The organism is Streptomyces sp. NPDC044719 (genome assembly GCF_056433405.1).
Genome location: NZ_JBWKHE010000004.1, coordinates 560,020 through 608,687, shown reverse-complemented (window position 1 = coordinate 608,687; position 48,668 = coordinate 560,020). Strand labels below are relative to the sequence as shown.

General features: G+C 72.0%; 45 protein-coding genes and 1 pseudogene (1 of these 46 running past the window's edge). 19 read left to right on the top strand and 27 right to left on the bottom strand.

The window, feature by feature from the left end; translation table 11 throughout:
• Positions 1-163 precede the first annotated feature (163 nt).
• Positions 164-1,150, top strand: a complete 987-nt coding sequence (locus AC07DF_RS18785) for a sporulation protein (protein WP_478972014.1) — start codon at positions 164-166, stop codon at positions 1,148-1,150.
• An 82-nt stretch (positions 1,151-1,232) separates the two neighbouring features.
• On the opposite strand, the gene AC07DF_RS18780 is transcribed toward AC07DF_RS18785, so the two are convergent.
• Both AC07DF_RS18780 and AC07DF_RS18775 read right to left on the bottom strand, forming a co-directional pair.
• Positions 1,233-2,195 carry a M56 family metallopeptidase gene (locus AC07DF_RS18780; RefSeq protein WP_478972012.1) on the bottom strand — a complete coding sequence of 321 codons (963 nt, stop codon included), beginning with the start codon at positions 2,193-2,195 and terminating at the stop codon, positions 1,233-1,235.
• A gap of 6 nt (positions 2,196-2,201) precedes the next feature.
• Entirely contained in the window at positions 2,202-2,588 is a 387-nt protein-coding gene (locus tag AC07DF_RS18775; RefSeq protein WP_478972010.1) for a BlaI/MecI/CopY family transcriptional regulator, read from the bottom strand.
• A 148-nt stretch (positions 2,589-2,736) separates the two neighbouring features.
• Here AC07DF_RS18775 and AC07DF_RS18770 point away from each other — a divergent pair, with 148 nt between their 5' ends.
• From AC07DF_RS18770 to AC07DF_RS18760, 3 genes are all read left to right on the top strand, one after another.
• Positions 2,737-3,312 (top strand): TerD family protein, encoded by a 576-nt coding sequence (locus AC07DF_RS18770; RefSeq protein WP_478972008.1) that lies wholly within the window; start codon positions 2,737-2,739, stop codon positions 3,310-3,312.
• Positions 3,313-3,468: 156 nt separating this feature from the next.
• Complete coding sequence (locus AC07DF_RS18765; RefSeq protein WP_478972006.1) at positions 3,469-4,047, top strand: hypothetical protein; 579 nt, start codon at positions 3,469-3,471, stop codon at positions 4,045-4,047.
• Positions 4,035-4,286, top strand: coding sequence for a twin-arginine translocase TatA/TatE family subunit (locus AC07DF_RS18760; protein ID WP_478972005.1), 252 nt, complete (start codon positions 4,035-4,037; stop codon positions 4,284-4,286). The genes AC07DF_RS18765 and AC07DF_RS18760 overlap by 13 nt, the downstream gene beginning before the upstream one ends.
• Before the next feature lie 55 nt (positions 4,287-4,341).
• Here AC07DF_RS18760 and htpG read toward each other — a convergent pair whose 3' ends face one another.
• The 4 genes from htpG to AC07DF_RS18740 form a co-directional block, all read right to left on the bottom strand.
• Positions 4,342-6,240 (bottom strand): molecular chaperone HtpG, encoded by a 1,899-nt coding sequence (gene htpG / locus AC07DF_RS18755; protein ID WP_478972004.1) that lies wholly within the window; start codon positions 6,238-6,240, stop codon positions 4,342-4,344.
• Between the two features lie 86 nt (positions 6,241-6,326).
• Positions 6,327-7,025, bottom strand: coding sequence for a class F sortase (locus AC07DF_RS18750; RefSeq protein WP_478972002.1), 699 nt, complete (start codon positions 7,023-7,025; stop codon positions 6,327-6,329).
• 134 nt (positions 7,026-7,159) lie between these two features.
• Positions 7,160-7,690: a hypothetical protein gene (locus AC07DF_RS18745; RefSeq protein ID WP_478972000.1), complete on the bottom strand. Its 531-nt coding sequence runs from the start codon at positions 7,688-7,690 to the stop codon at positions 7,160-7,162.
• Between the two features lie 232 nt (positions 7,691-7,922).
• On the bottom strand, positions 7,923-8,210 hold the full coding sequence (locus AC07DF_RS18740) for a DUF3040 domain-containing protein (RefSeq protein ID WP_478971998.1): 288 nt from the start codon (positions 8,208-8,210) through the stop codon (positions 7,923-7,925).
• Between the two features lie 342 nt (positions 8,211-8,552).
• On the opposite strand from AC07DF_RS18740, the pseudogene AC07DF_RS18735 reads away from it, so the two are divergent.
• Positions 8,553-9,169 (top strand): annotated as a pseudogene (locus AC07DF_RS18735) (sensor histidine kinase).
• The gene (locus AC07DF_RS18730) at positions 9,166-9,822 is read left to right on the top strand and encodes a response regulator (protein WP_478971997.1); all 657 of its coding nucleotides are present in this window, start codon (positions 9,166-9,168) and stop codon (positions 9,820-9,822) included. Before AC07DF_RS18735 ends, AC07DF_RS18730 begins: the two are co-directional and overlap by 4 nt.
• A 16-nt stretch (positions 9,823-9,838) precedes the next feature.
• On the opposite strand, the gene AC07DF_RS18725 is transcribed toward AC07DF_RS18730, so the two are convergent.
• The 3 genes from AC07DF_RS18725 to AC07DF_RS18715 all read right to left on the bottom strand — a co-directional run bounded on the left by AC07DF_RS18725 (position 9,839) and on the right by AC07DF_RS18715 (position 14,108).
• Entirely contained in the window at positions 9,839-11,113 is a 1,275-nt protein-coding gene (locus tag AC07DF_RS18725) for a cation:proton antiporter (protein ID WP_478971995.1), read from the bottom strand.
• A 242-nt stretch (positions 11,114-11,355) separates the two neighbouring features.
• Complete coding sequence (locus tag AC07DF_RS18720; RefSeq protein WP_478971993.1) at positions 11,356-12,819, bottom strand: arabinose isomerase; 1,464 nt, start codon at positions 12,817-12,819, stop codon at positions 11,356-11,358.
• 32 nt (positions 12,820-12,851) lie between these two features.
• Positions 12,852-14,108, bottom strand: coding sequence for an MFS transporter (locus tag AC07DF_RS18715; RefSeq protein ID WP_478971991.1), 1,257 nt, complete (start codon positions 14,106-14,108; stop codon positions 12,852-12,854).
• Between the two features lie 209 nt (positions 14,109-14,317).
• On the opposite strand from AC07DF_RS18715, the gene AC07DF_RS18710 reads away from it, so the two are divergent.
• Positions 14,318-18,283, top strand: a complete 3,966-nt coding sequence (locus tag AC07DF_RS18710; RefSeq protein WP_478972732.1) for a glycosyl hydrolase — start codon at positions 14,318-14,320, stop codon at positions 18,281-18,283.
• On the opposite strand, the gene AC07DF_RS18705 is transcribed toward AC07DF_RS18710, so the two are convergent.
• From AC07DF_RS18705 to AC07DF_RS18660, 10 genes are all read right to left on the bottom strand, one after another.
• Entirely contained in the window at positions 18,280-19,299 is a 1,020-nt protein-coding gene (locus tag AC07DF_RS18705; RefSeq protein WP_478971989.1) for a LacI family DNA-binding transcriptional regulator, read from the bottom strand. The two genes, AC07DF_RS18710 and AC07DF_RS18705, sit on opposite strands and share 4 nt — an antisense overlap.
• Positions 19,300-19,436: 137 nt before the next feature.
• Complete coding sequence (locus AC07DF_RS18700; RefSeq protein ID WP_478971987.1) at positions 19,437-20,204, bottom strand: carbonic anhydrase; 768 nt, start codon at positions 20,202-20,204, stop codon at positions 19,437-19,439.
• A gap of 150 nt (positions 20,205-20,354) precedes the next feature.
• Positions 20,355-21,542 (bottom strand): sialidase family protein, encoded by a 1,188-nt coding sequence (locus AC07DF_RS18695; RefSeq protein WP_478971985.1) that lies wholly within the window; start codon positions 21,540-21,542, stop codon positions 20,355-20,357.
• A complete protein-coding gene (locus AC07DF_RS18690; RefSeq protein WP_478971983.1) occupies positions 21,539-22,330 on the bottom strand; it encodes an HpcH/HpaI aldolase family protein in 792 nt (263 codons plus the stop codon). Before AC07DF_RS18690 ends, AC07DF_RS18695 begins: the two co-directional genes overlap by 4 nt.
• Before the next feature lie 35 nt (positions 22,331-22,365).
• A complete protein-coding gene (locus AC07DF_RS18685) occupies positions 22,366-23,346 on the bottom strand; it encodes an aldo/keto reductase (RefSeq protein ID WP_478971981.1) in 981 nt (326 codons plus the stop codon).
• Positions 23,343-24,155: an ATP-binding cassette domain-containing protein gene (locus AC07DF_RS18680; protein ID WP_478971979.1), complete on the bottom strand. Its 813-nt coding sequence runs from the start codon at positions 24,153-24,155 to the stop codon at positions 23,343-23,345. Before AC07DF_RS18680 ends, AC07DF_RS18685 begins: the two co-directional genes overlap by 4 nt.
• Positions 24,152-24,991, bottom strand: coding sequence for an ABC transporter ATP-binding protein (locus AC07DF_RS18675; protein ID WP_478971977.1), 840 nt, complete (start codon positions 24,989-24,991; stop codon positions 24,152-24,154). Before AC07DF_RS18675 ends, AC07DF_RS18680 begins: the two co-directional genes overlap by 4 nt.
• Positions 24,988-25,902, bottom strand: a complete 915-nt coding sequence (locus tag AC07DF_RS18670; protein ID WP_478971975.1) for an ABC transporter permease — start codon at positions 25,900-25,902, stop codon at positions 24,988-24,990. The genes AC07DF_RS18675 and AC07DF_RS18670 overlap by 4 nt, the downstream gene beginning before the upstream one ends.
• 3 nt (positions 25,903-25,905) lie before the next feature.
• A complete protein-coding gene (locus AC07DF_RS18665; RefSeq protein ID WP_478971973.1) occupies positions 25,906-26,835 on the bottom strand; it encodes an ABC transporter permease in 930 nt (309 codons plus the stop codon).
• Between the two features lie 3 nt (positions 26,836-26,838).
• Positions 26,839-28,449, bottom strand: coding sequence for an ABC transporter substrate-binding protein (locus AC07DF_RS18660; protein ID WP_478971971.1), 1,611 nt, complete (start codon positions 28,447-28,449; stop codon positions 26,839-26,841).
• 220 nt (positions 28,450-28,669) lie between these two features.
• Here AC07DF_RS18660 and AC07DF_RS18655 point away from each other — a divergent pair, with 220 nt between their 5' ends.
• The 3 genes from AC07DF_RS18655 (at position 28,670) to AC07DF_RS18645 (ending at position 31,846) form a co-directional block, all read left to right on the top strand.
• Positions 28,670-29,917, top strand: coding sequence for a four-carbon acid sugar kinase family protein (locus tag AC07DF_RS18655; protein WP_478971969.1), 1,248 nt, complete (start codon positions 28,670-28,672; stop codon positions 29,915-29,917).
• The gene (gene pdxA / locus AC07DF_RS18650; RefSeq protein WP_478971967.1) at positions 29,914-30,969 is read left to right on the top strand and encodes a 4-hydroxythreonine-4-phosphate dehydrogenase PdxA; all 1,056 of its coding nucleotides are present in this window, start codon (positions 29,914-29,916) and stop codon (positions 30,967-30,969) included. Before AC07DF_RS18655 ends, pdxA begins: the two co-directional genes overlap by 4 nt.
• A 67-nt stretch (positions 30,970-31,036) precedes the next feature.
• Positions 31,037-31,846: a DeoR/GlpR family DNA-binding transcription regulator gene (locus AC07DF_RS18645; protein WP_478971965.1), complete on the top strand. Its 810-nt coding sequence runs from the start codon at positions 31,037-31,039 to the stop codon at positions 31,844-31,846.
• An 85-nt stretch (positions 31,847-31,931) separates the two neighbouring features.
• On the opposite strand, the gene AC07DF_RS18640 is transcribed toward AC07DF_RS18645, so the two are convergent.
• Positions 31,932-32,363, bottom strand: coding sequence for a helix-turn-helix domain-containing protein (locus tag AC07DF_RS18640; protein WP_478971963.1), 432 nt, complete (start codon positions 32,361-32,363; stop codon positions 31,932-31,934).
• 102 nt (positions 32,364-32,465) lie between these two features.
• Here AC07DF_RS18640 and AC07DF_RS18635 point away from each other — a divergent pair, with 102 nt between their 5' ends.
• From AC07DF_RS18635 to AC07DF_RS18625, 3 genes are read left to right on the top strand one after another with little or no spacing between them, the layout of a single operon-like run.
• A complete protein-coding gene (locus AC07DF_RS18635; protein ID WP_478971961.1) occupies positions 32,466-33,326 on the top strand; it encodes a class I SAM-dependent methyltransferase in 861 nt (286 codons plus the stop codon).
• Between the two features lie 51 nt (positions 33,327-33,377).
• A complete protein-coding gene (locus AC07DF_RS18630; protein ID WP_478971959.1) occupies positions 33,378-34,088 on the top strand; it encodes a ThuA domain-containing protein in 711 nt (236 codons plus the stop codon).
• Positions 34,058-35,167, top strand: coding sequence for a Gfo/Idh/MocA family protein (locus tag AC07DF_RS18625; RefSeq protein ID WP_478971957.1), 1,110 nt, complete (start codon positions 34,058-34,060; stop codon positions 35,165-35,167). Before AC07DF_RS18630 ends, AC07DF_RS18625 begins: the two co-directional genes overlap by 31 nt.
• 2 nt (positions 35,168-35,169) lie before the next feature.
• Here AC07DF_RS18625 and AC07DF_RS18620 read toward each other — a convergent pair whose 3' ends face one another.
• Positions 35,170-36,648, bottom strand: a complete 1,479-nt coding sequence (locus AC07DF_RS18620) for a glutamate-cysteine ligase family protein (RefSeq protein WP_478971955.1) — start codon at positions 36,646-36,648, stop codon at positions 35,170-35,172.
• Positions 36,649-36,781: 133 nt separating this feature from the next.
• On the opposite strand from AC07DF_RS18620, the gene AC07DF_RS18615 reads away from it, so the two are divergent.
• From AC07DF_RS18615 to AC07DF_RS18605, 3 genes are all read left to right on the top strand, one after another.
• Positions 36,782-37,963 (top strand): MFS transporter, encoded by a 1,182-nt coding sequence (locus AC07DF_RS18615; RefSeq protein ID WP_478971953.1) that lies wholly within the window; start codon positions 36,782-36,784, stop codon positions 37,961-37,963.
• Positions 37,964-38,371: 408 nt separating this feature from the next.
• A complete protein-coding gene (locus AC07DF_RS18610; RefSeq protein ID WP_478971951.1) occupies positions 38,372-39,250 on the top strand; it encodes an SDR family oxidoreductase in 879 nt (292 codons plus the stop codon).
• 53 nt (positions 39,251-39,303) lie between these two features.
• On the top strand, positions 39,304-40,032 hold the full coding sequence (locus AC07DF_RS18605; RefSeq protein WP_478971949.1) for a maleylpyruvate isomerase family mycothiol-dependent enzyme: 729 nt from the start codon (positions 39,304-39,306) through the stop codon (positions 40,030-40,032).
• 36 nt (positions 40,033-40,068) lie between these two features.
• Here AC07DF_RS18605 and AC07DF_RS18600 read toward each other — a convergent pair whose 3' ends face one another.
• The gene (locus AC07DF_RS18600) at positions 40,069-40,464 is read right to left on the bottom strand and encodes a MarR family winged helix-turn-helix transcriptional regulator (RefSeq protein WP_382487930.1); all 396 of its coding nucleotides are present in this window, start codon (positions 40,462-40,464) and stop codon (positions 40,069-40,071) included.
• An 86-nt stretch (positions 40,465-40,550) separates the two neighbouring features.
• Here AC07DF_RS18600 and AC07DF_RS18595 point away from each other — a divergent pair, with 86 nt between their 5' ends.
• Both AC07DF_RS18595 and AC07DF_RS18590 read left to right on the top strand, forming a co-directional pair.
• On the top strand, positions 40,551-42,032 hold the full coding sequence (locus AC07DF_RS18595; protein ID WP_478971946.1) for an MFS transporter: 1,482 nt from the start codon (positions 40,551-40,553) through the stop codon (positions 42,030-42,032).
• A 180-nt stretch (positions 42,033-42,212) separates the two neighbouring features.
• Positions 42,213-43,460, top strand: a complete 1,248-nt coding sequence (locus AC07DF_RS18590; RefSeq protein WP_478971944.1) for an ABC transporter substrate-binding protein — start codon at positions 42,213-42,215, stop codon at positions 43,458-43,460.
• 22 nt (positions 43,461-43,482) lie between these two features.
• Here AC07DF_RS18590 and AC07DF_RS18585 read toward each other — a convergent pair whose 3' ends face one another.
• From AC07DF_RS18585 to AC07DF_RS18570, 4 genes are read right to left on the bottom strand one after another with little or no spacing between them, the layout of a single operon-like run.
• The gene (locus AC07DF_RS18585) at positions 43,483-44,223 is read right to left on the bottom strand and encodes an ABC transporter ATP-binding protein (protein ID WP_478971942.1); all 741 of its coding nucleotides are present in this window, start codon (positions 44,221-44,223) and stop codon (positions 43,483-43,485) included.
• Positions 44,223-45,125 (bottom strand): ABC transporter ATP-binding protein, encoded by a 903-nt coding sequence (locus AC07DF_RS18580; RefSeq protein WP_478971940.1) that lies wholly within the window; start codon positions 45,123-45,125, stop codon positions 44,223-44,225. Before AC07DF_RS18580 ends, AC07DF_RS18585 begins: the two co-directional genes overlap by 1 nt.
• Complete coding sequence (locus tag AC07DF_RS18575) at positions 45,115-46,107, bottom strand: branched-chain amino acid ABC transporter permease (protein WP_478971938.1); 993 nt, start codon at positions 46,105-46,107, stop codon at positions 45,115-45,117. Before AC07DF_RS18575 ends, AC07DF_RS18580 begins: the two co-directional genes overlap by 11 nt.
• A gap of 10 nt (positions 46,108-46,117) precedes the next feature.
• Positions 46,118-47,113: a branched-chain amino acid ABC transporter permease gene (locus AC07DF_RS18570; RefSeq protein WP_478971936.1), complete on the bottom strand. Its 996-nt coding sequence runs from the start codon at positions 47,111-47,113 to the stop codon at positions 46,118-46,120.
• Between the two features lie 114 nt (positions 47,114-47,227).
• On the opposite strand from AC07DF_RS18570, the gene AC07DF_RS18565 reads away from it, so the two are divergent.
• On the top strand, positions 47,228-48,121 hold the full coding sequence (locus AC07DF_RS18565) for a class I SAM-dependent methyltransferase (RefSeq protein WP_478971934.1): 894 nt from the start codon (positions 47,228-47,230) through the stop codon (positions 48,119-48,121).
• A gap of 93 nt (positions 48,122-48,214) precedes the next feature.
• On the opposite strand, the gene AC07DF_RS18560 is transcribed toward AC07DF_RS18565, so the two are convergent.
• Positions 48,215-48,668: the 3' portion of a response regulator gene (locus tag AC07DF_RS18560; RefSeq protein WP_382487915.1), read on the bottom strand. Its footprint extends 212 nt past the window's final position; the window shows 454 of its 666 coding nt (coding positions 213-666); its start codon lies off the right edge, out of view — the gene reads right to left on this strand; it ends in the stop codon at positions 48,215-48,217.

Below are 48,668 nucleotides of genomic sequence, written 5' to 3'. Positions count from 1 at the left end.
ACGGCCCACACCTCACTCTACCCCCCCCCCCCCCCCCCCCCCACCACCCCCCCCCCCCCCCACCCCCCCCCCCCCCCCCCCTCCCCCACTGCCGTGTTCATCCCCTATGCTTCTACATGCTTGTAGAAAGTCAGTACACGCATGTGAAGGAGTGGACGCCACCATGGTGTTCAAACGACTGCTCGGCGCGATCGGCGTGGGCGGCCCCACCGTCGACACGGTCCTCGACCCGGCCCCCGTCCGGCCCGGCGGCACGCTCACCGGCCAGGTCCGACTCGTCGGCGGCAAAGCCGACTTCGGCATCGAGGGCATCACCCTGGAACTGGTGGCCCGGGTCGAGGCCGAGCACGAGGGCGGCGAGAGCGAAGGGGTCGTCGCGTTCGACCGCTTCACCGTCGGCGGCGGCTTCCGGCTCGCCGAGGGCGAGCAGCGCGGTGTGCCATTCAGCGTGACCTTGCCGTGGGAGACGCCGGCGACCCGGTTGCACGGGCAGAACCTGGGTGTCGTCCTCGGCGTGCGCACCGAGCTGTCGGTGGCGGGTGCGAAGGACAAGGGCGATCTGGACCCGCTGATCGTCGCGCCGCTGCCGGTGCAGGAAGCCGTGCTCGAAGCCCTGGGCGGGCTCGGGTTCGGTTTCAGGTCGGCCGACCTCGAGTACGGGCGCATCGGCGGTACCGGCCAGCAACTGCCGTTCTACCAGGAGATCGAGCTCGCCCCAGCGCCCCGGTACGCGCAGCAGGTCAACGAGATCGAGCTGACGTTCCTGGCGAACCCGGGCGGCATGGAGGTCGTGCTGGAGGCGGACAAGCGCGGCGGTTTCCTGTCGTCCGGCCACGACGCGCTCACCCGCTTCAACGTCTCCCACAGGGGCGTGGAGCAGCAGGACTGGCCCGCGATCGTCGACGGCTGGATCCAGCAACTCGTCGAACACCGGGCGTCGTACGGCTCCCCCGTCGGTTTCAGCTCCCCTACCGCGTTCGCCCCGGCCGGCCACGGGCACGACGGCCACCGCTCCGGTCCCGGCATGGGAACCGCTGTAGCCGCGGGCGCGGCCGGACTCGCCGCCGGGGTCGTCGGCGGCATGGTCGCCGGCGAAGTCGTCGACGAGGTCGGGGACTTCTTCGAGGGCGAGGAGGAAGAGGAGGGGTAGGGCCTGACTGAGGGAGGGAGGGCCGATCTGGCACCCTGGCAGGCTTGGCGCCCGGGCCGTGGTCGGCCCGGACCCGCGGGTCTCACAAGGGCGTTGCCGCGTGCAGGATGAGCACCATCGTCACGGCCGAGTTCGCGGACGACATCGCCGATACGGCCGTTCCCGCCGCCGCGCCCCAGGCCGCGAGTCCGACCGAGGTGAACACCGAGGGCCAGGTGCGGACGGCGGGGGCGGGGCCGAGCAGGGCCGCCACCCGGCGGGGGACCGGCCCGGGGGCGGCCAGTCCAGCGAGTGTGGGGGCCGGGGTGCCCCGGGAGACGAGGGCAGCGGTGCCGATCGCGCGCGCCACCGTGCGGCGGCTGCCGATCGTCCGGGCCGCCTCCTCGTCGGCCCACCGCTCGGCCGTATAGGCCACGGCCGTGCGCAGTGGCCGCAGGAACGGGTTGGCCCGGGCGGCGAGCTGCACGGCGAGCAGGAACCTGTCGTGCCGGGCGGCGAGGTGCGCCCGCTCATGGGCGAACAGGGCCCGGCGCTCGGCGGACCGCAGCTGGTCCAGCAGCCCGGTGGTCACCACGACACGCCCCACGCGCGGGCCACGGGCAGGAACACCGCCGCCCCGGCCTCCGGGCAGCGCGTACGCGTACGGCGCGGCGTCCGGCAGTACGGCCACCTCCGTGTCCGGCAGCCCTGCCAGTGCGCGATGGGCACGGCGGCGCACCCGGGCATGCCGCCACAGGGTCCGGCCCCAGGCGACGACCACCGCGCACAGTGCGGGAATCGCGGCCTTGCCGACGAACTCGTCGTACGGCACCGCCGCCCGCACCTCGGGGTCCGACCAGCCGTCGGGCAGCGGGTTGCCGGGGAGCTGGGCGGTGCCGACCACCATGACCAGGCCCAGGCACACGGTGCTGCACAGCGCCAGCACCGTCGCCATCGCGGTCAGCAGCCGGGTCGCGGTGCGCGGATGCAGATGCTGTTCGGCCAGACGCGCGACCGGCCACGCCGTGAGCGGCAGCACCAGTGGCATAAAGACGAAGACCCCCATGAGGCTTCAGTCTTCCTCCTCGCCATGGGCCTGATCCAGCAGGTCACGCAGCAGCCGTTCGTCGTCCGGACCGAGGCCGGTGAGGAAACTGGCCAGCACGGCCTCGCGGTCGCTCTCGGCGTCCAGCACCTTGCGCATCTTCCGCGCGGCCAGGCCCGCCTGGTCCGAGGCGGGCGTCCAGACGAAGGACCGGCCGACCCGCTCCCGGGTGACCGCGCCCTTGCCCAGCAGCCGGGTCAGGATCGTGATCACCGTCGTGTACGCGAGGTCACCACCGAGGCGTTCCTGCACCCAGCCGGCCGTCGCCGGACCGTCCGCCTCCCGCAGCGCCTCCAGCACCAGCGCCTCCAGCTCGCCCTGCCCCCGCCGGGGACGCTGCCGGGGATCCGTCACCGCCCTGCCTCCCTTCCACCGCCCTGCGTTGCCCGTGGGCACATCGTATAGATCCGCGGGAGCCCACCCCTTCACTTCTACAGTGATGTAGATTTCAGATGGGTTCGTGTCCCGGACCCGGAACGCACACGTCAAGAAGGAGTACCCCGTGGGCGTTTCCCTGTCCAAGGGCGGCAACGTCTCGCTCAGCAAGGAGGCCCCTGGCCTCACCGCCGTTCTGGTCGGCCTGGGCTGGGACGTCCGCACGACCACCGGCACGGACTACGACCTGGACGCCTCCGCCCTGCTCCTCGAGGCCTCCGGCAAGGTCCCCTCCGACCAGCATTTCGTCTTCTACAACAACCTGAAGAGCCCGGACGGCTCGGTCGAGCACACCGGTGACAACCTCACCGGCGAGGGCGAGGGCGACGACGAGACCGTCAAGGTGAACCTCGCCGCCGTGCCCGCCGAGATCGACAAGATCGTGTTCCCGGTGTCCATCCACGACGCCGAGAACCGCGGCCAGAGCTTCGGACAGGTCCGCAACGCGTTCATCCGGGTCGTCAACCAGGCCGGCGGTCAGGAGATCGCCCGCTACGACCTGTCCGAGGACGCCTCCACCGAGACGGCGATGGTCTTCGGCGAGCTCTACCGGCACGGCGAGGAATGGAAGTTCCGTGCCGTCGGCCAGGGATACGCCTCCGGCCTTGCCGGCATCGCCTCCGACTTCGGCGTCAGCGTCTGACACGGCCCGCCCGTACCGCCGGGCCCGGCGGCCGCATCAGCAACCGACCGGGAGACCACGTGGTCGAGTCGTCCCGCCTCCGCCCCGAGGATCGCGCGGATTTCGAAGCGGTACTGCACCTGGCGCTGACCACCGCGGACATCCGCGGTGGTCTCGGTGCCGACCCGACCGGCCGGACGGCCGCGCGCCTGCGCGCCCACGCGCTGGCCCGCGCCGACGACATCGCGGCGGCGGCCGGCGAGCCCTACCGCGCCTGTCTCGCCGTACGGCCGGCGGGCCCGGCACGAGGCGTCGTTCGAAGGGCGGGGCCCGCTCGGCACCGGCAGTCTGCTGCCCGCCCTCGCGGTGCTCACGCCCCACGTGGCGGCCACGTCCGCCGGGGTGCTGCTCCTGCTCGGCGGCCTCCTCCGAGTGGCCGATGCCCCGGGCCCGTTGCCCGGATCGTTCCTCGCGGCCGTCTGGACCCTGGCGCTCGTGGCGGCCGTGACCGGCCTTCTCGCCCTGGCCGCGCTGTCGCGCACGGCGCTGGGACGACGCGGAGCACCTACGGCCGGCCGTGTGGAGCACGCCCGGCCGGCCTGGCGGCAGGCGCTGCTCGACCTCGGCGTGCTGCCCCACCCGCGCGGGCGGCCGGCCCCGCGGCCCGAGGCGGCGATGACGCCGTGCTCCCCGCCCGATACGCTCGCGCCGTGCCCGGCCCGGGCGGGAAAGGACAGGACACCATGTTCGGACTGAGCGAGATCGCGATCATCCTCATCGTCGTCATAGCCGTGATCGGAGCGAAGAAGCTCCCCGAACTCGCCCGCTCGGCCGGCAAGTCGGCCCGCATCCTCAAGGCCGAGGCACGCGCCGCGAAGGACGAGGAGACCGGGCCGGGCACCGCGCCGCGGGTGCTCCAGGGCGAGGTCGTCCCTCCGGGCACCGGCACGACCCAGCCCGGCGCGCGGGCGACGGGCGCGCCGGACCACCCCTGATCGCGGACCACCTCTGATCCGTCCCGTGGATCCCTGTCCGTGAACCGTCCCGTGGCTACAGCGTGCGCTCCAGGCGGTCCGCCACCAGCTTGACGAACCGGGCGGGGTCCTTGGGCTGCCCGCCCTCGGCGAGCACCGCCAGCGTGTGCAGCAGCTCGGCGGACTCGACGAGGCCCGAGCGGTCCTCGCGCTCCTTGTACGCCTGGTTCAGGCCTTTCACCAGCGGATGTCCGGGGTTGAGCTCGAGGATCCGCTGGGCGCGCGGCACCTCCTGGCCCATCGCCCGGTACATGTTCTCCAGGGCCGGGGTCAGATCGTGCGCGTCCGAGACGACGCAGGCGGGAGAGACGGTGAGCCGCGCCGACAGGCGCACCTCCTTGATGTCCTCGCCCAGCTGCTCCCGCATCCAGCCGAGCAGCCCGGCGTGGTCCTCGGCCTGCTTCTCCCGCTCCTCGTCGGCCTTCTCGTCGCCCTGGGCGTCCAGGTCGATCTCGCCCTTGGCGACGGACCGCAGCCGCTTGCCCTCGTACTCGCCCACGGCGTCCACCCACACCTCGTCGACGGCGTCGGTGAGCAGCAGGACCTCGATGCCCTTGTCGCGGAACGCCTCCATGTGCGGGGAGTTCTCGATGCTCTGCCGGGACTCGCCGGTGAGGTAGTAGATGTCGTCCTGGCCGTCCTTCATCCGCTCCACGTACCGCGCCAGCGTGGTCGGTTCGTCGTCGGCGTGCGTGGTCGCGAACGAGGAGACGGCGAGGATGGCGTCGCGGTTCTCTGAGTCGGTGACCAGACCCTCCTTGAGGACGGTGCCGAACTCGCGCCAGAACGTGGCGTAGCGGTCGGCGTCCTTGGTCATGAACTCCTTGACCGTGGACAGGACCTTCTTGGTCAGCCGGCGCTGCATCATCCGGATGTGCCGGTCCTGCTGGAGGATCTCGCGGGAGACGTTGAGCGAGAGGTCCGCCGCGTCGACGACGCCCTTGACGAAGCGCAGGTACGGCGGCAGCAGCTCCTCGCAGTCGTCCATGATGAAGACGCGCTTCACATAGAGCTGGATGCCGCGCTTGAAGTCCCGCGTGAACAGGTCGTGCGGGGCGTGCGCGGGGACGAAGAGCAGAGCCTGGTACTCGAAGGTGCCCTCCGCCTGGAGCCGGATCGTCTCCAGCGGCTCGCGCCAGTCGTGGCTGATGTGCTTGTACAGCTCGTGGTACTCGTCGTCGGAGACCTCGTCGCGCGAGCGCGCCCACAGGGCCTTCATGGAGTTCAGCGTCTCGGGCTCGGGCGCGCTGTCGCCCTCGCCCGCCTCCGGGAGCATCCGGATCGGCCAGGTGATGAAGTCCGAGTACCGCTTGACGATGTCCTTGATCTGCCACGGCGAGGTGTAGTCGTGGAGCTGGTTCTCGGGGTCGGCCGGCTTGAGGTGGAGCGTGACGGACGTGCCCTGGGGCGCGTCGTCGACCTTCTCCAGCGTGTACGTGGCCTCACCGCGCGAGGACCATCGCGTGCCCTGGCTCTCGCCGGCGCGCCGCGTCACGAGCGTCACCTCGTCCGCGGCCATGAAGCCGGAGTAGAAGCCGACGCCGAACTGGCCGATGAGCCCTTCGGCCCCGGCCGCGTCCTTGGCCTCCTTCAGCTCCTGCAGAAACGTGGCGGTGCCCGAGTTGGCGATGGTGCCGATGAGCTGCCCGACCTCGTCGTACGACATCCCGATGCCGTTGTCCCGCACCGTGAGCGTGCGGGCCTCCTTGTCGACGTCGATCCGGATGTGCAGATCCGACACGTCGGCGTCGAGCGAGTCGTCCCGCAGCTTCTCCAGACGCAGCTTGTCGAGCGCGTCGGAAGCGTTGGAGACGAGTTCCCGCAGGAAGACATCCTTGTTCGAGTAGACCGAGTGGATCATCAGCTGGAGCAGCTGACGGGCCTCTACCTGGAACTCAAACGTTTCGGTCGTCATGGTTCGCGTATACCTCACAGGTCCCACAGTCGCCTGAAATCCTGGCAGCAACTGTAAAACACCAAGTCAGGCCGCGGACCCGGAAGTCAGACGAGGTGGGCGAAGACCACCAGGTTCTCGGTGTAGTCGCGGGCCTTGCGGTCGTAGGTACCCGCGCAGGTGATGAGCCGGACCTGGGCGTCAGCCGTGTCGCCGTAGACGCGCTCGCTGGGGAAGCCGTCCTTCTCGTAGGACTCCGCTCCGTCGACCACGAAGGTCGCCCGGCGGCCGTCGGCCCGCACCACCTGGAACCGGTCGCCCTTCCGCAGCTCACCGAGCCGGGCGAACACGGCCAGGGACGTGGCGGTGTCCACGTGCCCGGCGATGATCGCGGTGCCGGTCTCTCCGGGCGAGTGGCCCTTGGCGTACCAGCCGACGAGGTTGGTCTCGTCCGGCGGCGGGGGCGCGAGCTGACCCGAGCGGTCGATGGCGAGGCCGGTGAACGGTGCGTCGACCGCGATCTTGGGGATGAGGAGGCGGACCGGCCGGGACCGGGGCAGATGCGGGCGGGCCTTGGACGATCCGGACCGGTAGGGTCCCGCGGACGTGGACGGCGCGGCCGCCGATACGGCCGGCGGGGCGTGCGGGCCCGCGGCGTCGGACGACTCGTCTCCGCCACCGACCAGGCACAGGGTCAGGACCAGGGCGGCCACCGCCCAGAAGGCCGCCACGGCGGTGCGGAATCGCCGCTTCGACTTCTGCGGCTCGGGGCCTGCGTCGGCCGGGGTAGGGGGGCTGGCTGCCATCGGGGACCACCTCATTCGGGCACGGCAGCGCATCGGGCTGGGCAGCGGGCACGACACGCGGGGACGACGAGCCGGGCCGCCGCGACGCGAGGGGCACGTGCGGCGGCCACGGCGGCTATGTGGTCAGGCATCGGTCATGCCGCGCCCCGCGACGCCTTCTGGCGTCGCAGCGCGTACAGGCCGGTGCCGGCCACCGCGAGCACGGCGAGACCGCCGGCGGTGACAGCCGGCCCGGCCAGTGCGCCACCGCCGGTGTGGATGCCGCCGCGCGGCTTGTCGTGCTTGCCGTGCTCGTCGTGCCTGCCGTTCTCGTCGTGCTTCCCGTTCTCGTCGTGCCTGCCGTTCTCGTCGTGCTTGTCGTCCCAGTCCTTGTCGCGCTTGTCCCCGTAGGGGTCGTCGTGCTTGTCGCCCCAGGGGTCCTCGCCGCGCTCGTCGTGCCTGGGGTTGTCCCAGTCGTCGTCGGCGTTCACACCGGCCAGCGCTCCGCCACCCGTGTGTACCCCGCCGCGCGGCTTGTGGTGCTTGCCGTCTCTGTGGTGCTCCTTGCTGTAGGAAGTGTTGTCGTGGTCCCGGTCACCCATGGCCTCGGCACAGGCGGTGGGTGCGGCGATCGCGAGGGCCGCCGTGGCGGTTGCCGTCGCGAGCAGAATGCGGGCAGAGCGCATCGGTAGTCCTTCCGTCGCGGGCCGGGCAGCTGACGCCACGCCAGCTCAGGAGACCCGGCCTCGACGTGAACCACCGTCAGTCATGCCGGGCCGTCCCACCATCCAGGACGTTCACACGGGTTACGCCCGCACTCTGACGGCGGCATTCTCATGACCGTGGCCGACCCCGTTCCGGATGGGCCCGCCCCCCCCTCTCACGCCCGGCACGGCGGCCGCACCGCGCACCGAGGCGTCACCGCCTCCACGGGCCCTGTCGCCCCAGGCGGCTCGGGTCCGGGTCGACCAGCTGGGCCGACATGCCGACCACGACCAGCCCGGCCGCGATGAGCAGCCCCTGGGACAGGGCGATACCGGAGCCCAGGGCGGCCACGCCGAGTGCCAGTCCCCACCAGGCTCCGGTACGCCGGTACTCGCGGGGCCGGGCCGGGCGGCCGGATCGCAGGGCCCGGGCGAATCTGGGGTCCTCCCGCTCGAGTCGCGCTTCGAGGTCGACGAGACGTTCGTCTCCGGACTGGGGCACGGCTTCTCCTTCCCGGAACCCGACAGCGCTTCGAGGCAGGGCACGGCACGGCCGAGGCCATGGCAGGTCCTGGGGTGCCGGGGCACGTGGCGGTGCGGAGGGAGACAGCCCGCCGACGGGCGGCGCGGCCGGTCTCACCTGGGCTTCAGCTTCTCCCCCCTCCTGCGGCTTCCGCCATCAGGCCCCACCCTCATCCTTCCCGGTGCCCGCCCTGTACGAACGCCGTGCCGCAAGGCCGGTGTTCGCCCCGAGGATGGGTGGTGTCACGGATGGCGGCGGGGCAGGGCAGCGCACACGCTGGAGGGATGACGGAGGCGGACAGGTCGGTGGAGGCGGTACGCGGTGCCCTTGTTCTGGCGGATCTTCCTGCTGAACGCCCTGGTGCTGATCACGGCGACCGCGCTGCTGCTGGGGCCGGTGACCGTCTCCACGCCGGTGCTGCTCACCGAGGCCGCGGTGCTGGCGGTGGGGCCGGCCGCGATGCTCGTCGCCAATGCCCTGCTGCTGCGGGTCGGGCTCGCCCCGCTCCAGCGCCTGACGGGCGCCATGACGAACTCGGTCTGGCGAGTGCGCTGAGGTTTCTCGCCACCGACTTCGGCGGGCCCTGGCTGTCCGTACGGCACCGTCCGGACGCGGATCTGCCGCCGCTGGGCCCGGAGGCCGAGCTCGTCCTCTACCGGGTGGCGCAGGAGGGGCTCACCAATGTCGTCCGGCACGCGCATGCCCGGCACGCCGAGCTCGCCCTGCGGCACACAACCGCAGGCGTGCGGCCCCGCGTCCGTGACGACGGCCGCGGCACCGGTGACACGCCGGAGGGCGCCGGCATCCGCGGCATACGGGAACGTGCCCTGCTCGTCGGCGTCGACCTCAGCCTGGGCCCCGGCCCGGAGAAGGGCACCGAAGTACGCCTGACCGTCCCCGTGCCCGTACGTGATCCCGACCGGAACGGCCGACCATGACCAACTCCCCCACGCGCATCCTGCTCGCCGACGACCACGCCCTGGTGCGGCGGGGTGTCCGGCTGATCCTGGACGCCGAACCCGATCTCACCGTGGTCGCCGAGGCGGACGACGGGGCCGAGGCCGTCGCCCGGGCCCGCGAGCACCGGCCCGATCTGGCCGTCCTCGACATCGCCATGCCCCGGCTGACGGGGCTCCAGGCCGCCCGGGAGCTGTCCCGGACGTGTCCTGAGACGCGGATCCTCATCCTGACCATGTACGACAACGAGCAGTTCTTCTTCGAGGCGCTCGGTGCCGGTGCCTCGGGCTATGTGCTCAAGTCCGTCGCGGACCGCGACCTGGTCGAGGCGTGCCGGGCCACCATGCGGGGCGAGCCCTTCCTGTATCCCGGTGCCGTCGACGCGCTCGTCCGCGACTACCTCGAGCGCGTCGGGGAGGGCGGCGCACCGCCCTCCCGGGCCATCACCGACCGTGAGGAGGAGATCCTCAAGCTCGTCGCCGAGGGCCACACCTCGCAGCAGATCGCCGAGCTGCTGGTCATCAGCCCCAAGACGGTGGAGCGGCACCGTGCGAATCTGCTCCAGAAGCTCGGCCTGAAGGACCGTCTGGAGCTGACGCGTTACGCCATCCGTGTCGGGCTGATCGAGCCCTGAGACCGAGGCCCTGAGGTCACGGCGCCCAGCGCTCGGCCTCGGCGGGCTGGGGAGCGGGCGGAGCGGTGTCGGCCTGGGGCTTGGGCTCGATGCCGTACGTCGGGGCCGTGCGGCCCCGCAGGAGGTCCTGGGCGGACCGGAGCGCGCGGGCGAGCAGGGCGGAGCGTCCGGCGGCGATGGGCCCGAGGACCGCGAGGACGAGGACGTATCCGGCGATGAACGGGGCGAGGCGGTGGTCGAGTCCGGCGCTGGCGGCCATGGCGGCCAGGATCAGCGCGAACTCCCCGCGGGCCACGAGGGTGGTGGCGATCTCGGCGGCGGGCTCGGTGCCGTAGCCGTAGACGCGGGCGACGAGGAGTCCGGCGATGATGTTCATGACGACGGTCAGCGCGGCGGCCGCGGCGACCGGGCCGACGACGGACAGGATGTCGCCGGGGTCGATGGACAGACCGAAGGCGAAGAAGAAGATCGCCGCGAAGGCGTCGCGCAGCGGGTGCACCAGTTCCCTGATGCGCGGTCCGGAGGGCGTGCCGGCCAGGATCAGGCCGACCATGAACGCGCCGATGGCGTCCGCGACTCCGAGGGTCTCGGAGACTCCCGCGACCAGGACGGCCGCGCCCAGGAAGCTGATGACGAGCAGTTCGTTGTCGCGGGTCGCGATGAGCCGCCCGACCAGTTTGGTTCCGTAGCGTGCCGCTGCGGCCAGCACCAGGAGGAAACCGAAGGCCTTGGCGCCCTGAAGGACCATGTCCCCGAGGCCTTGGGCGCCGCTGATGACCGGCTGGAGCGCGGCGAGGTACAGCGCGAGGAAGATGTCCTCGACGACGATGACGCCCAGGATGAGGCGGGTCTCCGGGCGGCCGATGCGGCCGAGGTCGATGAGGATCTTGGTGACGATGGCGGACGAGGAGATCCCGAGGACACCGGCGAGTACCAGTGCCTCCCGGACACCCCAGCCCAGGGCGAACCCGAAGGCCAGCCCCGCGCCGACGTTGAGCAGCAGATAGATTCCGCCCGCGGTCAGCAGCCGCCGGCCGCCGCTCTTGAGGTCGTCGAGGTGGAACTCAAGGCCCAGGTAGAACAGCAGCAGCACCAGTCCGAGCGCGGAGAGCATCTCGAAGTCGTGTGCGTCCTCGACGATGACCAGGCCCGGGGTGTGCGGGCCGAGCAGGATGCCCGCGAGCATGAACAGCGGAATCGTCGGGAGTCCGATCCTGCCGCCGAGGCGGGCGAGGAAGGCGGCGGCCAGGAAGGCACCGCCCATGGCGAGGAGGCTGTCAGCGTGTCCCACGGGTCACCGCCTTCGTGGGAGCGCGGTAGGCGGATCGTTTCACCGTGCGGGGATGGATAGGGGCTCCTCCTTCGAAGGGGGCTTTGAACGGGCAGCGTCGCCGCGTCTCGGCGCATACGAGGCCGCGGCCATGACAACCGGCACGAAAGCCTCGGCGACGCTGCCAGCCTCACACGCACACCGGTGGCGTCACCATCGGTGCCCGCACCCATCTCCGGGCGGGGACGACACCCATCTCCCCGTCAAACGCCCCGGTGCTCGATGCCCAGCAGGCTCGCCGCCGCCCGGAAGTCGGCCGCGTGATGGCCGACGGCGAGGGACCAGTGGTGGCCGACGCCGGTGGCGCTCCAGGCGTCCACCCATTCGCCCGGATCGCGGCCGAAGTCGACGCGGCTGGTGGTGTTCCCGATCTCCAGCAGCGGTCCGGGGACGACGGTGCCCTCGGAGGTGACGAAGGACAGGCTGCCATCGGCGTCCTGGCCGAGACCGAGCAGGGTGACGGGCCCGTGCCGGACGTCGAACTCGACGCTCACGCCCCAGCCGCGCTTGCCGTGGTAGACGCCGAGTCCGCGCAAGAGGGGGTCGCGGGCGCTGACGGCGAGGTGGGCGGGTCCGTCGTGGCCCATCTCCACGACGCCGTCCTCGAAGTCGAGGGCCTGGATCTCGGTGAAGGAGCCTCCGGCGCCGACGCTCTGGGAGGCGAGTTGGGCGACGCTGGTGCGCAGTTCGTACTCGCCGGCCGCCGGCACGCCCCGGGCGGTGAGCAGGGAGGCGCCCAGGATCATGCCGGCGCCGAGCCGCTCGTGCAGTTCGCCGTCGAGGCCGCGATGGTAGTAGGCGAGGGAGTCGAGCCCGAAGTCCTCGACCAGGCGGTCCAGTGCGACCGACACGGTCGCGCCCCAGGCGAAGTCCTCGTCCACCACGCTGTCGTCGAGGGTGAAGACCTGCCGGGCGAGCGCCATGCGCTCCTTCGTCTCCGCCTCGGTCACGCGCTCCACCCGGTGCCGCAGGTCGTCGAACTCCAGCACCTCCACGTGCGAGCCGAACGTCGTGGCCAGCAGCGTCGGATCGGTCTGCACGTCGAGCATGCCGGGGTACACATGCCCCATCAGGCCGTGCCGGGCGTGCCGGAGCGCGGCGCGGATGTGCGCGGCCCGGATCCACTGCTCGATACGCCGCCAGGCGGACTCCTGACGCAGCCATCCCGAGACCGACCGGAAGGGGATGCCGGCCCGCCGGAAGACGTTGCCCACCTCGGGGACGGAGCACTGGGCGCAGTAGGCCAGCCAGTCCCCCGTGTCGAAGGTCGCGTGGTCCATCCTCTCGGTCGGCTGGAGGTCGATGACCAGGACGGGCGTGTGCGAGCGCCGCGCGATCGGCAGCACCATCGACGACGTCAGATACGTCGTCAGGAACAGCACGATCAGATCGCAGTCGGCCCGGCGCAGCATTTCGGCGGCCTCGGCGCCCTCCTGGGCGTCGGAGACGAATCCGGCGTCGGTCACCTCCGCGTCCATCCCCCGGAACCGCTCGGCGACATAGGCGGCCGACTCCTTGAGTTGGGGGAGGAGCCCGGGGAACTGCGGCCAGTAGGTGCCCAGTCCGCCGGCGACCAGTCCGATCCGGGTGCGGCGCCGGGTGACCGGCGGGAGCAGGTCGTGCAGGGCGGCGGTCCCTGCGGCCGTGCGGTCCGCGGTCGTTGCCATGGTCGGTGCTCCTTGTCAGGGTCTGCTGCGGCTCAGGTGCTGGGAACGCGCAGGTCCGTGTCGTCGCGCACCGCACCGGAGGAACGCGGCACCAGGACGCGGATGATGAACACGCCCGCGAAAGCCGCCACCGTCATGCACGCGGTGATCGTCCAGAGCAGGACCGCCGGGCTGTGGTCGGCCAGGGCGGGCGTGAAGAACGCGGCGACCGCGAAGACCCCGCGCGACAGGGCGTAGGTCAGGCCCTGGGTGGTGCCGCGGGTGTCCGCGGGCAGGGTGAGCTGCGACCACACCTTGTAGTTGGCCTCGCCGGCGAAGGGGTTGGAGAGCTGGTAGAGGACGAAGAAGACGAGCATGCCGACGAGTGCGCCCGCGGTCAGGGACGCGATGACGAAGGCGAGGATCTGCACCACCGCGGCGACGTGGAACAGCCGGTCACGCCAGGGGGTGTCCGCGAAGCGCACGAAGGCGAAGGTCAGCAGCACCCCGATCGGGATGGCGGCCAGGTTGATTCCGGTGGCCAGGCTCTGTGACGCGTCGCTGACGGTGACCAGCAGATACGTGCCGAACTGACCGAAGGTGTTGGCCCCGAGGCCCCAGGTGACATAGAAGACCAACGTCGCGGTCATCGGCAGCAGGGCTGCGCGCGTCCAGATGTTCTTCAGGGAGGCACTGTGCGGTACGGCATCCGTCTCGGTCTCTGACGGCTCGTCGGGCAGTTTCAGACGGGAGCGGTAGGCCCAGGTGACGAGCGCGGCGATGGCCAGTTGCCCGGTGATGAGCCGGGCCCCGGTCATGCCCGTGGTGGACAGGACGAAGCCGAGGAAGATGGCGACGGCGATGCCCAGCATCCACATGACCTGGGTGAAGGCGACGAGCCTCCCCCGGGCCCAGGAGGGGGCGGCGTCCGAGACCACGGCCAGGGACGTCGGCAGGTCGGCGCCGGCCGCGAGCCCCGCGATGAGGACGCCGATCAGCAGTGTGATGTCGTCCGGGGCCAGTGTGATGACGATCGCGCCGAGGGCGAAGCAGAAGATGTCCCAGTTGTAGACGCGGCGGCGGCCGAAGAGGTCGGCGAGGCGTCCGCCGACCAGGGACCCGACGGCGATGCAGCCGGTGACGATCGCGCTGATCGCACCGGCCATCCACACGCCCATGTCGTAACTGTCGCGGTAGATGGCCAGGTTGACGGAGATGCTGACGATCAGCCCGGCATCGAGATAGGAGGCCATGCCCGACAGGGCGGCGGCCTTCCAGAGCTGTTTCGGGATGGGGCGGGTACCGGCCATGATGCGACTCCGTCGTCTGGTGACATCGCGGTTCCGGGGGGCCTGGTCGCAGTGAATATAGGGCGAGAAAAACGTTGCAACAAGATGTCGGGGGCAGATGTGTGACGTGGCGTCGGCATCGTCGCCACCATGCGCGGTTATGGCGTCACCGTGCCAGGTCCCCTACGGTGAAGGTGGCCTAAAAACGTTTCAGGGGAAGGACCGTGTCCGTGCTCTCCCCCGCGCTCCAGCGCCTGTTCGACGACCCGCCCCGCGACTTCGGCCCCACTCCCCTGTGGTGGTGGTCGGGCGCGAAGGTCACCCGCGAGCGCCTCGCCTGGCAGTTGCGGGCGTTCGTGCAGGGCGGTGTCCACAATCTCGTCGTGATCAACCTGGCCCCGGCCGGCCCGACGTTCGGTGCCCGGACCGACGATCCGGCGTGGTTCGGCGAGGAGTGGTGGGCACGTTTCACCGACGCCTGCGAGATCGCCGCGGATCTGGGCACGCGCCTGTGGTTCTACGACCAGATCGGGTTCTCCGGCGCCAATGTCCAGGGCGGTGTGACACGGCGTCATCCCGAGGCGGCCGGTCGCGCGCTGCGCTGTCATGACGTCACCGTCGCCCGGGGCGCGGTCGCCGTCAGTGCTGCCGAGACCCCGCTGGCCGCGTACACCCGGCAGGGCCGGCGCCTCGATCTGGCCGCGGGCGGCCCGGGCCCCGTGGGCGTCGCCGCCGCCGACGGAACCGAGGTGCGGCTCGTCACCACCGTCCCCACGGCGTTCGACTACCTCGACCCGCACGCCGTGGGCCTGTTGATGGACACCGTCCACCACGAGTACGACCGCCGTGTGCCCGAGTACCTGGGCACCGTCATCGCGGGCAGCTTCCAGGACGAACTGCCGGGCACGAACGCGTGGAGCCACCGCTTCGCCGACGAGTTCCGCGCCCGGCGCGGCTACGACCTGCTCGACCACCTGCCTGCCCTGTTCGGGACGGACGCCACCGTGCCTGAGGGAGAGATCCGCGCCGACTACTACGCGGTCCGCGCGGAGCTCACCGAGGAGGCCCTGTTCCGGCCGCTCGCCGACTGGCACCGCGAGCGCGGTCTGCTGCTCGGCAGCGACCAGAGCCACCCGGCCCGCGCGGGCCACCCGGCGCAGTCGACGCAGATCTACACCGACTACTTCCGGACCCACCGCTGGTACAGCGCCGCCGGCAGCGACCACCACGGTGACGCCAAGGTGCACTCCTCCATGGCCCACCTCTACGGCCACGAGCGGGTGTGGATCGAGGCGTTCCACTCCTCCGGCTGGGGCGGCACGCTGGAGGACACCTACCACTGGCTGCTGCCGTTCCTGCGCAGCGGCGCCAATCTGTACAATCCGCACGCCAGTTACTTCGGCACGGCGGGCGGCTGGTTCGAGTGGGCACCGCCGTCCACCGACTGGCGCCAGCCCTACTGGAAGCAGTACCCGGCGTTCTCCCGTGCCGTGGCCCGGATCTGCTCGATCATGTCCTGGGGCGGCTACGCGGCCGACGTGGCGGTCCTGCACCCGACCGCCACCATGCAGGCGCTCCTCCCGCTGGACGCGCCCATCCAGCACTTCGGCGACGGCCGGCTGGGCGACGGCCACGCCGACGCCGACGAGACACAGCGCCACTACCTGGACCTGTGCGGCACGAACAACTGGCTCGCCCCGCACGTCGGCAGCCTGGACCGGCACCGGATCTCCTTCGACGTCGTCGACGACGACTCGGTCCAGCGCGCCAAGGCCACCGACGGCGCCCTGCGCGTCAGGGACCTGGCGTACACGGCAGTGCTGCTGCCCTCGGCGAGTGTGCTGGAGGAGGAGACGGCGCGGCGGCTGGCCGAACTGCTCGACGTGGGTGGGCGGGTCGTGGTCGTGGGGCGTCCGCCCGGTACGGCCGCGGGCCGGTCCGGTGACGACGCGGTGGTGCGGGCCCTGCTTGCCCATCCACGGCTGGAGCGGGCACGCGACCCGGAGGCCGGTGCGGCGGCGGTGGCGGACGCGGCCGGGTACGCGACCGGTGAGGTGCCGCTGCTCGTCAGGAGGCAGGGGAACGAGGCGGTGGCGCTGGTCACGGCGGCCTTCCCGGAGATCGGCGCGCATCCGCTGCGGGCCGGCGCCTCCCCGTCGGGACTCGGCAGCGGCATGTCGTCCGTCACCGTGCGGGCCGAGGTCGCCGAGGCGGAGGTGTGGAACCCGGCGACCGGCTCCCGCCGTCCCGCGCGCGTCACCCTCTCCGACTCCGCCGACGGCACCGTCTCGACCATCGCGGTGCCGCTGGACGGCGCCCCCGCCGCCCTGGTCGTGTGGCGTGAAGGCCGCCCGGCACCGACGCCGCGGGAACAGGAGCCGCCCGAGGGGGTGCTCGACCTCTCGGCCGGCTGGCACGGCCGCCTGGTCCCCACCCTGGACAACACCTGGGGCGATCTGGCGCTGCCCCCGGGCACGTCCGTCGACGAGCCGCAGCTCTGGACCATGGAGTGGACCGAGGGCGGGGGGTGGGAGCGGGCCAGGGTCACGTACGGCAACCGGGTCCGTGTCCTGCCCCCGGTGCCCGTCGGCCAGGTGCCCGAGCCGCTGGACGCCGCACGCGCCGAACGCGTCCTGGCGGGCGAGCTGCCCCTCGTACCGCCGGACGCGGGCTGGGACGTCGCCGTGTACTCACCCAGCCGGGGCGTCCCGGACCCGGGCGGGCTGCTGGGCCTGAAGGGGCTGGTGAACGAGGAGTTCGTCCGGGTGCCCGTGCCGGTCGGCGCGACGGCCGCCCGGGTCCGGACGATCGTGGAGACCGACCACCGGGGGCCCGCCGAACTGCACGTCGGCACGGAGGCCCGCAAGCGGGTGTGGTGGAACGGCGAGCTGCTGGACCCCGACGGCGCCGGGTACCTGGCGTCCGCCCGGATCACGGTGGCCCGCGCCCGGAACGTGCTCGAGTACGAACTGTCCGACGCCCAGAGCCGTCCCTCGACGATCTCGGCCGCGGACGGCACCCCGCTGGGCAGCTTCTTCTGCCTCTCCGCCCCGGGCGGGCTCGGCCCCCGCCCGCGGTTCATGCGCCCGCCGGACGGTGTGCGGCCGGACGGCGGGGTGACGTACCGCGCGCGGCTGCGTGTCCCGGGCGAGGGTGCGCGGGCGGTCCTCGTGGTGGGTGCCGCCTCGGCGGTCACCGTGCTGCTCGACGGGGACGTCGTGGCGCGGCAGGAAAAGGTGGAGTACTACGAGGCCGACTGGGGCGCCGTACCGCAGTTCTTCCGCCACGAACCGGCGCTCGGGGCGGGCGAGCACACCCTGGAGGTCGTGTCCGACGGTGCCGGCGCCCGGGACGCGGTGTTCGTCGACCTGGTGGTGCGGTCCGGAGCCGAGGTGACGGCCCTGGTCAGCGGCGCCGGCTGGGAGGCCGGGACGGGCGGGTGGCGGGGGCGGACCGTCGAGGACGAGCGCAGGCGGGGCGAGCTGCGGCACTGCCACGCGGCGGTACGGCCGCATCCGCTGCCGGACACCGGGTGGCTCACCGGCCGGCCGGTGCTGGCCGGCACCGTATGGCCGTCACGGTCCACGGACGACGTGCACGCGGCCCCGCAGCGCTTCCGGTTCACCGTGCCGGCGGGCACGGTGTCGCTCGGTCTGCCGCTGGCGCTTCCCGCGAGTGTGCGGGTCGGCGACGGGCCGGAATCGCCCCTGGACGGTACTCGGCTGACGCTGCGCCAACCACTGTCGGCGCCCACGCCGGTCGAGGTGGTCACCGAGCCGACGGCGGTTCTGCGGGGCGGCTCGGCCTGGCGGGGGCCGGTGCGCGTGCGGACCGTACCGGCGCCGCTGCCGCTCGGCGACTGGCGTGAGCTGGGGCTGGGCAGTTGGAGCGGCGGAGTGACGTACGCGCGTGCGCTTCGGGTACCGCCGGGGCCCGATCCCGTGCTGGATCTCGGGCGGGTCCGGGGCAGTGTGGAGGTGTCGGTCGACGGGGAGTTCGCCGGTGAGGCCTTCTGCGCGCCGTACCGCTTCCCGTTGCGCGGTACCGCCGGTCGGACCGTCCGGGTGGAGGTGACGGTCCGGGGCACGCTGGCGCCGTATCTCGCGGAGGCCACACCGACCGCTTGGGCGTTCGACTCCCAGTTGTCGTCGGGGCTGCTGGGGCCCGTGACGCTGAGGGTGCCCTGCGAGGTCTAGTTTCCGGAGAGCGGCCGGGTGGAGTCGCGCAGGATGAGCCCGGGGGCGAAGACGCGGGTCTCGTGGAGGTGGTCCGTGCGGGCCTCGATCTCGTCGAGCAGCATCTCCACGGCCGCCCGGCCGAGGTCCTCGACCGGCTGCCGGACCGTCGTCAGGGCCGTCGCCCCGAAGCTCGCGACGTCGAGGTCGCCGTAGCCGACCACCTGCACGTCCTCCGGGACGCGCACGCCCCGCTCGGTCAGTCCCCGGCACAGGCCGGCCGCGAGGAAGTCGTTGGTGCAGAAGACCCCGTCGGGCAGCCGCTCGAGTTCGCGCGCGATCTGCGTGCCGTACGCGACGGTCATCCGCTCTGCGACGACCTGGTCCAGCCGTGCCTCGCGCCGGCTGCGGACGGCCTGCCGGGCGCCCTGGTAGCGGTCGGCGCACTGGCGTATGCCGCGTTCGCCGTTGACCACGAGGATGTCGCGCGCCCCGCTGTCGAGGAGGTGCTGTACGGCGATGCGGCCCCCCGCGATGTCGTCGACAGAGGCCGAGCAGCCCTCCCGGTCGGGCATCGCACGGTCGGCAAGGACCAGCGGGATGCCCCGCTCGCGCAGCCGGGCAAGACGCCCCGGGTCGGCGCTGAGCGGCACGACGACCACGCCGACGGCCCGCTGCTCGACGAGCATGCTGAAGTAGCCCTGCTCTCGCTCCGGGGCGTCGCCGCTGTGGCAGAGGACGAGGGAGTAGCCGTGGTCGTAGGCCGCGTCGGCCGCGCCGCGTGCGATGCGCGCGTAGAAGGAGTTGGTCACGTCGGGCAGCACGAGCCCGATGGCGGAGGAGTGTCCGGTGCGCAGGCCCGCCGCTCCCGGGTGGGGGACGTAGTCGAGTTCGGCGACCGCGACGCGGACGCGCTCGGCGGTCCGTGCGGTGACACGCTCGGGCCGGTTGAGCACGTTCGACACCGTGGACACCGAGACGCCGGCGGCGGCCGCGACGTCCTGGATGCGGGCGGGGCGTGCCGGAATGGCGTCCACCCCCTCGCTGTTGCGGCCGTGCGACCAGGCACGACGGCGGCCTCCATGAGCGCCGCAAGTATAACGTGACCGGGCGTGGAACGTTTTTCCCGCCCGGTCTCCGTTGTCTCCGAATCGGTTCCGAGTCAGGCCTCGGATCAGGCGGAGGGCGCCCCGGTGAGGACGTCCACCCGGCCGGTGTCGAGCGAGTAGTAGGCGCTGACGACGGCCAGGTCGCCCTTCTTCACCATCGGTGCGAGGTCCTTGTTGGAACGCAGGTCGGCGGCGGTCTGCTTGATGTGGATGCGGGTCATGGCGTCGACCGGGTCGGCGTGCTCGCCCTTGGCTGTCTCCGCGTACGCCGGCTCGAGGGCGTCGGCGATCGACTGGAGGTTGCCGGGCAGTTCCTTGCCGTCACGCAGCGCCTCGTACGCCGCCTTGACGGCACCGCAGCGCTGGTGGCCGAGGACCACGATGAGCGGGGTGCCCGACGTCATCGGACCGTACTCCACGGAACCGACGACGACCGGTCCCACGACCTGTCCGCCGGTGCGCATCACGAAGAGGTCGCCGAGCCCGGTGTCGAAGAGCAGCTCCGGCGGGACCCGGGAGTCGATGCACGACAGGATCACGCCGTAGGGCTTCTGCTCCTCGGCGACGAACTCGCGCCGCTTCGGGTCGCGGTCGGGGTGCTGGAGCGTGCCGTCCACCCAGCGCTTGTTGCCGTCCATCAGCCGCGCGAACGCCGCCCAGGGTGAGTCCGGCCGGGCGGCGGCCGCGGGCGAGGGAGAAGGGCTCGCGGCCGCTGCCGCCCCCGTGGTCGTGTCGTCCGTCTTCGACGAACAGGCGGTGAGCAGAGCCGCGGTGGTGGCAGCCAGCCCTCCGGTGAGTATGGCCCTGCGCTGTGGTGCTCCGGCGGTACCCATGTAGCCGTCCCCTGTGATCGCCGCTCCCCTGGTGGGAGCCGGTGATGCCACTGTCGCGGGAGGCCGGTTAGCGCCCGTACAGCACCGATGCAGCGCAGGGCAAGGGATGATCCAAAACGCGGAGCGCACGCAGGGCCGGACCCTCGGTGATCAGGCCGGGAACTCCCGCTTCAGCCAGTCGCCGTCCAGACGGATGTGTTTGATGGTGCGCCGGTGGTGGGTGTAGGCGATGTGGAGGGTGCCGTCCGGTGTCTGGGCGAGCGAGGGGTAGGACAGCTCGCGGTTGAGGCCGTCGCGGGAGTTGTTGGTCAGGCAGTGGCCGTCGCCGGTCTCGAGGTCGTGGCGCAGTGGCCAGGTGCGTCCGGCGTCCGGGGAGAGGGCCAGGGAGAGCGGGGCGCGGGGGGCGCCCCAGAACGCGTCGCCCGTGGGGGCGGTGGCCGAGGGTGCCGAAGGTGTCCCCGCCACTCCCCCGTCGTCGATCTCGTCGTACAGCGAGACCCTGCGGGCGACCGCGTCGGCCGCGCTGCTGTGGTTGTAGACCAGGGCAGGCCTGCCGTCGGCCAGCACGGTGTACTGGATCGAGGAGTTGTTGTTCGGCAGGTCCAGGGCGCGTGGTTCGCTCCAGGTCTCGCCGCCGTCCGACGACACGCTGCTGTGCACGGCGTCCGCGCGACGGCTGCGGAAGAGTGCCAGCAGTGAACCGTCGGGCAGCGGGCGGATGTTCATGTGGACCAGGCCGGTGCTGCCCGGGACGGGGCGCTCGCGCCAGGTGCGTCCGCCGTCGTCGCTGATCATGACGGAGCTGGTGTCCCGGTCGCCCGACCAGGAGGTGCCGGGGGTGGCGACACAACGGAAGACCGGGAGCAACAACCGCTCACCGGGCAGCACTTGTACGACCGGTTGACGTACGAACACCCCGCCCTGCTCGGTGGCCGGGAACAGGACACGGGGCGGGCCCCAGGTGGCGCCCTCGTCATGGCTGACGCGCAGCCGGACCTCGGCCGTGTCCTGGTGGCCGGCGCGCTGCGCGGTGTGCAGCAGCCAGAGCTCGCCCGAGGGAGCGGGGAACAGGAGCGGGTTCTGTTCGGAGCGGGTGTCGTCGGCGGAGAGCCGCACGGGGAGGGACCAGGTGTCGGCGCCCTGGGCGAGGCGGGAGAACCACACCGAGATGTCGGCGACCCCTTCCTGGGTGCCCCCGAACCAGACACAGGCCAGGTCGCCGCTGGGCAGGACGGTGAGGTTGGCGGCGTGGTTCTGCACCGCGGGGGCGGCCAGGTGGGTCTCGGCACGGCCCGGCCGGCCGGGGTGGGGGCGCAGGGTGCCGTCGGAGGTGGTCATCGGGCCCCGCCCGCCTGACGTGCGGCGGTCAGATGACCGGCGGCCGCCTGTTGCAGGTGGATGAGGTCGCAGGCCACGGTGGCGAAGGTGTAGCCCTGGGCCAGGCGGCGGGCGGCGCTCGCGCCGTCGGGGTTGTGGATGCCGGCGGCGATGCCGGCCGCCTCGGCCGCCTTGCTGATGCGGGCCAGGGCCTGCTCGAACTCTTCCTGCAGGGAGGGGTCGGTGGAGGTGGCTCCGCCGAGGGCGAGACGCAGGTCGGAGGGGCCGACGTAGATGCCGTCGAGGCCGTCGGTGGCGCAGATCTCCTCGACGTTGGCGAGGCCGTCGGCGGTTTCGATCATGGCGAGGACGGCGGTCTGGGCGTGGGTGTCGGCGGGGTCGGGGCCGATGCGGAGCTGGGCGCGCATGGGTCCGTAGGAGCGGCGGCCCAGCGGTGGGTAGCGGACGGCGGCGACGGCGTCGGCGGCGTCCCGGGCGTTGTCGATCAGCGGGACGATGACCGCGGTCGCGCCGGCGTCCAGCGCCTTGCCGATGTACGTGAGGTCGTTGGCCTCGACGCGCACCATGCCGACGGCGGTGCTGCCCTTGGTGTCGGTGGCCAGGAGGTTGTTGAGCATGCCCTGGTAGCCGAAGAGGCCGTGCTGGGCGTCGAAGGCGAGGTAGTCGTAGCCGAGGCGGGCCAGGCGCTCGGCCGCGACGGGTGAGTCGAGCAGGGACCAGTAGCCGATGAGCTGCTCGCGGGCCCGCAGGGCGGTGGTGAACTCGGCTGGGGTGCGGCCGGTTGCCATGGAAGGTCTCCGTAACTGGTGGGGGCGTGGCGTGGTCAGCGGTTGTAGGCGGGCATCGGGCCGCGCAACCGGGCGCCGACCTCGTCGCAGGCCGCGGTGACGTCGGCGGGCAGCGGGCCCTCGGCGGCGGCGGCGATGTTGGCGAGCAGGTGCCCGGCCTTGGAGCCGCCGAGGAGCAGGGCGTCGGTGGAGGGGCGGTCCAGCAGCCAGCGCAGGGCGAGTTCGGTCAGCGGCAGGCCCGCGTCGGAGGCGATACGGGTGAGGTCGGTGACGGCGCGGAAGAGGTCCTCGTTCCAATAGCGCTGCCGGTACATCGCGGCCAGCTTGGAATCACCGAAACGGCCGCTGTCCGGGGCCTGCTCGAAGGTGTGACGGCCGGTCAGCAGGCCGCCGCCGAGCGGGTTGTAGACCATCGTGCGCAGGCTCGTCACGGCCGCGTACTCGACGTACTCCTCCTCGATACGGCGCGCGAGCAGATTGTGCAGCTGCTGGGCGATCACCGGGCGCGGCGCCCCCACCTCGTCGGCCACGCGGCTGAGCTCGGCGATCTGCCAGGCCGCGTAGTTGGACACGCCGAGGGCGCCGATCTTCCCCTCGGCGACGAACTCGGCCACGGTCGCCAGGGTTTCGGCCGGCGGCGTCGCGCGGTCGGGCTGATGCAGGTAGAACAGGTCGACATGGTCCGTGCCGAGCCGCTTGAGGCTGCCGTCGAGCGCGGCCCGCAGCCCGGCGGCTGACAGGGGCGCGTGATCGCCCTGGTCGGGGTGCGGGATGCCCGCCTTGGTGGCCAGCACGATCCGGTCCCGGCGGCCCGGGAGCAGCTCCCCGAGCAGCCGCTCGCTCTCGCCCCCCGCGTAACCGTTGGCGGTGTCCACGCCCGTGATGCCCGCGTCGAGCGCGGCGTCCAGCATGGCCGCCGCTCCCCCGCGGTCGACGGTGTCGCCGAAGGTCATCGTGCCCAGGACGAGACGGGACAGCGGTACGGAGGCGTTCGGCAGGGTGAGGCCGGTGGTCACGAGGAGCTTCCTTCCAGTACACGGCGGGGTTTCACGCCGTGGATGGCGGTCGGGTCGAGGGCGGCGCGGCGCAGGGCGCGGGTGTAGGGGTCGGACGGAGCGGCGAGGACGGTCTCGGTCCGCCCGGCCTCGACCACGCGGCCGGCCCGCATCACCACGACGTCCGTGCTCATCTCGCGCACCACGCCCAGGTTGTGCGCGATGACGAGGTAGGCGATGCCGGTCTCCTCCTGCAGCTCCCTGAGCAGCGCGAGCACCTGGGCCTGCACGGAGACGTCGAGCGCTGAGGTCGCCTCGTCGCACACCAGCAGGTCGGGCCGGGAGGCGAGGGCGCGGGCGATGCCGATGCGCTGCCGCTGGCCGCCGGAGAAGTCGGCCGGGCGGCGCTCCAGGGCGGACGGGGGCAGGCCGACCTGGTCGAGCAGCTCGGCGGCGCGGCGGGCCCGTTCACCGCGGTCCGACACACCGCCGAGGCGCAGCGGCTCCGCCACGATCTGCTGGGCGGTCAGATGGGGGTCGAGGGAGCCGTAGGGGTCCTGGAAGACCATCTGGACGCGGCGCCGCAGCGGTCGCAGTCTCCGTTCCGGGAGGGTGGCGATGTCCGTGCCGTCGAGGACGATACGGCCGGACCGTGGGGTGAGCAGCCGCACCAGGGCGCGGGCGAGGGTCGACTTGCCGCAGCCGGACTCGCCGACGACCGCGAGCGAGCCGCCCTTGTCGAGCCGGAAGCCGACCTGGTCGACGGCACGGAAGGGGCCGCTCGGGGTCGGGTATTCGACGACCAGGTCCTCTACGCAGAGCAGGGTCATGGGGTGGCTCCTCGCACGGAGGTCTCGTCCTCGTCCCAGGCGCCGAGGCGGGGCACGGCGGCGAGGAGGGTTCGGGTGTAGGGCTCGGCGGGTTCGTCGACGATGCGTGCGGCCGGGCCGGACTCGACGAAGCGGCCGTCCTTCATGACGTGGATGCGGTCGGAGACCAGCCGGGCCACGCCCAGGTCGTGCGTGATCATCAGCATGCCGATGCCGGTGCGTTCCTGGAGCTCCATCAGCAGGTCCAGGACGCTGGCCTGCACGGTCGCGTCGAGAGCAGAGGTGGGTTCGTCGGCGACCAGCAGTTCCGGATCGCCGGCCAGGGCGATGGCGATGAGGATGCGTTGCAGCATGCCGCCGGAGAACTGGTGCGGGTAGGACTTCCAGCGGGTCTCGGGGCGCGTGATGCGCACCTGGGCGAGCAGCTCGATGCCCTTGTCACGGGCCTGGGCCCTGGACAGTTCGGGGTGGCGCAGGCGGATCGCCTCGCCGAGCTGCCGGCCGATGGTGTGGACGGGGCTGAGGGCGGTCATCGGGTCCTGCGGGATCAGGGACACCGTCCGGCCGCGTACCGCGCAGGCCGCGCCGAGGTCGGCGATGACGTCCCGGCCGCCGACGAGGACGCTGCCCGACAGCACGGCAAGTCCCTCCGGCAGCAGGCGCAGTACGCCCATCGCGGTGGTCGACTTGCCGGATCCCGACTCGCCGATGAGGGTCACGGTCTCGCCACGGCCGACGGTGAAGCTCACGCCGTCGACGGCCCGGACGACGCCGTGCGCGGTGATGAGTTCGACCTGGAGGTCTCGGACGTCCAGCAGGGGTGTCTCGTCGGTCATGCTCCCGCTCCCTTCCGGCGGCGGGTGCGGTCCCGCAGTCCGTCGCCCAGCAGGTTGACCCCGACCACGAGGAGGGCGATGACCAGGCCGGGCAGGGTGACCAGCCACCACGAGGTGGTGATGTAGGCCTGGCCGTCGGAGATGATCCGGCCCCAGGTGGCGAAGGGCCGCTGCGGACCGGCGCCGAGGAAGCTCAGCGCGCTCTCCAGCAGCACGGCCTGGGCGAGCAGCAGCAGCACGACAAGGCTCACCGGCCGGACGACGTTGGGCACCACGTGCCGGGTGAGGATCTGCCGGCCGCGCAGGCCCAGCACGCGGGCGGCGGCGACGTACGGTTTCTCGCGCTCGACCAGGACGAGGGAGCGGGTCAGCCGCGCCACCTCGGGCCACTGCGCGACGGCGATCACGCAGGTGATGACGGTGACCGACGGCCCGAAGAGGGCGACCACGAGCAGCAGCATCATCAGCAGGGGCAGAGCGAGCTGGGCCTCCAGGAAGCGGGAGACGAGCGCGTCGACCCAGCCGCCGAAGAAGCCCGCCGCCGACCCGGCGAGGATGCCGATCAGCCCGGACACCAGGACCGCGAGGACGCCGACCGACAGGGAGACCTGACCGCCGTGCAGGATGCGCGACAGCAGGTCGCGGCCGAGCTGGTCGGTGCCGAGCAGGTGTCCCGCGCTGAGCGGGGGCAGCCTTCGCTCCGAGAGGTCCTGGGCGTTGGCCTCCGGCAGGGGCAGCAGGCTCGCCAGGGCGACGGGCAGGACCACGAGGGCCGTGCACACGGACCCGGCCCAGATCTTGAAGCGCGAGCCGCGCCGCTGCCTGGTCGCGGTGGCCCTTGCGAGGTCGCGGGCGCTGACGGCGCTGGGCCGCTCGGTACCGGCGACCGGGGTGGAGATGACACCGGCCATGGGTCAGGCCGCCTTTCCGAGTCGTACGCGCGGATCGAACAGCGGGTAGGCGAGGTCGACGAGGAGCTGGACGAGGATCGCGAGGGTGGCCGTCACCAGGACGGTGGCCTGGATGAGCGGATAGTCGCGGGTCTCCAGCGCCCGGACGACGAGCGAGCCGACGCCCGGCCAGCCGAAGACGACCTCGACGACCACGACGCCGTTGAGGAGGGCCGCGAAGCGGGTGCCGAGGGCGGTGACGAGCGGCACGGCGGAGTTGCGCAGGCCGTACTGCCAGGTCAGGGTGCGTTCGGAGACACCGCGGGAGCGGGCGACCGTGGTGTAGGGGGCGGCGAGCGCGGTGCTCATCTCGCGGCGTACCAGGCGTGAGATCAGGGCGAGTTGCAGGACGGCCACGGTCACCGTGGGCAGGATCAGGCCGCTCCACGAGGTGAATCCGGAGGCGGGCAGCACCGGGAGCAGCACCGCGAAGACGGTCAGCAGCATCACGCCGGTCCAGAAGTCCGGCATCGACTGCCCGGTGATCGTCAGGACGTTGGCGCCCAGCTCCCGCTTGGTGTCGGCGCGGCGGGCCATCCACACGCCGAGCGGGACAGCGACGACGGTGGTGACCGCGATGGCGGAGACCGCGAGGGTGATGGTGTACGGCAGCCGGTCCATGACCACCTGGAACGCGGAGGCGTGGAAGGAGTAGCTGGTGCCGAGGTTGCCGGTGCACAGGTCCCGCAGGAAGATCCCGTACTGGACGACGAGCGGTTCGTCGAGGCCGAACTGGGCGCGGATGCGGGTGAGATCGGCGGCCGTGGCGCTGGGCGCGGCGTAGGCGGCGGCCGGGTCGCCGGGGGCCAGGCGCAGCAGCAGGAAGACCGTGGTGAGGGTGAGGAAGACGGCCAGCAGGCTCTGGCCGATGCGGCGGGCGAGGTAGGTGGCCACGGCTCAGCCCTCCAGCCGTACGGCGGACAGATCGTAGGAGTTGAGCTGGAGCAGACCCAGGTCGTGCACGCGCTCGCGGCGGGCGAGCAGCGTCTTGGGGGCGAAGGCCCACAGGCTGGGCCAGGTGTTCCAGATGGCGTGCTGCGCGGCGGCCAGCTTGCGGTCGCGGGCGGCGGCTTCGGTCTCGGTGGCGGCGTCCTCCAGGCGGCGCTGGATGTCCGGGATGACGTAGCCCATGTAGGTGTCGCGGGTGCGTTCCCGCTCGGGGGTGCCGCCGTACATGCCCTGGAGGGAGGTGAGGGCCTGGCCGGTGGTGCCGGGGAAGCCGTTGCCGATGACGTCCCAGTCGCCGCCGCGGCCCTGCCGCCACTTGAGGATGTCGCCCCCCGGTTCGAACTGGAGCAGGGAGGCGCGGACGCCGATGTCGCGGAACATGTCGGCCACGGCTTCCATGACGGAACTGTCGGCGGCGAACTCGCCCGACTCCCAGATGATCCGGATCCGCAGGCCCTCGGCGCCCAGTGCCTTGAGCTGGGCCTTCGCCCTGCCCGGGTCGTAGGTGTACCCGCCGGTGCGTATCGCGCCCTCCAGGACGAGCGGGACGACGCCCTGGGCCTCTTGGGCGGAGTCGGTGAGGACGTCCTTGATCAGGGCGTCGCCGTCGACGGCGTAGGTGAGGGCGCGGCGGACCCGGGCGTCGGCGAGGGGCTCACCCTGCTTCTTGCGGAAGTTGTAGAAGAGCTGGTTGATGCGCGCGCCGGCCCTCTCCTCGACGGTGACACCGGGCAGGCCGGTGAGCTGCTCGGCCGAGTCAGGGGTGAGGGTGTCGACGACGTCCAGCTCGCCGCTGCGCAGGGCGATGACCCGGCTGGACTCCTCGGGCACGAAACGCACCCGGACGGTGTCGACGTGGGCCGGGCGGCCCCAGTAGCGGGGGTTGCGGGCGAGGGTGTACTCGCCGGCACCGCTGTTGGCCTCGATCACCTTGTACGGTCCTGAGCCGACGCCGCTCTGGAGTTCCTCGGGGCGGTTGGCGGCGGCCGGGGTGATGTGGATGTTGGCCATGAGCCGGTCGAGCACGGGCACCGGCCGCTTGGTGTGCAGCTCGAAGGTGCGCTCGCCGGTCTTCTCCACGGTGGGCAGCTCCGGGAAGAGGCCGAGGAGGAAGGAGCCGTTGACCTTGCCGTACATCTCCAGGGCGGTGGCGACGTCCTCGACGGTGACGGGGCTGCCGTCGGAGTAGCGCACGCCCTCGCGCAGCCGCACGCTCCAGGCGGTCGGCCCGGTCATCGCGAACCGGTCGGCGAGGACGGGCTGGACCCGCATGTCGGGGCCGATGCTCGTGAGCGCCTGGCGGACCGCCCGCTGCACGGTGACGGCGGCGTCGAACTGGTTCAGCTTGTTGTCGAGACTCACCAGGGAGCGGTTCAGGCCGAGGGTGAGGGTGCCCGGGCCGGGGGCTCCGGTGGGTCCGGCGCAGGCGGAGAGGGGGCCGAGGGCGAGACCCGTGCCGCCGAGCGCGCCGAGGCGCAGCAGGGTGCGGCGGTGGACGGGGCGGCCGAAGGGCTCCCGCTGGGGGTGGTCCGGGGGTGCGTCATAGGGGCTTGGGGTCATCGTCGACCTTCTCGCGTTCCGGGGGGCGACCGGCTCGTGGTGTTCGTGCGGCTCCGCTGCGGCCCGGTCGGGGGGCCCGGCCGGCGGGATACGAACAGGTGTCGCGCCGGAAAAGGTGGCACGACTGCGCGAAGTGCGCAAGGGGTCTCGCGCATTTCGCGCAACTCATGTCATCATCGGTTCCCGAGGCAGCCCGACCGGGCCGCCCGAGGAGGTACCCGTGTCCCTCTCCGCAGCCGGCCCCGGCGGCCATTCCCAGGCCGCCCACCGGCCCGTACTCGCTCTCGCCGACGATCTGTCCGGCGCCGCCGAGACCGCGGTGGCGCTGCGCTCGCCCGCCCGGATCCTGCTGGGTCCCGTCCCCGCACCGGTGGCGTCCGCGCCCGGCGAGTCCCTCGTGCTCGACCTCGACTCACGGCAGCTGCCCGGTGCCGCGGCGGCGCGGGCGGTCCGGGACGTCACGCACGCGGTGCCCGCGGGAACGGTGCTCTTCAAGAAGGTCGACTCGCTGCTCAGAGGCAACCTCGCCGTCGAGGCGGCCGCCTACGCGCGGGACGGCCGGGGTGTGGTGATCGCGACCGCGCTGCCGGCGGCCCGGCGCACCGTCCGGGGCGGGGTCGTCCACCTCGACGGGGTGCCGCTGCACGAGACGGACGCCTGGCGCGCCGAGGCCAGGCCCGCCCCGCCCTCGGTCGCCACCGCGCTCGGTGACCTGCCGTCAGCTCCGGTGCCGCTCACGGACGTGCGCGGCGCGCCCGGCGTGCTTCGGGAAGCGCTGCGTGCGTGTTTCGCGCAGGGACGGCATCCGGTGTGCGACGCGGAGACCGAGACCGACCTCGACGCGATCGCCGCGGCGACCCTCGAACTGGGCCCCGGGATACGGCTGTTGGGCACCGGCGGACTCGCGGGCGCCCTGGGTCGGCGCCTCGGCACGCCCGGGGAGAGCAGGGAACGGCCCTTCACGCCCGGGGACGTCGTCCGGCCCTTGCTGATCGTCGTAGGAACTGCCGAGCCGTCCGCCCGCGAACAGGTCGCGCACCTCCTCGCGGACGGAGCGCAGCAGATCTCCCTCAGCACCCGCGAACTCCTGCACTCCCCCCGCCGGCTCACACCTCCCGTCGCCGCCGTCACGGTCGTCCGCATCACCGGGGCGGCCGGCCCCTCCCTCGCTCGCCGTCTCGTCGCCGCCCTCGCCGACACCGTCGCCGACGCGGCGCACGACTGCGACCTGGTCCTCACCGGCGGCGAGACCGCCCGCCGCGTCCTGGACGTCCTGCGCGTCACCGACCTGCGCCCGATGCGCCAGATCCACCACGGCGCGGTCCTGTCCCGCACGCCCGACGGCCGCTCGGTCGTCACCCGGCCCGGCAGCTACGGCAAGGCCGACTCCCTGCGGCGCATCGTCCGGGCCCTGCGCCCCGCACCCGTACGCCACGTTCCGACCGACCCCACAGGAGTAGCCCCGTGAACGCAGCCCCCTCCTCCGCCGCCACCGCCGGCCAGACCTCCGCGGCTCCCCGGCCGCTCCCGGTCATCGCGGTGACCATGGGCGACGGCGCGGGCATCGGGCCCGAGGTCGTCGTGCCGGCCCTGCTGCACCCCGACACCCTGCGCGACTGCCGCCCCGTCGTCATCGGCGACGCCGAGCGGCTGCGGCAGGCGGCCCGCATCCTCGGCGTCAGCTGCGAGATCGTGCCGGTCGAACATCCCGCCCAGGCCGAGTTCGCGCCCGGCCGCGTCCACGTGATCGACCTCGGGCTGCTCCCCGCCGACCTGCCCTGGGGCGAGCTGTCCGCCGTCGCGGGCGACGCCGCCTACCACTACGTCCGGGTCGCCGCCGAACTCGCGCTGCGCGGCGAGGTGGACGGTATCTGCACAGCCCCGCTCAACAAGGGGGCCCTGCACGCCGCCGGCCACCTCTACCCCGGCCACACCGAACTCCTCGCCCATCTCACGGACGTCGAGGAGGTGTCGATGATGCTGTCGACCCCCCGGGTGAAGGTCATCCACGTCACCACCCACATCGGGCTGCTCGACGCCGTGAACCGCATCGAGCCCGGCCTGGTGGAGCGCACGGTGCGCCGCGGCCACGAGGCCATGGTGCGCGCCGGGACCGCCGACCCGGTGATCGGTGTCTGCGGCATCAACCCGCACGCGGGTGAGAACGGCCTGTTCGGCTACGGTGAGGAGGAGACGAAGATCGTCCCGGCCCTGGAGACGGTGCGCGCCGACGGCATCGACGCGCGCGGCCCGCTGCCCGCGGACACGGCGTTCTACCTGGCCTCGCGCGGCGACTACGACCTCATCGTCGCGATGTACCACGACCAGGGGCACGGCCCCGTCAAGGTGCTCGGCATCGAGGCCGGGGTCAACCTCACCGTCGGACTGCCGGTGATCCGCACCTCCGTCGACCACGGCACGGCCTTCGACATCGCCGGAACCGGCCGGGCCGAGCCCGGTAGCATGGTCGAGGCTCTGCGCCAGGCCGCCGAGATGTCGACCGCTCCGGCCGCCCGCTGACCGCGGTTCGCGGCAGGCACGTGTGCGACTCAGGACGGCCCAGGACTATTGAGGACATGAAAAACCTATGTCTGTGACCGGATCCAAGGCGCGGCGCGACCACATCGTGCACCTCGCCACCACCACCGGCCTGGCGAGCGTGGAGGAGCTGTCGCAGCTGTTCGGCGTGACGGCCTCGACCATCCGCCGCGACCTGGCCAAGCTCACCACCGACGGGCGTCTGGCCCGCACCTACGGCGGGGCCATGGCGCTGGCCGCGCACCCCGAGGCGTCCCTGCGCCAGCGCGTGGGCGAGGCCTTCGAGGCCAAGCAGGCCATCGCCCGCTGGGCGGCGGCCCAGGTGCGGCCCGGCGAGACACTGCTGCTCGACGCCGGCTCCACGGTCGGCGCGCTCGCCCACGAGCTGCGCACGGCCGAGGACCTCACCGTGGCGACCACCGGGCTCACCGCCCTGCAGGCGCTGTCCGATGTCGAGACGGTGCACGTCGAGTGCCTCGGCGGCACCCTGCGCCCGCTCAGCCAGGGCTTCGTCGGGCCGCTGACGGAAGCCGCCCTGGAGCGCATGACGTTCGACCGGGTCTTCCTCGGCACGGACGGCATCTCCCCCGAACTGGGCATCTGCGAGGCAGACCTGCGCCAGACCCGCCTCAAGGAGCTGATGGCCCGCCGCGCCGACCACGTCTACGTCCTCGCCCACGCGGCCAAGCTCGGCCGCCGCCCCTTCCACGCCTGGACGGCCCTGTGCGAGGGCTGGACCCTGGTCACGGACGACACCGCCGACCCGGCCGTCCTCGCGGAGCTGCGGGCGCGCGGGGTGGCGACGGTGACGACGACGCCGGAGCGGGTGACGGCCGGCCCGCACGGCGGCACCGCGTAGAGCCGCCTGCCCGGCGTGCGGCGGCGGCGGGCCCGCCCGTCCGGCAAACACCGCCGGACCTGCGCGTCAAGAGGCCGACGGGCCGCTAGCCGCCGGGCGGCGTCCGCCTCCTGGGCGTGGGGACACCGCCGGACGCCGCCGCGTCGAGGAGGCGGCGGAAGGTGGGGCACTCCATGTGGCTCGGCGCGGGGCACGCGGCGGCGTGCCGCAGGGAGTCACGGAGCACGCCCAGTTCGCTGATCCTGCGGTCCAGTTCCTCCGCCTTGTCCGCCAGCATGCGCCGGTCGATCCGTGGCGGCCCGTCCGGCGCGAACATGTGCGCGATCTCGTCGAGGGAGAACCCGGCCGTCCGCCCCAGCGCGATCAGCGCCAGCCGCTCCAGTACGCCGGGATCGAACTGCCGGCGCAGCCCCCTCCGGCCCGTCGGGGCGATCAGCCCCTTCTCCTCGTAGAACCGAAGCGTCGAGGCGGGCAACCCGGCCCGCTGGGCCACTTCGGCGATGTCCAGGTCCGTCATTCCCTTGACCTCAAGTCGACTTGAAGTAGAACGCTGTCATCTCGCCCCGCCGAAGGCAAGACGCAAGCAAGACGCAGACAAGCAGAAGGAGAGCCGACGAGCATGGACGCCGAGCGCAGGAACGACGAGGGACAGACCGCCCGCTGGAACGGGCGCGCCGGTCACGCCTGGGTGGATCTCCAGCCGGTGCTGGACGAGATGTTCAGGCCCATGGAGGACCTGCTCGTCGACGCCGTGTCCGCCGAGGGCGCGGAACACGTGCTCGACATCGGCTGCGGGACGGGCGGCACCACGCTGGCCCTCGCGCGGCGGCTCGGCCCGGGTCGCCGGTGTGTCGGCGTCGACATCTCCGGACCGCTGATCGACACCGCCCGGGAGCGCGCCGAGCGGGAGGGCGTACCGGCCTCCTTCGTCCGCGCCGACGCGCAGGAGCACGCCTTCGAGCCCGGCACCTTCGACGCCGTCGTCTCGCGGTTCGGCGTCATGTTCTTCGACGACCCCGTCCGGGCCTTCGCCAATCTCCGCAGCGCCGCCCGGGACGACGCAGCCCTCCGGCTGGTCGTCTGGCGGGACCCCGCCGAGAACCCGTTCATGACGACGGCCCAGCGCGCCGCCGCACCGCTGCTTCCGGATCTGCCCGTCCGCCGGCCCGACGAGCCGGGACAGTTCGCCTTCGCGGACCCGGACAAGGTCGGCCGCATCCTGGCGCAGAGCGGGTGGGCCGATATCGACATCCGGCCGATCGACATGGTCTGCACGATGCCCGAGAAGGAACTGGTCAGCTACTTCACCCGGCTCGGCGCCGTCGGCATGTTCCTGCCCGAGGTGGACGAGGAGACGCGCGGCCGGGTCGTCGCGACGGTCCGGGCCGCTTTCGATCCCTTCGTGCACGGCTCGGAAGTCCGCTTCACCGCGGCCTGCTGGACGGTCGATGCCCGGGCCTCGGCCGCGAAACTTTCGTGAGGCCCGGCCCTCTTTTCGGAGCACGGGCGCCCCGCGCATAGTGAGATCACGATGACGCAGAAAAGAGCCCTGGTTGTCCGAGGCGGATGGGAAGGCCACGAGCCGGTCAAGGCGACGGAGCTGTTCCTGCCCTTCCTCCGGGACAACGGATACTCGGTCCGGGTCGAGGAATCGACCGACGTCTACGCCGACACCGCCGAGATGGCGGGCACCGACCTCGTCGTGCAGTGCGTGACGATGTCGGAGATCACGCGCGAGCAGGTGGCCGGACTGAGTTCGGCGGTCGTGGCCGGCACCGGTTTCACCGGCTGGCACGGCGGCATCGCCGACTCGTTCCGCGCCTCTGCCGACTATCTCCATCTGGTCGGCGGCCAGTTCGTCACCCATCCGGGCAAGGAACCGTGCGAGCGCCGGGGCGGGGCGGAGGACAACTTCCTGCCGCACACCATCGCCCTCACCGAGACCGGCCGCGCCCACCCCGTCACGGCGGGCATCGAGGACTTCGAGCTGGACACCGAGCAGTACTGGGTGCTCCACGACGACCTCATCGATGTCCTGGCCACCACCACGCATCCCGCCCGGCCGTGGCAGCCCTGGCACCGGCCGGTCACCTCGCCGGCGGTCTGGACCCGCCGGTGGGGTGCCGGGCGCGTCCTGGTGACGACACCGGGGCACAGCCTCGACGTACTGGAGCATCCCGACGTCCGCACCATCATCGAGAGGGGCATGCTGTGGGCGACGCGCACCGCATCGGCGTCGTAGGACTCGGCGTCATCTCCCGCGCGTACCTCGACACGCTCGCCGGACATCCCGCCGTGCGGGTCACCGCGGTCGCCGACCTCGACGCCTCCCGGTCGGCCGCCGTCGCCGCCGAACTGCCCGGCGTCGAGGCGCTGACCGTCGAGGAGTTGCTGGGCAGCCCGGACGTGGACACGGTGCTGAACCTCACCACCCCGGCCGCCCACGCCCAGATCGCCCTCGGCGCCATCGGCCACGGCAAGCACGTCTACGGGGAGAAGCCGCTGGCCGCCACGCTCGACGACGCCCGCGCCGTCGTGGAGGCCGCCGCGAAGGCGGGCGTCGGTGTGGGGTGCGCGCCGGACACCGTCCTGGGCACCGGACTCCAGACGGCACGGGCGGCCGTCGAGGCGGGGAGCATCGGACGTCCCCAGTTCGCCTCGGCCATGATGGTCACCCCCGGCCATGAACGCTGGCATCCCCACCCCGACTTCTACTACACCGAGGGCGGCGGTCCCCTGCTGGACATGGGGCCGTACTACCTCGCGTCCCTGGTCCACCTGCTGGGCCCGGTGCGTGCCGTGATCGGGGCGGCCGGCGGGCTGCGGGCCGAGCGGATCATCGGTTCCGGGCCGCGCGCGGGCGAGCGGATCTCGGTCGAGGTGGACAGTCATGTCTCCGGGGTGCTGGAACACGCGGGCGGGGCGCTGACGACGATCACGACGAGCTTCGACGGTGTGGCCACCACGGCCGCGCCGATCGAGGTCCACGGCGAGACGGGGACGCTCTCGGTGCCCGATCCGAACCGCTTCGACGGCGAGGTCCGGCTGCACGCGCTCGGCGACTCCCGGTGGCGCGCCCTGCCGGTGTCGGCGGGCTACGAGGACGGCGCGCGCGGCGTCGGACTGCTGGACTTCATCGCCGCCGACGGGCAGCGGGCGCCGCGTGCGAACGGCGAACTCGCCCTGCACGTCCTGGAGACGATGACGGCCCTGCTCCGTTCGTCGGCCGAGGGACGGCGGATCGAGCTGACGACCTCGGCAGAAGTGCCCCCACCCGTACCGCTGACCGCTGCCGCGGACTGGCATCGCCTGCCCAGCTGATGTCAGTCCACGGGCCAGGTGTGCGCGGGCGCGTTCATGTGCATGTAGTCCATGTACGTCCTGGTCATCTGCCGGAGTGCCTCACGCCGGTCGGAGATACCGGCCTTCTCCAGATGGTGGACCGTCTCGGCCTGCCAGAGGGCGCCGTTGCGGGCGGTGACACAGCGCTGCTCGATGATGCCGAGCAGGGGTTCGCGCCACGCGTCGTCCATGCCGGCCAGCTCCAGGCCCCGGTGGGCGAGCGGCAGCAGGCGCCGCAACACCAGTTCCGTGACCGGCACTTCGCCCACCCCCGGCCAGTACAGGCGGGCGTCGATGCCGTCACGGGCCGCGGTGTGCAGGTTCTCCTCGGCGACCGAGAAGGACATCCGCGTCCACACCGGCCGGTCCTCGTCGACCAGGGCGCGGGTCAGTCCGTAGTAGAAGGCGCCGTTGGCGATGGTGTCGGCGACGGTGGGGCCGGCGGGCAGCACCCGGTTCTCGATGCGCAGATGCGGACCGCTGTCGGTGACGGCGTAGATCGGGCGGTTCCAGCGGTAGATGGTGCCGTTGTGCAGGGTCAGTTCGCCCAGCTCCGGAACGCCGCCCCGGTCGAGTGTCCGCTGCGGGTCCTCGTCGTCGCACAGCGGCAGGAGGGCCGGGAAGTAGCGCACGTTCTCCTCGAAGAGGTCGAAGACGCTGGTGATCCACCGCTCACCGAACCACACCCGGGGCCTGACGCCCTGAGCCTTGATCTCCTCGGGCCGGGTGTCGGTGGCCTGCTCGAACAGGGGGATACGGGTCTCGCGCCACAGCTCCCTGCCGAAGAGGTAGGGCGAGTTCGCCGCGAGGGCGATCTGCACGCCCGCGATGGCCTGGGCCGCGTTCCAGTAGTGCGGGAACTCCTTCGGGGCGACCTGGAGGTGGAACTGGGTGCTGGTGCAGGCGGCCTCGGGGGTGATGGTGTCCGCGTACGTCGCCAGGCGCTCGACACCGTCGACCGTGATCCGCAGGTCCTCGCCGCGCGCCGCGAAGATCTGCTCGTTGAGCAACTGGTACCGGGGGTCGCCGGAGAGGGCGGCCTCGCTCACATGCGTCTCCCCCAGCGTCGGCAGGATGCCGACCATGATCAGGTGCGCGCCGACGGCCGAGGCGCGGTCCTCGGCGTGGTTGAGGGCGTCCCGGATCTCCCGCTCCCAGTCTCCGGGGCCGCCGGTCGTGAGCTCCCGGGGCGGGATGTTGATCTCCAGGTTGAAGCGGCCCAGCTCGCTCGACCAGGCGGGGTCGGCGATCGCCTGGAGGACGTCGGTGTTCCGCATCGCGGGCAGTCCCTCGTCGTCCACCAGGTTGAGCTCGATCTCCAGCCCGACTCTGGGGCGCTCGCTCTCGAAGCCCGACTCGGCGAGCATCCGCGCCAGCACCTCGAGGTCGGTGTGCATCTTCTGCCGGTAGCAACGGCGGTCCTCCCGCGTGAACACCCGGGCCGGCACGTCACGTCCCATGCGTCCTCCCGAGTTGCCTCGGCTTCCCTCTCGGCGGATGCCTCTCGTCCCAGAGTCGCACCTTGTCGCCGCCCCCGCACCCACCTAACCTGAGTTTGTGCCGCAAATAAACAAACCCCGAACGCACAGTGCCGTGCCGGGCGACGGCAGCTCCCTCACCCGACTCCGTATCGCGATCACCGTCTTCTTCGCCCTCGACGGCTTCGTCTTCGCCGGCTGGGTCGTGCGCATCCCCGCCATCAAGGAACAGACGGACGCCTCCGCCAGCGCCCTCGGACTCGCCCTCCTGGGTGTCTCGGCCGGTGCCGTCATCACCATGACCCTCACCGGTCGGCTGTGCCGCCGCTACGGCAACCACCAGGTCACCGTCGTCTGCGCGGTCCTGCTCTCCCTCAGCGTGGCCCTGCCCCCGCTGACCCACTCGGTCCTCGCGCTCGGCCTCGTGCTCCTGTTCTTCGGCGCCGCGTACGGCGGGATCAACGTCGCCTTCAACAGCGCGGCCGTCGAGCTGGTGGCCGCGCTGGGGCGGCCGATCATGCCGAGCTTCCATGCCGCGTTCAGCCTGGGAGGCATGATCGGCGCGGGTCTGGGCGGGCTGGTCGCGGGGGCCCTCTCCCCCACCCGGCATCTGCTGCTGCTCACCGTCGTCGGACTGGTGGTGACGGCCCTGGCGGGACCGACGCTCCTGCGGCACGAGCCGCCGGCGCCGCCGGAGCGGGAACGCCCCGGGAAGGACGCCCCGCGCCGGCTGGACGCCCGTACCCGGGGGCTGGTGATCGTCTTCGGCGTGATCGCGGGCTGCACCGCGTACGGCGAAGGGGCGCTGGCCGACTGGGGCGCCCTCCACCTCGAACAGGACCTGGACGCCTCGCCGGGCGCCGCGGCCGTCGGCTACTCCTGCTTCGCGCTCGCCATGACGGTGGGGCGGCTGACCGGCACCACGCTCCTGGAGCGCCTGGGGCGGACCCGGACCGTCGTCGTGGGCGGCACCACCGCCGCGGCCGGAATGCTGCTCGGCTCACTCGCCCCCTCCCTGTGGGCGGCCCTGCTCGGCTACGCGGTCACGGGCCTCGGCCTCGCGAACCTCTTCCCGGTGGCCGTGGAGCGCGCGGGCGCGCTCGCCGGCCCCAGCGGCGTCGCCACGGCCTCCACCCTCGGCTACGGCGGCATGCTCCTCGGGCCGCCCGCGATCGGCTTCATGGCGGACTGGTTCACCCTCCCGACCGCCCTGACCAGCGTGGCGCTGCTCGCGGCGGTGGCGGCGGCGGTCGGCGCGCTCGTGGGGGCGACGACGCGGCGGGCAGCCGGAGGCTGAGGTTCCGGCCACTTCGACGCCCCGGGCCGACCGCCCCGATGCCTTCGGCCGGCGCCGGGGCGCCAGACGCGGTCGCCGCACTCGTGGCGCCTTCACCGCCGACTGCGTACCCGGGCAGCAGCCCCACCCCGCCCCGGCCACTGCGGCCTCGCCGTTCGCCGAGAACCAGGACACCGAACCCGCCGCACCGACGTCGACAACCCCGCCGCCGCCCATGCCTGCCATCGAACCCCCGCCGTACCCCTCACGGCGCCCCGCCGCTCGCCCAGACGCCGGTCGCCCGGCGCGTCGGGGTTCGCGGGTCCGGTCGTCCGGGGTCGGCCGATCGGCACTGCCGTGTTCCGGGGTACCCGTGGCCACGCCCGTCGCGAGCGTCGGGCAGTACGCCATGGACGAGGAGGCAGACCCGTGACCGAACAGCAGCACCCCGGCGACCTGCACCCGACCCCCGAGTTTCCCTCCCAGGATCAGCCGCATCCCGGCTGGACAGGGCCGATGGACCCGCCCCCGGACCACGGTGAGGAGTCCTACCGGGGCAGTGGCCGGCTGGCCGGCCGCAAGGCCGTGATCACCGGTGGCGACTCCGGGATCGGCCGTGCGGTCGCCCTGGCGTACGCCCGTGAGGGGGCCGACGTGCTCTTCACCCACCTGGAAGAAGAGAAGGACGACGCGACCGAGACGGCCCGTCTGGTCGAGGAGGCAGGCCGGCGTGCCGTGGCCGTCTCGTGTGACGTACGGGAGGAGGAGAACTGCCGGGCGCTGATCGACCGTGCCGTCGCCGAGTTCGGCCGGATCGACGTCCTGGTGAACAACGCGGCGTACCAGATGTCGCAGCCCGACGGCATCGAGGCGATCTCCACCGAGCAGTTCGACCGGGTGCTGCGCACCAACCTGTACGGCATGTTCTGGCTGTGCAAGCTGGCCCTGCCGCACATCCCGGAGGGCGGCAGCATCATCAACTCCGCGTCGGTGCAGGCCTACAAGCCCAGCCCGCACCTGCTGGACTACGCGACGACGAAGGGCGCGATCGTCACGTTCACGCAGGGGCTGGCGCAGATGCTGATCGACCGGGGCGTCCGCGTCAACGCGGTGGCGCCGGGCCCGGTGTGGACACCGCTGATCCCGGCGACGCTTCCGGACACCCAGGAGTTCGGCAAGCAGGCGCCGATCGGACGGCCCGCACAGCCGGCCGAGATGGCTCCGGCGTACGTCTTCCTCGCCTCCCAGGAGGCGTCGTACATCACGGCCGAGATCGTCAACGCCACGGGCGGCACGCCGCTGCCGTGACGCCCCATGGAAATTCCGGGCCCGGAGCGCGCTCCATGCGGCAGACTCGCCGCATGGAGACCACCGAGTTCCTGCACACGCTGGAGTCAGAGGGCCTGCTGCTGGCCGCGGCCGCCGAGGAGGCCGGGACGGAGGCGAAGGTGCCGACCTGCCCGGAGTGGAACGTGCGCGAACTGCTGCGGCACACGGGCGCGGTGCACCGCTGGGCCGCGTCGTACGTCGCCGAGGGTCTCACCGAGCGCCGTCCGCCGGATGAGGCCCCGGACCTCGACGGCGCGGAGCTCGTGGCCTGGTACCGCGACAGCCACCGCCACCTCGTCGACACCCTGGCCGGCGCCTCGCCCGACGTGGAGTGCTGGGCCTTCCTGCCCGCGCCGTCCCCGCTGGCCTTCTGGACCCGGCGGCAGGCGCACGAGACGGCCGTGCACCGGATCGACGCCGAGGCCGCACGCGGGGGCGCCCCGTCCGCCGTCGCCCCGGACTTCGCGACCGACGGCATCGACGAACTGCTGCGCGGCTTCCACGCCCGCTCCAGGAGCCGGGTGCGCACCCCCGAGCCCCGCGTCCTGCGCGTGCGCACGGACGACACCGACGCGGTGTGGACCGTACGGCTGTCCTCGGAACCGCCCGTGACCACGCGGGGCGCGACGGACGAGGCGGAGTGCGAACTGTCCGGCCCGGCGGAGCAGTTGTACCTGGCCCTGTGGAACCGGGCTCCCCTGCCGAACGTCACGGGCGACCAGGCGCTCGCCACGCTGTGGCGGGAGGCGTCCGGGGTCTGACGGCCCCGCGCCCCGGCGGCTCGGCCCTCGAGCGGCTCAGTCCTCCGTCAGCATCCGCGCCAGCACCGCGCGCTGCACCGGCAGCACCTCGCCGTGCAGCGCGCGCCCCTTGGCCGTGAGCGCGACCTGCACGCCCCGCCGGTCCTCGGAGCACATGCAGCGTTCCACGAGCCCCTCCTTCTCCAGACGGGCGATCAGCCGCGACAGCGCGCTCTGGCTCAGATGGACCCGCTCGGAGATCTCCTGCACGCGGTAGGACGGAGTGCCCTTCGGAGTCCGGCACCCGGCGAGCACGTCGAGCACCTCGAAGTCGCTGGCGCACAGGCCGTGGCCGTGCAGAGCACGGTCGAGTTCACATTGTGTTCGCGCGTGCAGCGCCAGAATGTCCCGCCACTGTTCCACGAGCGCCTGCTCGGCCTGCTTAGCCGCCATGGACCGCACCGTAACAGAGAGCCGAGTTCATTGCGCCTGAATTAAATGCACTTGCATCTCATGCATGCGCATGTAGTGTCTCGGGCATGATCTCTCCGCTCACCACCCCCACGTCCGACGGACGTTGGACTCCACGGCTCTGGGGCACCCTGCTGGTGCTCTGCGCCGCGATGTTCCTGGACGCCCTGGACGTGTCCATGGTCGGCGTCGCGCTGCCGTCCATCGGCGCCGACCTCGGCCTGTCGACCTCGGCACTGCAATGGATCGTCAGCGGCTACATCCTCGGCTACGGCGGGCTGCTGCTCCTCGGCGGACGGGCCGCCGACCTGCTGGGCCGGCGCCAGGTCTTCCTGGTGGCGCTGGGCGTCTTCGCCTTGGCCTCACTGCTCGGCGGTCTCGTCGACTCCGGACCGCTGCTCATCGCCAGCCGCTTCATCAAGGGCCTGAGCGCGGCCTTCACGGCCCCCGCCGGCCTGTCGATCATCACCACGACGTTCCCCGAAGGCCCGCTGCGCAACCGCGCCCTGGCCATCTACACCACCTGCGGCGCCACCGGCTACTCGATGGGTCTGGTCTTCTCCGGGCTCCTCACGGAGGCCAGCTGGCGGCTCACCATGCTCCTGCCCGCTCCGATCGCGCTGATCGCGCTGTTCGTGGGCCTGAAGCTGCTGCCGCGCAGTGAGCGCGAGCGCGGCCGGGGCGGCTACGACATCCCCGGCGCCGTCCTCGGCACCGCGTCGATGCTGCTGCTCGTCTTCACCGTCGTCGAGGCGCCAGAGGTGGGCTGGGCCGCGGCCCGGACCGTCCTGTCCTTCGCCGCCGTGGCCGTACTGCTGGCGGCCTTCGTCCTCGTCGAACTGCGCAGCCCCAGCCCGCTGATCCGGCTCGGGGTACTGCGCTCCGGGCCACAAGTGCGGGCCCAGCTGGGTGCGTTGACGTTCGTCGGCAGCTACATCGGCTTCCAGTTCCTGGTCACCCTGTACATGCAGCAACTGCTCGGCTGGTCCGCACTGCACACGGCTCTGGCATTCCTGCCCGCGGGCGCGCTGGTGGCGCTGTCCGCGACGAAGGTGGGCGCCGTCATCGACCGGTTCGGCACGGCCCGGCTGATGGTGCTCGGCTTCGCCCTGATGGTGGCCGGCTACGTCCTGTTCCTGCGCATCGACCTGAACCCCGTGTACGCCTCGGTGATCCTGCCGACGATGCTGCTGGTCGGCTCGGGCTTCGCGCTGACCTTCCCGTCCTTCAACGTCCAGGCCACCAACGGCGTGGACGAGCACGAGCAGGGCATGGTCTCCGGACTGCTCAACACCTCGGTCCAGGTGGGCGGTGCGATCTTCCTCGCGGTGGTGACGGCGGTGGTGACCGCGAACAGCCCGGAGCAGGGCGCCGCCACACCTCAGGCCGTTCTCGACAGCTACCGGCCCGGCCTCATGGTCGTGACCCTCATCGCGCTCGTCGGCCTGCTGATCACCCTCACCGGCCTGCGGACCCGCCGGGACCGGCCGTCCGTCGTGGTCGCCAAGGCCGGCCCCCGGGAGGCGGAGCGCGTCACGGTACGCGACTAGGGAGCGTCTCCAGCCGCGGTCAAGACGCCCCGGGTGACTGCGGCACACACCCTCAATCAATCGAAAAAGTGTACATTTTACGCTTTTCCGGACATCGAATGAGTTCTACGCTCGTGTACAGATGGCGGGCGGAGGGCCGGCCAGTCGACCCTCCGCGGCCTGTAATGAGCGGAGGCGGAGATGAAAGCGTCGATACGGCGGTCCGCGATCTTCGCAAGCGCGGCTGCTCTAGTGATTGCCGTCTGCGGCTCCACCGGCACTGCCCAGGCAGAGCCCGGCGATGGTGAGCTCCAGTTCGGCTACGTCCTGCCGGAGACAGGACAGCTGGCCTACCTCGGCCCGCCCCAGATCGAGTCGTTGAAGTTCGCGATCGAGAAGATCAACGACGCCGGCGGGGTCCTGGGCAAGCCCGTGCCCACCGTGGTTTCCAGTGACGAGGCGGGCCAGGAGGCCGTTGCCGCACAGTCGGCCGACCGGGTCCTCGCGGCAGGCGTGGACGCGATCGTCGGCGCCGCGGCGTCCGGCATGTCGCTGGCGTTCATCGACCGGGTGACCGGAGCGGGCGTCGTGCAGTGTTCCGGGTCGAACACCGCTCCCACCTTCACCGACTACGAGGACGACGGCTTCTACTTCCGTACCGTCCCGAGCGACGCCTTGCAGGGGCCCATCCTGGCTGATGTCGTCCGCGACGACGGCCACGACCGGGTGGCCCTGGTCGCACGGGCGGACGACTACGGGCGCGGCCTGATGGAGGCCACCCGGGAGACGCTGGAGGAGCGCGGAGCGACGGTGACGCTCGCCGAGACCTACGACCCGGAGGCGACCAACTTCGACCAGGTCGTCCAGCAGATCGAGAACTCCAGGCCGGAAGCCGCCGTGGTGATCGCCTTCGAGGAGGGCACCCAGATCCTGCAGGGCATGATCGAGTCCGGACTCGGGCCCGACCGGATCGGCGTCTACGGCGCCGACGGTCTGCGCAGTGAGGAACTGCCCTCATTGGTCGCCCCTGGCCAGCCGGAGAGGCTCTCCGGGATGAAGGGGACCGCGCCGGCCTCGGCGTCGAACGAGCAGTACGTGAAGGACCTCCAGGAATTCGCGCCTGATCTGAAGGAGCTGCAGTTCGCACCGCAGGTGTTCGACTGCGCGACGACGATCGCGCTCGCCGCCGAGAAGGCGGAGTCCGACGATCCGGGCGAGTACGTGAAGGAGATGAACGGGATCACCAAGGACGGCGAGAAGTGCAACTCGTTCGCCGCCTGCAAGGAGCTGCTCGCCGACGGCAGGGACATCGACTACGAGGGTGTGAGCGGTCCGCTGAACTTCACCGACAAGGGCGAACCCGGCCAGGCGTCGATCGAGGTCTACGGCTACAACGACGAGGGCAAGCTGCAGACCCTGCGTACCGAGACCAGCAGGGCCGAACAGTGACCGGGAGGACCGACAGCGGGAGTCAACGGACGCGGGCGAGCGTGCCGAGGTAGAGCTCGATCACCTTCTCGTCGTGCAGCAGGGCCGTACCCGTGCCGGTGTACGCGTTGCGGCCCTGGTCGAGGACGTAGCCGCGGTCGCAGAGCTGCAGGCACCTGCGGGCGTTCTGCTCGACCATGAGCACGGCGACGCCCGCGCTGTTGATCATCCTGCACCGGTCGAAGACGTGGTCCTGATGGAGCGGTGACAGGCCTGCCGACGGCTCGTCGAGCAGGAGCAGCTGCGGCTCCATCATCAGCGCGCGGGCCATCGCGAGCATCTGGCGTTCGCCGCCGGACATCGCGCCGGCCTTCTGCTTGCGGCGGTCGGCCAGCACGGGAAAGAGCTCCCCGACCGCCGCGACCCGCCGCGCCTGGTCCTTTGGCCGCAGATAGACCCCCATCCGCAGGTTCTCCTCGACGGTCAGCGTGGGGAACACGTTCTGCAGCTGCGGTACGTAGCCCACACCCCGCCGGACCAGTTCGTGCGCGGGCCGTCCGGTCACGTCCTCGCCGCGCAGCCGCACGGTCCCGCCGCGCACCCGCAGCAGCCCGAAGACGGCCTTGACCAGCGTCGACTTGCCGGCGCCGTTGGGGCCGATCACGCCGACCACCTCGCCCGGCCGCACCTCGACGCTGCATCCGCGCAGCACGTCGACACCGGGGACATAGCCGGCCACGATGCCGTCGGCCGCCAGCACCGGTGCCTGCTTCTCGGCGGACATCACTGCTCCTCCTTCCCTCTCCCCTCCTTCTCGTTCCCCTGCTCGTTCTCTTCGGCCGCATCCGGTTCGTCGTGCCGCTTGCCCAGGTAGGCGTCCACGACGGCGGCGTTCCGGCCGATCGTGTGCGGTGGGCCCTCGGCCACCAAGTGCCCGTCGGCCATGACGGCCACCCAGTCGCTGATGCCCATCACCACGTCCATGTCGTGCTCCACGAAGCACACCGTCAGCCCCTCGTCGCGCAGCTGGGTGATGTGCCCGAGCAGCGACTGGGTCAGCGCGGGGTTCACCCCGGCCATGGGCTCGTCGAGCAGGAGCATGACCGGCCGGGTCATCAGCGCGCGGGCCAGTTCCAGCAGTTTACGCTGACCGCCGGAGAGCGTCCCGGCGTGGTCGTCGCGCAGGGGGCCGAGCCGGAACCGGTCCAGCAGTTCGTCGGCCCGGCGCTCGAACTCCCGCTCCTGCCCGCGCCACAGTGGGCGCAGCAGCGCGGGCAGCACCCGCTCGCCGCGCTGCCCGGGCGCGGCGAGCAGCAGGTTCTCCAGCACGGTGAGCCGGGCGAGCGTCCTGGTGAGCTGGAACGTACGGACCAGTCCGCGCCGCGCCACCCGGTGCGCCGGGGAGCCGGTGAGCGGCTGTCCGTCGAACGACCACCGGCCGCCGTCGGCCCGGTCGAACCCGCTCACCACATTGAACAACGTGGTCTTGCCGGCGCCGTTGGGCCCGATGAGCGCCGTGATCGCCCCGCGCTGCACCTCCAGGTGCTCGACCCGCACAGCGACGAGGCCGCCGAAGGTGCGGGTCACCTGGTCCAGGACCAGCAGGGAGTCGGGTTTGCGCACCCCCGGCTCGGGATCGGTCGCGGAGAGCCGGCCCGCGGGGGACACGACACGGTCAGCGGCCACTGAGCAGCATCTCCTTCCGGCTGCCGAGAATCCCCTGCGGCCGGAACGCGACCAGCAGGATCAGGGCGACCCCGACCAGGGCGAAGCGCAGCGCGCCGACCTCAGAGGTGGAGATGAGGTCCGGCGAGATGTACTCGGCGTTGATGGCCTGGCGGAGCGCGCTGTCGAGGAAGCTGAGGACGAACCAGAACAGGATCGCGCCGACGACCGGCCCGAGGATCCGCCCGGCCCCTCCGAGAACGAGCAGTGTGTACAGGAAGAACGTGACTCCCGGATCGTAGTTGTCCGGGTTCACGGACTGCACCTGGATCGCCTGCATCATGCCCGCGACCGCGCCGATGACGCCGCCGAGCACAAGGCTCTGGATCTTGTACGCGTAGACGTTCTTGCCGAGGCTGCGCGCGGCGACCTCGTCCTCACGGATCGACCGGATGACACGGCCCCACGGGCTGTGGATCAGCAGGGCGAGCAGAACTCCGACCACGAGCACCAGCGCCCATCCGACGATCATCACCCAGAGGTCGCGGGAACTGAACCTCACGAGCCAGATGCCGTAGGTGCCGGGCTCGATGGGGTTGAGCTCGTAGAAGTCGTTCGCGAACCTCTGCAGCCCGAACACCCCACCGGTGACCGGCTCGGCCCAGCTGGAGCGGTAGAACAGCCGTAGCGCCTCCCCGGCCGCGATGGTGGTGATCGCGAGGTAGTCGGCGCGCAGCCGCAGAGTGGGCAGTCCGAGGAGCAGGGCCAGCACGATCGCGCAGGCGATTCCGCCCAGGACGCCGAACCACATCGGGCCGTCGTACGTCGACACCGTGATGGCGAGCCCGTAGCCGCCCACCAGCATGAAGCCGACCTGGCCGAAGTTGAGCAGCCCCGTGTAGCCGAAGTGCAGGTTCAGCCCCATCGCGGCGAGCGCGAAGACGGCGGCGATGGGGCCGATTCCCGAGCGCAGGGCGTCGGAGAGGATGGCGGAGAAGTCCATGGCGCACCCCTCACCCGACGCGTTCGGCCCGCCCGAGGATGCCCTGCGGCCGGACGAGGAGGACGACGATGAGGACGAGCAGCGCCCACGCGTACTGCAGGTCGACCGGGAACCACAGGGTGGACATCTGGGCGACGACGCCGATGACGAGGCTGCCGACCATGGCACCGTAGGCGGAGCCGAGCCCGCCGAGGATGACCCCGGCGAACATGAGCAGCAGGAGCTTGAAGCCCATGTCCCAGGTGACGATCTCGACCAGGCCGAAGAAGACCCCGCCGAGCGCGGCCAGCCCACCGGCGAGCATCCACACGAACAGCACCACCCGCTGCACGTCGATGCCCGACGCCTCCGCGAGGTCACGGTTGGCGGAGACGGCCCGCACGGCCGTGCCGATCCGCGTCTTCTGCAGGAGCGCGGCGACGCCGAGCAGCACCAGGACGGAGAGCAGGGTGACGGTGAGGTCCCGCGGGGTGATGCCGGCCGGCCCGAGGCCGATCGTGCTCTGGATGTCGTACTGGGCGTAGGAGGCGGGCCGGGTTCCGTACAGCACGAGCACGACGTGGCGCAGGAGCAGCGAGAGCCCGATGGTGACGATGAACATGTTGATCAGGCCGGTGCCCCGGGCCCGCAGCGGCCGCCAGATGCCGCGATCGACCGCCCCGCCCAGCAGGGCGCCGAAGACCACCGCGGCGAGGGCGGCGGGGATCAGGTGCCAGTTCGGGCCGGCCGCGGAGACGTTGAGGAAGAACGCGAAGGTGGCGCCGATCGTGACGAACTCACCGTGCGCGAAATTGATCAGGTGGATGGTTCCGAAGATCAGCGAGAGCCCGACCGACGTGATCGCGATGATGACCCCGAACTGGACACCGTCGATCAGCGCCTGCAGAGCGCGCGCGGCGAACGTGGGACCGCGCGGGACTTCCTCACCCTGTGCACGCGTGGAGATCGCGGGCACCATCACGAGGACCAGGGCGAGGGCCGTCACGAGCATCCGCTGATAGCGCACGGTGGTTCCGGTACGTCACGAACGTCCCTTATGTGCTCAGTGTAAGCGCAGGTCGGGGCGGTGACACGGACAGTGCGCCCGGGGTGGGTGCCCACGGACAGCGGAGGATGCGGGATGGCTGACAGCGGAGACCTCGAGAGCGCGTACGGCGACGACAGCGTGCTCTTCCGGGTACTGCGACACCTCGGCTGGGACAGCCTGGTCGACATCGGCTGGTTCACGCTGCCCACCCTGCCGATCGTGGTCCTGGCCGGGCCGGTGCCCTTTCAGCGCCGCCTGGCTCGACGGTCGCTGGCCTTGCTGGACGCCCGGCCGGGACAGCTCGTCCTGGACGCCGGATGCGGTCGCGGTGACACCACTGCGCGCCTGGGCGCCGCGGGATGCCGGGCGCTGGGGGTGGACATCCAGCCCGCGCAGATCGACCAGGCACGTCGCCGCTTCGGCGACAGCGCGCGTTTCGCCGTCGCCGACGCCACGGCTCTGCCGGACCAGGCAGCGGAGATCCCGCTGACGGATGGTTCCTTCGATCGAGCGCACTGCCTGGAGGCCGCCTTCCACTTCGGCCATGAGGGCCGTAGGTCGTTCCTGAGCGAAAGCTTCCGGCTGCTCCGCCCAGGAGGCCGGCTCGTCCTCGTGGATGTCACGTCCCGTACGGATCAGCCGATCGAGACCCTCGACCCGGACGGCCTCGTACGCGCGACCTGGCGCTTCGACTCCATCGAACCGTACGAGCGGTACCCGCTGATGGCCTCCGCCGCCGGCTTCACCATACGGCGGATCCTCGACTGGACCACTCCCGTACTCCACAGGGCGGCCCAGCTCTGTGCCTTGTTCGTCGGCACCGCGTCCACCCGGGCCGGCCGGCAGGCCCTGTGCGTGCGGTGGCCCGGCCTCAGAACACTCGACGCACAGGACTGGGACGAGGTCATCGCCGTGGTCCGAGCTCACCGGGCCATCGGGCGCGTCACCCGCTACACGGCGTACGTCCTCGACAAACCCCTGCTTTGACTCGCCGTATGACGAGTCACGAGGGCATGGTGCTCGCGCCCGTGCTCTTCTTCGCCCGGGTCGTCAGTGTGCTGGTCCGGTCCGGTCGGCGGTTCAGCCCAGCCAGCCCGGCCGCACAAGACCCGACTCGTAGGCGAGCACGACCAGTTGGGCCCGGTCACGGGCGCCGAGCTTCACCATGGTGCGGCTGACGTGGGTCTTCGCGGTGAGCGGGCTGACGACGAGACGGCGGGCGATCTCCTCGTTGGACAGGCCGATGCCGACCAGGGCCATCACCTCCCGCTCCCGCTCCGTGAGCCCGGCCAGGGCGTCTGCCGCAGCGGGCTCCTTGGAGCGGGCCGCGAACTCGGCGATCAGCCGGCGCGTCACCCCCGGTGACAGCAGTGCGTCGCCGGCCACCACCGCCCGTACCGCGCGCAGGAGTTCGTCCGGCTCGGTGTCCTTGACCAGGAAGCCGGAGGCGCCCGAGCGAATCGCCTCGAAGACGTACTCGTCGAGTTCGAAGGTGGTGAGCATGACCACCTTGACGTCCTTCAGCCCAGCGTCT

Coding starts and splice junctions, on each gene's coding strand:
- AC07DF_RS18700 (WP_478971987.1), bottom strand. CDS start 20,204: ATGGGTACCGCCGGAGCACCACAGCGCAGGGCCATACTCACCGGAGGG.
- AC07DF_RS18640 (WP_478971963.1), bottom strand. CDS start 32,363: ATGACGGACCTGGACATCGCCGAAGTGGCCCAGCGGGCCGGGTTGCCC.
- AC07DF_RS18785 (WP_478972014.1), top strand. CDS start 164: ATGGTGTTCAAACGACTGCTCGGCGCGATCGGCGTGGGCGGCCCCACC.
- AC07DF_RS18680 (WP_478971979.1), bottom strand. CDS start 24,155: ATGACCCTGCTCTGCGTAGAGGACCTGGTCGTCGAATACCCGACCCCG.
- AC07DF_RS18605 (WP_478971949.1), top strand. CDS start 39,304: ATGGAGACCACCGAGTTCCTGCACACGCTGGAGTCAGAGGGCCTGCTG.
- AC07DF_RS18630 (WP_478971959.1), top strand. CDS start 33,378: ATGACGCAGAAAAGAGCCCTGGTTGTCCGAGGCGGATGGGAAGGCCAC.
- AC07DF_RS18695 (WP_478971985.1), bottom strand. CDS start 21,542: ATGACCACCTCCGACGGCACCCTGCGCCCCCACCCCGGCCGGCCGGGC.
- AC07DF_RS18645 (WP_478971965.1), top strand. CDS start 31,037: ATGTCTGTGACCGGATCCAAGGCGCGGCGCGACCACATCGTGCACCTC.
- AC07DF_RS18585 (WP_478971942.1), bottom strand. CDS start 44,223: ATGTCCGCCGAGAAGCAGGCACCGGTGCTGGCGGCCGACGGCATCGTG.
- AC07DF_RS18730 (WP_478971997.1), top strand. CDS start 9,166: ATGACCAACTCCCCCACGCGCATCCTGCTCGCCGACGACCACGCCCTG.
- AC07DF_RS18635 (WP_478971961.1), top strand. CDS start 32,466: ATGGACGCCGAGCGCAGGAACGACGAGGGACAGACCGCCCGCTGGAAC.
- AC07DF_RS18590 (WP_478971944.1), top strand. CDS start 42,213: ATGAAAGCGTCGATACGGCGGTCCGCGATCTTCGCAAGCGCGGCTGCT.
- AC07DF_RS18575 (WP_478971938.1), bottom strand. CDS start 46,107: ATGGACTTCTCCGCCATCCTCTCCGACGCCCTGCGCTCGGGAATCGGC.
- AC07DF_RS18565 (WP_478971934.1), top strand. CDS start 47,228: ATGGCTGACAGCGGAGACCTCGAGAGCGCGTACGGCGACGACAGCGTG.
- AC07DF_RS18720 (WP_478971993.1), bottom strand. CDS start 12,819: ATGGCAACGACCGCGGACCGCACGGCCGCAGGGACCGCCGCCCTGCAC.
- AC07DF_RS18750 (WP_478972002.1), bottom strand. CDS start 7,025: ATGGCAGCCAGCCCCCCTACCCCGGCCGACGCAGGCCCCGAGCCGCAG.
- AC07DF_RS18620 (WP_478971955.1), bottom strand. CDS start 36,648: ATGGGACGTGACGTGCCGGCCCGGGTGTTCACGCGGGAGGACCGCCGT.
- AC07DF_RS18675 (WP_478971977.1), bottom strand. CDS start 24,991: ATGACCGACGAGACACCCCTGCTGGACGTCCGAGACCTCCAGGTCGAA.
- AC07DF_RS18760 (WP_478972005.1), top strand. CDS start 4,035: ATGTTCGGACTGAGCGAGATCGCGATCATCCTCATCGTCGTCATAGCC.
- AC07DF_RS18600 (WP_382487930.1), bottom strand. CDS start 40,464: ATGGCGGCTAAGCAGGCCGAGCAGGCGCTCGTGGAACAGTGGCGGGAC.
- AC07DF_RS18660 (WP_478971971.1), bottom strand. CDS start 28,449: ATGACCCCAAGCCCCTATGACGCACCCCCGGACCACCCCCAGCGGGAG.
- htpG (WP_478972004.1), bottom strand. CDS start 6,240: ATGACGACCGAAACGTTTGAGTTCCAGGTAGAGGCCCGTCAGCTGCTC.
- AC07DF_RS18690 (WP_478971983.1), bottom strand. CDS start 22,330: ATGGCAACCGGCCGCACCCCAGCCGAGTTCACCACCGCCCTGCGGGCC.
- AC07DF_RS18715 (WP_478971991.1), bottom strand. CDS start 14,108: ATGGCCGGTACCCGCCCCATCCCGAAACAGCTCTGGAAGGCCGCCGCC.
- AC07DF_RS18745 (WP_478972000.1), bottom strand. CDS start 7,690: ATGCGCTCTGCCCGCATTCTGCTCGCGACGGCAACCGCCACGGCGGCC.
- AC07DF_RS18595 (WP_478971946.1), top strand. CDS start 40,551: ATGATCTCTCCGCTCACCACCCCCACGTCCGACGGACGTTGGACTCCA.
- AC07DF_RS18780 (WP_478972012.1), bottom strand. CDS start 2,195: ATGGGGGTCTTCGTCTTTATGCCACTGGTGCTGCCGCTCACGGCGTGG.
- AC07DF_RS18670 (WP_478971975.1), bottom strand. CDS start 25,902: ATGGCCGGTGTCATCTCCACCCCGGTCGCCGGTACCGAGCGGCCCAGC.